A 57,671-nucleotide genomic window follows, 5' to 3' on the forward strand; every position below is an offset into this window, starting at 1 on the left:
CTGTTACAACAGAATATTTTCAGCATCCAGACCTACGACTATCTCTGGAGTGAATATCAGCGCACGAAGTCATGCATTGAAATCCATCGATATCTCGTTGCCAAAGCCTGCGATGTGCTGAACTGCCCGGCGGCACCCTCTTCGCCTTTTCAAGGGCAACGCCCCGACTCCAGCCTTATTGAACCGCCGCCTATTTTCGCCCTGCAAGAACCCATTAACTGATCCGAGGTGATCGCGATGCTGGCCCGCTTTTTTATCTTTCGACCCGTTTTCGCCGCCGTCATCGCCATTTGTATTATGGCCGCCGGAACCCTTGCGCTATTGACGCTTCCCGTCGAACAATACCCGGATATCGCCCCGCCGGGCGTCAATGTCACGGCGAACTATCCTGGTGCCTCCGCTGAAACCGTCGAGGACAGCGTCACGCAAGTTCTTGAACAGCAGATTAAAGGCATTGATGGCCTGCTTTACTTCTCCTCCAGCAGCAGCTCAGCCGGACAGTCGCGGATCAGCCTCAGTTTTGATCAACATATCAATCCCGATATGGCGCAGGTCCAGGTGCAGAATGCCGTCAATCAGGCGATGACTCGTTTACCGCAGGAGGTTCAACAGCAGGGGATCACGGTGACAAAATCGCAGGGTGACAGCCTGATGGTGGTCGCGCTGTATGATGAAAGTCATCAGTTAACCAGTATTGATATCAGCGACTTTCTTATTAGCACTCTTCAGGAGCCACTTAGCCGGGTTGATGGCGTCGGAGAGACGACCGTTTTTGGCGCGCAGTATGCCATGCGCATTTGGTTAAATCCGCTGCAACTCACCAGCTATAACCTGATGCCTTCCGATGTACAGGCCGCCGTTGAAGCGCAGAATACGCAGGTTACCAGCGGGGAAATCGGTTCACTTCCGACGCTAAATGGGCAGTATCTGAATGCGACGGTAACGACCCAATCACGCCTTGAGCATCCACAACAATTTCAAAACATCATTCTGCGCACCAACAGCGACGGCTCCGTGATTTACTTGCGCGACGTTGCGCGCGTTGAGATTGGTGCTGAAAACTATCAGAACCAAACGACGCTTAACGGTTTTCCTGCCGCCGGGATCTCCATTCAGTTAGCATCCGGCGCCAACGCGCTGGAAACAGCGGAGAAAGTCCGGACAGAGGTAGAGCGTTTAACGCCGCGCTTCCCGCAAGGCGTTATCGCCGCTTACCCGCGAGACAGCACGCCGTTTGTGACGGTCTCGATCGAAAGCGTGGTGCATACGCTGATTGAAGCGATTCTTTTTGTGGTGGCCGTGATGTATCTCTTTCTCCAGAGCTGGCGGGCGACGCTGATCCCAACGCTCACGGTTCCGGTTGTCCTGCTGGGGACCTTCGGCATTCTTAGCCTGCTGGGCTACAACATCAACACCCTGACGCTGTTTGCAATGGTTCTGGCGATCGGCTTGCTGGTTGATGATGCGATCGTAGTAGTGGAGAACGTCGAGCGCTTAATGGCGGAGGAAGAACTCACGCCACTGGAGGCGACTCTGCGCTCCATGCAGGAGATAACCGGCGCGATCATCGGTATCGCGTTAGTTCTTTCCGCCGTTTTTATTCCGATGGCATTCTTTGGCGGATCGGTGGGGATTATTTATCGCCAGTTCACCGTGACCATTGTCTCCGCAATGGCGCTCTCTGCGCTGGTCGCCCTGACCCTGACGCCAACGCTGTGCGCCCATCTGCTACGGCCCGGGCACATCAAAAAAGGGATGTTTTTCACCTGTTTCAATCGTGGCGTTGAGATAAGCCAGAATCGCTACCTTGCGCTGCTTCGGCAAATAGCCGGTCGCCCTTTTCGTTTTGCGCTGCTGGCTTTGATGCTGTCGCTATTGATGCTCTGGCAATATCAGAAGCTCGCGACAGGGTTTCTCCCCGAGGAAGATCAGGGCGCGGTGATGGTTCAGTTTACCCTCCCTTCGGGCTCGCCGATGTCGATGACCGAAGAGGTGGGTGCTGAGATTACGCGCTATTTTATGACCGAGGAGGCCAACAACCTGAATGTTATCTTTATGGTGACCGGGAGAAATAACGCCGGCAGCGGGCAAAATGTGGGGATGGCTTTTGCTGAATTAAAACACTGGGATGACCGTCCCGGCGCGTTCAATAGCGCGCAGGCCATTATCTCGCGGGCAAACCAGCACTTTAATCAAACATCCCGGATTGCCACCATCAGCATCACATCTCCGCCTACGGTTCGCGGTCTTGGGCAATCCAGCGGTTTTGAACTGTGGTTGCAGGATAGCGCGGGAAATGGCTATCGCGCCCTTACCGAAGCGCAAACCGCTCTGCTTAACACGGCCAGAGAAAATCCTAATCTGAACGCCGTGCGAATCAACAGCCTCGAAGAAAAAGCCCAGCTACAGGTGGATGTCGACCGACAAAAAGCGCTGGCGCAAAGTCTGGATCAGGTCGATATCAACAGTACGCTCTCCGCGGCCTGGGGCGGGGTTTACATCAATGACTTTATCGATCGAGGGCGCGTTAAACGCGTCTATATGCAGGGTGATGCGCAGTGGCGTTCAGCGCCAGAACACTTATCCGCCTGGTTTGTGCGCGGTAGCAGCGGCAATATGGCCTCTTTCGACAGTTTCGCCTCATCACGCTGGACCACCGGGCCGCAGATGTTGCAGCGCTTTAACGGTTTATCCGCCGTTCAGTTTCAGGGCGGCGCGGCCCCGGGCTTCAGTTCTGGCAAGGCAATGACGGAGATAAGCGGACTGGCGGGCGCTCTTGACGGCTTCGACATACAATGGAGCGGCCTCTCCTTTCAGGAACAGGCATCATCCACGCAAACGTTATGGGTGTATCTGGCGTCGCTGGCATTCGTGTTTTTATGCCTGGCTGCGCTGTATGAAAGCTGGTCTATCCCGATCGCAGTGATGCTGATCATCCCTCTTGGTATTTTGGGGGCCGTGGGCGCATCAAGGCTGGTCGGGTTCGAAAACGACATCTACTTTCAGGTCGGCATGCTGACCACCATGGGGCTCTCTGCCAAAAATGCGATCCTCATCGTGGAGTTCGCCCTGACGCAGTTCCGACAAGGAAAAACGCTGGCTGAAGCGGCCCTGGAAGGCGCACGATTGCGATTGCGCCCTATCGTCATGACTTCACTCGCATTTGTTGTCGGCGTTATCCCTCTGGTACTCTCTACCGGTGCAGGCGCTTCCAGCCAAAAAGAGATAGGGACTGCGGTGATCGGCGGTATGCTCACCGGGACCCTGCTGACGTTGCTTTTCGTCCCACTATTTTTCTTGCTGGTTCAGCAAGGGATCGTGCAACTGAAAAGACGCAAACCGTAAGGATTGAATCGATGGCGAATCAACGCGGGCGGCCAATGAAAGCCCGCCCCCGCATTTTACAAACTGCCCGCGAACTGTTTCTTCAGCATGGGCTTGATGTATCTCTGGACACTATCGCCGCCGAAGCGGGAACTTCGCGACCGACGCTGTACAGCCATTTCCCCGGTGGTAAAGACGCGCTGCTGCTGGAAACTTTTGAGTTTCTCAATGATAAAATGCAGCCACCCTTGCGCCAGCTCTTACAGGAAAGTCAGCAGGATCTCCCGGCGCTGCTGCGCGGTTTCGCGAAAGTCGTACAGCAACACTTTTATACGCCGGAAAATATCCATTTTCAGCGCTTACTGATCCAGGTGCTGGTGCAGAAACCTGAGCTGTACCTCACTCTCGAACAAAGACCTTCAGGTCGCGTATTACAGGCGTTAAGCGAAATACTGACGCAAAAACGCGACCAGGGCCTGCTGAACATGAGCGACCCGAACCTCCAGGCTACCGCGTTTCTCGGCGCAATTATGGGCTATCTGCTCCCGGGAGCGTTAATTGCGCAAAAAGCGGTGGAGCCAGAGAAGCTGGACCAGCTTGCGGAGTGTGCGATTAGCGTCTTTCTCTCGGCCTGGGAATATAAACCGTAAATTTTTTTCATCTAAGCGCAACTTTTCTGCCTGCTCCTGCGAATTGAATAACTGAGTTGACCAAAACCCAGATTGTCCATCCATCGCAGGAGCTGATAATGAAATCAATAAAAACCCTCGTGTCTACCCTGACCCTCGCCGCCGTCATCGCGTTACCTGCATTCAGCGCCAGCGCGGCGCTGCCAGTAGGAGCTAAAGCCCCTGACTTCGAGCTGCAGGGTGCGCTGGCCGGTAAATCGCTGACATTCTCACTTAAAGACGCGTTGCAAAAAGGTCCCGTGGTGCTCTACTTTTTCCCGGCGGCCTTTAGCGCAGGCTGTACCATCGAAGCGCATGATTTTGCTGAAGCCACCGATGATTTCAACAAAATGGGCGCGACGGTCGTTGGTGTCACCGCAGGCAACACCGATCAGGTGAACGATTTCTCCAAACTAGAGTGTCGGGATAAATTCACCGTGGCAGCCGACCCAGGTGCCAGGGTTGCGGCGCAGTATCAAACGCTGATGGAGATGAAAGGCAAAACGCTTTCCGACCGTACCTCTTACGTGATTGCGCCAGATGGCAACATCTTACTGAGTTACACTGATAGAAACCCGGAAACGCATATTGAGAAAACCCTGGCTGCCGTTAAGCAGTACGACGCATCTCACCCGCAAACCCACTAAGCACAGAGGCCAGCGATGTTAACTGCCATGCTGGCCGCCTTTATTGGCGGCATCATCCTCAACTTTATGCCCTGCGTATTTCCGGTCGTCTCGCTGAAAGCGCTGGGTTTGCTGCGTCACTCAGATAATGCCGCCAGCGCACGGCGCGAAGGACTCGCATTTTTGCTCGGAGTGGTGATAACCATGATGGCGCTGGCAGGCATTCTGCTGGCGGTGCGAGCCGGTGGTACTGCGGTTGGCTGGGGTTTTCAGCTGCAATCACCGCTGGTTATCGCCCTATTGTCGTTGATTATTCTGACCGCGGCGCTCAATTTGCTTGGCGTATTTGAAGTGGGCTTAGCCGCGCAGCGCGTCGGGGCGCTGAATATTAACCGAGGCGAATTTATGCGTTCCGCGCTGACTGGCGCATTGGCTATAGTCGTCGCAACGCCCTGCGCCGCCCCCTTTATGGCCAGCGCCATTGGCTACGCTTTAGTTCAGCCGCCTGCAGTGGCGCTGACGGTTTTTCTGGCCCTGGCGCTGGGTTTTGCGGCACCGTTTACTCTCATCTCACTGTTCCCGGCGCTGGCAAAAGTGTTGCCGCGTCCCGGCGTCTGGATGGATATTCTTAAGCGCGTGCTGGCGTTTCCGATGTTCGGCGCTTACGCCTGGCTGGTCTGGGTGCTAGCACAGCAGGCCGGAAGCAGCGCGCTGGCGGCATTACTTGCGGCCTCCGTCGTGCTAAGTTTTGCCGCGTGGCTGTACGGCATCGCCCAGCAGCGTCGTTTTCACGGCAAAGGTCACAAGGTGCTGTTTGCGGTCACCGCGGTTCTGTTTGCGGTCACCGCGGTTCTGGTGGCTGCGGTTATTGTCCCGCTTCCGGGGGTCATGAAAGCCGAAGACACGTCGCCCGCCGAGGCTCAAACTGCCGACGTGACCGCGCAGAAGTGGACGCCGCAAACCGTCGCGCAACAGAGAGGACAGGGAAAACCCATTTTCGTTAATTTTACCGCCTCCTGGTGTATCACCTGCCAGGTCAATGAAAAAACGTCGCTCTCTACCCAGGCAGTTAAAGAGGCGCTGGCAAAAACCGGGACCCTGTATATGGTGGCTGACTCCACAAAATTTAACCCCGATGTCGATGACGCGCTCAACCAGTTCGGCCAGGGCGGCCTGCCGTTATACGTGGTTTATCCGGCCGACGGTAGCCCGCCGAAGGTGCTGCCGCAGGTTCTTACCCCTGGCATTGTGGTCAACGCACTTAATCAGGCTGCCGGTAAAAAAGCGTCATAGCACAAGGCGGATTATGCAAACAAACGATAGCGCGCGTGAAAGCTGGCCCGCGCTAATGGAACGGGCGCAGGCGGGCGACAGGCTCGCCTACACTCGGCTGTTAAAAGCGCTGGTGCCGGTGATCCGTTCGCAAATACGTAAACAAATCAGCGACGATACGCTAGTCGAGGATGTGATTCAGGATGTCCTGCTGACGGTACATCGGGTTCGCCATACCTACGATCCGGCATTTCCCTTTCTGCCCTGGCTGATGGCGATTATCTCAGCGCGCGTGATTGATGCGCTACGGCGGCGCGGTCGTCATCAGCACTGGGAAATTAACGAAGAGACTCTGCCGGACGTTCCCTCCACGCCGCCAAGGCAAAATCAGGATACCCAGGAGGAGCTGGCGGATTATTTGCGCCAGCTGCCCGATCGCCAGCGTGAAATCGTCGAACACGTGCATCTGCGAGAAATGAGCCTGACGGAAGCCGCCGAGCATAACAATCTAAGCGTTGCGGCAGTGAAGTCGCTACTGCATCGGGCGCTGAGGAATCTGCGCCGTTTTGGAGCCCATCATGACCGATCATAATGTGTTGATTGAAAAACTCAGCCGCGAGATGCAGCCGATAAAGCGTCCGTGGCCAACAGACAAACGGGTCTTCGGCTGGCTGGCGGTGGCGCTGCCCTGCGCTATCGCTGTAAGTTACTTGCTACCGCGAGGGTTAACCGATTGGTCACAGCCGGGGGCCATATGGGCTGTCGCGCAGCTACTGTTGGCCTTTTTGCTCGGGACGCTGGCCATCCGCAGCGCTTTCACTATGAGTATTGCCGGGCGGCAGGCGCTAAGTTGGAAAACATTGCTGCCCATCGGGTTGATGTGGCTCGGGTTAAGCCTGCGCAGTATTCCCGGTGATACGCCAGTGATGCACGATAACGACAGCATTAGCTGCTTTACCTTTCTGCTGGCAGTAAGTTCGCCGATGATAGTACTGATGATTGCCAGCCTGCGGCGCACCCGCGCGCTCAACCCGGTACGCAGCCTGGCGATGGCGGGATTGGGGATCGCCAGCCTGGCGGTGAGCCTGCTGTCCTTTTGTCACCCGGTACATCTGCACGCCCTGGATTTCGTGATGCACCTGGCCGCCATAGTAGCAATCATGGCGCTGACAATTCTGGTCGGTAGGCGTTGGGTGAGCGTTGGCGAGTGATTGTTGATTTGTACGACAAATTTCAATATGTGATCTTCATCACTATTCAGCATCGGCCAGGGGGGTAACCTGGAAAAGTTATTTCATTGAAGAGAGAAGCTTATGAACGCAGTAAAATCACTAAAAGCAGACTGGGCGATTATTACGGTGATGATTGTTGTCGCGGTCGTGATGTATGGCTACTTAATTCCTAAGTACTGGTAATCTACGTTATACCTGTGTTGAACCGCCCATCCGTTCGGGCGGCTCACAGAATTATGCCTACTGCTGCTGGTTATTTAACGTCTTAATCAAAAACGGCACCGAGTCGCGTAAAGACGGGTTAACCGTACCGCTATGATCCAGTCCTTCGTAGATATGCACATCCGCTTGCGTTCCCGCGCTTATCACCGCATCAGCAAAACGTTTTTGCATCGCCGTTGGCACATTCACATCAACGCTACCCATGCCAATAAATACCGGATGATCGATTTTCAATGTTGGATAGAGCATCGTGCCTACGCTGGCGCTGAGCAGCGAATCGATACCCGGCTTGAGAGAATTGCCGGCATTAAGCCCTGCCTTCATCACTTCATCGTTTAATGGCGTAATACACAGGTTGGTCGCCTCTTTAAGCAGCGGCAGCGCTTTCGCCTGGAAATAGTCGGCGGGATTTAGCTGCGGATTAGCATCGGCGGCTGAAAGATAGATATAGAAGATATAGGGAATTTTCGGATCGCCACCGGTCTGGACTTTGCCACCCGCAGGCGGAAGGATGTCAGCAGCGGTGGTCCCTTTTTCAAAATAAGGCGTACCGGTCAACACCGTTGCGCGAATATTCAGCTCTGGCGCATATTCAGGCTGATATCCTGCACTGGCGAACGCGGCATGTGCGCCCTGGGACTGCCCTACCAGAATAAGCTCATTCTTAAGCGGAAATTGTTTCAGCGCCGCGCGAACTCCATCCAGAACACTCCACGCTTCACCACGAGCATTAAGATAATGGTGTAAACCCGAAGAACCCAGTCCGGCATAATCCGGGGCAACCACCGCATAGCCTAACGACAGCCACGTATTCAAATACTGCTTATCGCGATCGCTACGCGGGTTTAACGAAGGCGCACAGTGATTAGCAACGCCAACGGTGCCGTGGGCCCAGACAACCACAGGCCATCCGCCTTCCGGGGTTGTACCGAAAGGAATAAATACGGCGGCAGTATCTTCGCGCACGGTTTTGCCATCAACGCCGCTGTGGGAAGGATAATGCAGGAGATACTGTTTCGCGGCTTCGCTTAATCCGTGCTCTTCACTGAGCGGAGAAATCACATCCGCAATAACCGGTAGAGAGCTCATTGAAAGTAGCAGTAGCGCTGAGGTCGCAGTAAGAAGTTTCTTTGAGATTGAATAAGTCATGACATCCTGTTCCTGTCTTTGTGATGCACTTATTGCAGACCCTTACGCTTGAATATCAGGTCAATGAAGCTAGCACTTCTCAATCAGGTGTAGCTGAACTTTATTACGCCCCGCTTTTTTAGCTGCATATAACGCTTTATCAACGCGATTAAACAACTGATCTATCTCTTCGCCATGCTGATGTTCCGCAACGCCAATACTGACCGTAACAGGTACCAGCAGGTCCGGCGTATGATGTTCGCTGATGGCATAGCGAATTTTCTCCGCCATCTCCAGCGCCGTTTCCAGCGAAGCATTTGGCAGGAACAGTAAAAACTCCTCACCGCCCCAACCATAAATTTTATCGTCGATGCCCCCGGCAGCGGCCAGGAGAGCGGAAATTGCCAGCAGAACTTCATCACCCTTCTGGTGCCCGTAATCGTCATTGATCAGCTTGAAATGGTCGATATCCACCAGTAACAGGCAAAATCCTTCCGGTTTAAACGAAGGCGACTCCACGACGCGGTAAAATTCGCGACGATTAAGCAGTCCGGTGAGCGAGTCGTGTGAAGCGGAGAACTCCAGCTCTTTCTTTAAATGCACTTCTTCGGTGATATCGTGAATAATGCACAGCATCAGGCGCACGTTGTATAAAATCACCGGTCCAGCATAGACCTGAACATGCCGTATCGCGCCATCGGAAAGTATGTGGGTAAAATTAAGCGGTTTATGTCCCCCGGGTAAACTCACCACGTTATGCATAATCGGCAGGACGTCGCGACCGAGGGTATTTATCTGCCAGGTATGCCGGGTCCGAATTTCTTCAGAGGAGTAGTTATAAAAACGCAGCGCCGCAATATTAGCATCAACAATTCGGCCATCTTTATTGGGGTCGATTAATAGCATCGGTGCCGAGTTAGTCATAAAAAAACGGGCAAAGAAACCATTATTACGCCGTTGATAAGAACGAGAGGCTGTATTAACCGATCTATTCTGCGGCAGCAGTTTTACCGCCTCAAAGAGAATTAAGGCTCCCTGCTCCTCTAATGTAATCAGGGTCGTTTTACAGCTGATAGAGGCCAGTCCCTCAGCGGTTTCAATGGTCCATATTTCATAGACTTCGGTAATATTCTGCAAGTAGCGCAAATAGTGCTGTAGCGCGGTTTCCGGGCATGTCGAGAAGGTCCCTTTGCGCATTTGAGCGAGGGTCATATTGCCGCACAGCATCTTAGATGCCTGGTTGGCGAAGATGATATTTTCATTGAAAGGATGGACTACCCAAACGGGGGTGCTTAATAAGTCAAAAATAACAAGTTCTTTTAATAGCATACAAACCTCCGCCCTTCCAAACCTTCCACTTCAACAACCACATCATATGAGCAGGTAATGCATTGAGCGTAAAATTAACAATAATTAATATATTTTTGAACGTATTGCCGGAAGATTGCCAAGTATAGTCCGTTTTGCCAAACAAAAGACCGTTTGTGATAGCAGGATGGCATTTCATTTGAAATAAAAATGAGATTTTTCTTAATTTCAAGAGGATAAGCAAGAAACACGGATCTGGTAGTATCTTTTTAAGAAAAAATATGCATTAAAACAATGTCGTGTCAGCTCTCTTTTCCTGAAATCAGAGTCCCTTCGCTTTTTATCGTTCCAAACAATGATAGATTTTTATCATTAATGGATAAGGAGTGACATTTATGTCTGCGAAGAAAGTGACCATGACGGACATTGCCAGAGATGCCAGAGTCGGCATTGCGACGGTGGACAGAGTGCTTAACAAGCGTACCCCGGTCAAAGAAAGTACGGAACGCAAAGTGCTTGAATCCGCGCGTCGCTTAGGGTTTGCCCTGGAGCAATCGCACTATCGGCTGGCCGCTGGTCAGTCGGCAGTTCCTCTCAGAATGGGATTTATCCTGCTGCAGCAATCGCACTCTTTTTATTCTCAGCTGGCGCAGGCTCTCGAGCTGGCGGCGATGCCCTGGCATGCCCCAAATCAGGCTCCCGTTTTTCTGCATTATGATATTAATGCTATCGACGAGATGGTCGCTGGTATCGCTCGCCTGAGCGATGAAGTTGATGTCATTGGCATTGTGGCGCTGGATAACCCGCTTATCCGCCACGCCGTCGCTCAGGCCGCCGATAAAGGCGTGCGCGTATTCACTCTGCTCTCCGACATGGCCGTCGCGCAACGCAGCGGCTACATAGGCCTCGATAATCAGAAAGCGGGCCGCACTGCAGGCTGGGCGGTTGACCGACTGTGCCACAGCGAAGGGGAAATCGGCATTATCGTCGGCGATAACCGATTTATCTGTCAGGAAAACTGCGAAATTAGCTTCCGCTCTTACCTGCGCGAACATGGTAAAGGCGATTGGGTGCTGGAGCCGGTACGCTGCCATGAAAGGACTGATATTGCCCAACAGGTAACGGACAAAATGTTGCAACAATACCCTTCACTGACGGCGATTTACGCGCCCTGCGGCGGCGTTGAGGGTATCATCGCCGCGCTACATGCCCATCAGCGCCAGCATCAGGTCACGCTGATTTGCCATGGTCCCGTGGAGAACGGCGAACTGACGTTAATCGACGGCACCATTGATTTGATGATTACGCATCGGCTGAGCGAGTTTGCCGCCGCGACGATACGCGAGTTTGTGCAGGCAACCAGCCAGTCGCAGGCGACGTTTACCGCCGCGCTACAACCTTTCGATCTGCTCACCAAAGAAAATCTCTGATTTCCTGCGTTATCCGCAACGCGCGCTCTTTCTCTGCGCGCCTTCTCGTACCTGATATTGATAAAAAACCATCAATTTAACTATCAAAATAAATCTTGAATCACATCAAAGAATTTAAATTTCATCATTGTTGATTTTGAAATATTCATTCAATACTGGTCATGTTTTCTCCTCAATCTGCAAAGGAATCCATCATGACCATACATATTGCCAATGCGCCATGTAGCTGGGGCGTCGATGATCCCAAAAACCCCTATCTGCCACCCTGGTCACAGGTGCTGCAGGAAGCGGCGACCGCGGGCTACAAGAGTATCGAACTGGGGCCATGGAGCTACCTGCCGACTCAGGCTGATGAACTTAGCGCGGCACTGAATAAACAGGGGCTGTCGCTGGTAGCCGGAACGATCTTTGACGATCTGGTCAGCGAAGAAAACTTCCCGAACATTGTCGAACTGACGCACAACCTCTGCCGCAATCTGTCGCAGGTTCCAACGGCGGAAAAAACGCCCGGAAACTCGTTCCAGCCGCCCTACCTGGTGATCATTGATTTCGGTAATCCGCAACGGGCCAAATACGCCGGACGCAGCGACCTTGCACCACGGCTTTCCCCTGCCGACTGGAAGCGGATGATTAGCCACATTGTCACCATCAGCAAACTGGCGTGGCAGGAGTACGGCGTTCGCCCGGTTATCCACCCTCACGCAGGCGGTTGTATCGAATTTGCCGATGAAATAGACCTGCTGGCAACGCAAATCCCGCACGACGTTGCCGGGCTATGCCTTGATACCGGTCATCTCTACTACTCGGGTATGGACCCGATTAGCTGGTTGGATCGCCACTTTGACCGGCTCGACTACCTGCACTTTAAAGATGTCGACCCGGAAGTGTTCGATAGCGTGATTTCCCGCGGTATCGACTTCTTCGCCGCCTGCGCGGAAGGTGTGATGTGCCCGCTTGGCAGCGGCGCTATTGATTATCCGGCGGTTCGCGCGTTTCTGGATAAGCGCGGCTATCAGGGCTGGATAACCATCGAACAAGAACGTGACCCGCGCAACGTTGAAGGCAGTTTGCAGGCGGTCACGGAAAGCCTGCGCTACCTGCGCTCCGTCGGATTTTAATCAGGAGATAACCACATGATTAACGGTACAAAACCTGTAGGCAGGTCGTTACGCTGGGGCATGGTTGGTGGCGGTGGAAGCAGCCAGATTGGCTATATTCACCGCTCTGCGGCGCTGCGCGACGGTGCGTTTACCCTGCTGGCAGGCGCATTCGATATTGATGCCGAACGCGGGCGAGAATTTGGTCAGCAGTTGGGGGTGAGTGCTGAACGTTGCTATCCCGACTATAAAACCCTGTTTCGTGAAGAAGCGGCGCGAGAAGACGGCATCGAAGCTGTTTCCATCGCTACGCCGAACAACACTCATTACGAGATTTGCCGGGCGGCGCTGGAAGCCGGGCTGCATGTAGTCTGCGAAAAACCGCTGTGCTTTACTGGCGAAGAGGCCGATGCGCTGGTGGCCCTTAGTGAGAAGCAGCACAAAATCATTGGCGTCACCTATGGCTACGCCGGGCATCAGCTGATTTTGCAGGCCCGAAAGATGATTGAACAAGGGCTGCTGGGCGAGATCCGTATCGTCAACATGCAGTTCGCACACGGTTTCCACAATCAGCCGGTAGAGCAGGAAAACCCCAGTACCCGCTGGCGCGTTGATCCGAAATTTGTCGGTCCCAGCTATGTCCTGGGCGACCTGGCCACGCATCCGCTGTTTCTGGCAGAAACCATGGCCCCGAAGCTCAACATCACCCGTCTGATGTGCTCTCGCCAGAGCTTTGTCAAAAGCCGCGCCCCGCTGGAGGATAACGCCCATGTGCTGATGGAATACGACAACGGCGCGATCGGCTCGATGTGGTGCTCGGCGGTCAACAGCGGTTCAATGCACGGGCAGAAAGTACGTATCGTCGGTGAAAAAGCCAGCCTGGAGTGGTGGGATGAACAGCCCAACCAGCTGCGCTATGAAATCCAGGGCGAGCCGGTGCGAATTCTGGAGCGCGGGATGGCCTATCTCGATCCGCTAGCCTTGCAGGACGACAGGATCGGCGGCGGTCATCCCGAAGGGCTGTTTGAGGCCTGGTCAAACCTATATCGGCGCTTCGCTATCGCCATGGATGCGACCGATCGCCGCGACGCCGCGCTGCTGGAAAACTTCTGGTATCCGGATGCCAAAGCCGGCGCGCTCGGCGTGCATTGGGTGGAGAACTGCGTGCGTTCAGCAGATAACGGCGCCAGCTGGGTTGAGTTTCGTTAATGTCGAGCCGGCAACGGCGGCAATCCTGGCATAGGCCGGGTAAGGCGGCTCGCCGCCACCCGGCAAATTAAAACGTGACAATGTCACTAAAATTCGCCAAATTCACAGCATTGTAATCAAAAAGCGAATGTCGTATAACATTGGCCAAACCGAGGGGTGTCCCGTGAGGGCTGAGATGGCGTAAGCCGAACCCTTTGAACCTGATCTGGGTCATGCCAGCGAAGGGACGGGTTGGCATTTCCGCCAGTTTTGCGCCATTGCCTGTTCACACTTCAGCACGCCCGGATCTCCCCTTAATCAGGAGGTCCTGTGATTCTTCCCGCGTTTACTCAAGGTCTTTACGGTCGTCTGCGTCAGCAGGCTGGTGATGACTGGCAACATTACGTCGCCCATCCTTTTCTGCGCCAACTCGCCGACGGTACCCTGCCCGAACCCGCTTTCCGCCGCTATCTGACCCAGGACTACCTGTTTCTGATCCACTTTGCCCGCAGCTATGCGTTGCTGGTCAGTAAACTGCGTACGCTACCGGAAATGCGTACCGCCGCCGCGTCGATGAACGCCATCCTCGACGAACTCCCGCTGCATGTTGGCTACTGCAACAGTTGGGGGCTGAATGAGGCGACAATGGCCAGCGAACCTGAAGCCGCGGAAACCGTCAACTACACTCGCTATGTGCTGGACATTGGTTATTCCGGCGACGCGCTGGATCTGCTGGCGGCGCTGATGCCCTGCGTTGCCGGATATGCGGAAATCGGCCTCGGTCTGCTGCACGATCCGGCAACAAATTTGACCGCTAACCCTTATGCCTCCTGGATCCGTAACTACGGTGATGAGGGCTACCTGAACGGCGTCAATGCCGCCATTAGCCTGCTGGAAACGCTCTGGCAACAGCGCGGCGGCGAGGCGCGTTTTGCTGAACTCAGCGCTATTTTTACCACCGCCACGCGGCTGGAAGCTAACTTCTGGCAAATGGGGTTGAATGTCGTCACGGAGCGCCCGGCGTGACTGCGCCCGGCATTACTGTGCGTGGTCTGAGCCTGCGCTTCGGTTCGCGGCTGGTTTTCGACAATCTGACGTTTGATATCCCCGGCGGTCAGTGGGTTTCGCTGCTGGGGGCCAGCGGTGCCGGGAAAACCAGCCTGCTGCGCATTCTCGCCGGGCTGGCAAAAGCCACTGCGGGCGAGGTTCGCGCCAGCGACGGTCAGCCGATAGCTAAACGGCTGGCGTGGATGGGGCAAAAAGATCTGCTCTATCCCTGGCTAAACGTGCGTGACAACGTCTCCCTCGGCGCGCGTCTGCGCGGGGAACGGGTTGATACCCAGCGGGTTGCGACTTTATTACAGCAGGTTGGCCTTGAGCATTGCGCTAACGACCGCCCGGCCTCGCTCTCCGGCGGTATGCGCCAGCGGGCGGCGCTGGCTCGCACCTTGTATGAAGACCGACCCATTGTGCTGATGGACGAGCCTTTTTCAGCGCTCGATACCATCACCCGCACGAAAATTCAGACGCTGGCCGCCGAGCTGCTGGTGAACCGCACCGTGGTGCTGATTACCCACGATCCGATGGAGGCCTGTCGACTAAGCCATCGCTTACTGGTGCTCTCTCCCGCCCCCGGTAATATCGACGATTCACACCGCTTATCCGGCGTTCCGCCGCGTGCACCCGACGATCCTCACCTGCTATCGAGCCAGGCGGAACTATTGCAACAGCTAATAAGGGCTAACGGATGAGCGGGAAACTGTTTCGTGGCTGCGTAGTGTTCTGCGGCCTGCTGCTGCTCTGGTGGTTGGCAAGTCGTAGCGGCATTCCCGCCTTTTTGCTCCCATCGCCGTCGGCAGTCGGCAATGCGCTATGGGTCAATCGGGCTTATCTCGGCTGGCACACTCTGATTACATTGAGCGAAATACTCAGCGGCCTCGCGCTCGGCGTCCTGCTCGGCGTGATTCTGGCACTGTGCATGATCGTCTCGCCGCGTCTTCAGCGCTGGCTGATGCCGCTGGTACTGACCAGCCAGGCGATCCCGGTCTTTGCCCTCGCCCCGCTGCTGGTGCTGTGGTTTGGCTTCGGCATGAGCGCCAAAGTCATGATGGCGGTGCTGGTGATTTTCTTCCCCGTCACTTCGGCGTTTTTTGATGGTCTGCGGCGGGTCAACAACGACTATCTCGATCTGGCGCGCACCATGGGCGCTTCATTTGGCGCGCAGTTGCGCCACGTACGGATGATGGCGGCGCTCCCGGCGCTCGGCTCGGGCCTGCGGATGGCCGCCGCCGTGGCTCCCATTGGCGCAATTATCGGCGAATGGGTCGGCTCAGCTGAAGGCCTGGGCTACGTCATGCTCAACGCCAACGCCCGCCTGCAAACCGATATCTGCTTTGCCGCCCTGTTTATTTTGGTACTGCTGACCGTCCTGCTGTGGCTGGCGGTGGATGCTTTTTTACACCGGTTGATCAACTGGACGCCGGAATAACAACATATAAGGAATAACGATGCGTAAATGTATACTCGCCGGAGTCACCTTCACCGCGCTGCTCAGCGCTCAGGCGCTGGCTAACGAGAAGCTCACCCTGGTGCTGGACTGGTATATCAACCCCGATCATGCGCCGATAATGGTCGCCGAGCAGATTGGCGCGTTTAAAGAAGCGGGCCTGGACGTTAAAATTGTACCACCGTCCGACCCGGCGCTGCCGCCACGACTGGTGGCAGCCCGTCAGGCCGACCTGGCAATCACCTATCAGCCACAGGTGCACTTTTTTGCCGATGAAGGACTGCCGCTGGTGCGTGTCGGCACGCTGATTAACTCGCCGCTAAACACGGTCATTGCGCTGGATAAAAACATCAAAACTCCGGCGGACCTGAAAGGTAAAAAAGTTGGTTATTCGGTCAGCGGTATTGAACAGGCGACGCTGGCTACCATGGCGCAGCATGCGCAAATCGATCCCAAAAGCATTAAGCTTATCAATGTGAACTTCCAGTTAACCAGCGCCCTGCTGGCCGGTCAGGTTGATGCGGTCATTGGCGGCTACCGTAATATAGAAGCGCTGGAAATTAAGCTTCAAGGGAAAGATCCTGTGGTGATGAACGTCGAGGACTATGGCGTTCCGGCCTATGACGAGCTGGTGATTGTCGCCAACCGCGATGAAGTTAACGCCCCGAAAATCAAAGCATTCCTCGGCGCGTTGCAAAAAGGCGTCACTTACCTGCGCGCCCATCCGCAGGAGACCTGGCAGGCGTTCGCCGCCGCGCATCCGGAGCTCAACACCGAGCTCAACAAGCAGGCATGGCTGAAAACCATTCCTCTGTTTGCTACCGATCCGGCCGCGCTGGATAAACCTCGTTATGAAGCTTACGAACAGTTTTTATATAACAACAAGTTGGTGAAAAAAGTCACACCTTTAGCAAATTATGCGCTTGAACTGCATTGATTCATCCTGGTGCTGGCGGAAATTTTTTCGCCAGCAACGTCAGCGAAGCGGTAATAAAAAATGAGAAATTACTTCACTAATAATTACAATTTTAAAGGTCTTTCATCCTTTAAAAAACTTCACTTCTATCAATGAGTTACCCCCATTTTTAACAATGTAAAAATAACGTAAAAATACCGCAATCAATAAAACGTTGAATGCGGATTTAAAAAGCCATATATTGTGCCCGCTTTATGCATAGCGATTCAATTTCTTACACCAATTTATTCAACCAGCATTCAACCGTAACGCTGGTTGTGGGAGTGATATGATGACGGATAAAGTCCGTATTGATACTTTAGGCGCAGATTTATTAGATGCAAACAACGATACCTTTTTGGCCCGTCAGGCTGAATTCGAATCGAATGTCAGGAGCTACCCACGCAAGCTGCCCCTTGCGATTACCAAAGCGGAAGGCGTATGGCTGACCGATGCGGATAACAAACAGTACCTGGACTGCCTTGCCGGCGCCGGTACTCTGGCACTCGGTCACAACCACCCTGATGTGCTGCAGAGCATCCAAAGTGTCATTACCAGCGGCTTGCCGTTACATACTCTCGATCTGACGACTCCGTTAAAAGATCGCTTCTGTGAATACCTGCTCTCCCAGTTACCTGGCGAAGGTAAAGAATACTGCCTGCAGTTCACCGGCCCAACCGGTGCTGATGCCGTGGAAGCGGCGCTGAAGCTGGCGAAAAAATACACCGGCCGTTCTTCCATCATCAGCTTCTCCGGCGGTTACCACGGGATGACCCACGGTGCGCTGTCCGTCACCGGTAACCTGTCACCAAAAGAAGCCGTCAACGGTATGATGCCGGAAGTGCAGTTTATGCCTTATCCGCACCAGTACCGCTGCCCGCTGGGTATCGGCGGTGACGCAGGCGTGAAAGCGCTGACCTACTACTTCGAAAACCTGATCAACGACGTTGAAAGCGGCGTGCGTAAACCGGCGGCGGTGATCCTCGAAGCCGTTCAGGGTGAAGGCGGCGTGAACCCGGCTCCGGTCGAGTGGCTGCAGCGCATCCGTAAAGTGACGCAGGAACACGGCATTCTGCTGATTATCGATGAAGTTCAGGCGGGCTTTGCCCGTACCGGTAAATTCTTCGCCTTCGAACACGCGGGCATTGAGCCGGACATCATCGTGATGTCTAAAGCGGTAGGCGGCGGTCTGCCGATGGCCGTTCTGGGTATCAAAAAGCAGTTCGATGCCTGGGAACCGGGTCACCATACCGGCACCTTCCGCGGCAACCAGCTGGCGATGGCTACCGGCCTGACCACCCTGCGTCACCTGAAAGACAACAACATTGCCGATAAAGTCGCCGCCCAGGGCGAGTGGCTGAAAGGCAAACTGGCCGAGATGCAGAAACGTTACCCGGTTATCGGCCACGTGCGCGGTCTGGGCCTGATGATTGGTATCGAGATCGTCAAACCGAACGAAGCGCCGGATCACATGGGTAGCTACCCGGCTGATGGCGAGCTTTCTGCACTGCTGCAGAAGAAATGCTTCGAAGCGGGCCTGATCCTCGAGCGCGGTGGCCGCCACGGCTGCGTACTGCGCCTGCTGCCGTCCCTGCTGATCAGCAACGCGGAACTGGAAATTTTCTTCGACAAATTTGAACAGGCCCTGCTGGCCGCCGGCGTAAAACCGGTCTGAGTGGAGTAAGTGACCGCAATGTCCAAATTGAATCCAATTCTTGCTGGTTCCGCGCAGAGTATTGACGCCTATCAGCAAGCGATTGCTCAGACCAGCCAGGCGGTAGCGCAGTGGCTGCAGCAACCTGAGATGTATCAGGGGAAAAGCGTTGACGAGCTGCGTGAGCGCATCACCCTTGATTTCAACGAACAGGGTCTGGGCAACCAGGCGGCGATTGAACGTGCGATCGAGTACTTCCTGAAAGACAGCCTGTCGGTGCACCACCCGCAGTGCGTGGCGCACCTGCACTGCCCGAGCCTGGTGATTAGCCAGGCGGCGGAAGTGCTGATTAACGCCACCAACCAGAGCATGGACTCCTGGGACCAAAGCCCGTCAGCGACCATCATCGAGATCAAGCTGATTGAATGGCTGCGCGCTCAGGTAGGCTACGGCGAGGGTGATGCAGGCGTATTCACCAGCGGCGGCACCCAGAGCAATATGATGGGTCTGATGCTGGCGCGTGATGCCTTTTTCGCACGTATGGGTCATTCCATCCAGCAGGATGGTCTGCCGGGCGATATTCGCCAGTACAAAGTGCTATGTTCTGAAAACGCCCACTTCTCGGTGCAGAAGAATATGGCGCTGATGGGCCTTGGCTACCGTTCCGTGACGCTGGTAAAAACCGACGAATTCGCGCGGATGGACGTGGCGGACCTGAAAGCGAAAATCGCGCAAGCCCAGGCTAACGGCGAGCAGATTATGGCGATTGTCGCCACCGCTGGCACCACCGATGCGGGGGCGATTGACCCGCTGCGTGAAATCGCGGCAGTGGCGGCAGAGCACCAGATCTGGCTGCACGTTGACGCAGCCTGGGGCGGCGCGCTGCTGATGTCGGAGAAATATCGCGATCGTCTGGACGGTATTGAGTTAGTGGATTCCATCACCCTGGATTTCCACAAACAGTTCTTCCAGACCATCAGCTGCGGCGCGTTTTTGTTAAAAGAAGCCCGCCATTATGAGCTGATGCGCTATCAGGCGGCCTATCTGAACTCTGAGTTCGATGAAGAGCACGGCGTGCCAAATCTGGTGTCAAAATCGCTGCAAACCACCCGCCGCTTCGATGCGCTGAAGCTGTGGATGGGTCTTGAGGCGCTGGGCCAGAAGCAGTACGCGGAGATCATCGATCACGGCGTGACGATGGCGCTGAACGTGGCGGATTACGTCGAGACTCAGCCGACGCTGGAGCTGGTGATGCAGCCGCAGCTGGCAAGCGTGCTGTTCCGTTCGCGTCCGCAGCAGATGGCAGGGAGCGACGATGCCGCCATCGCCCTGCTCAACCAGCGGGTTGGCGATGCGCTATTGGCCTCCGGTCGTGCGAACGTCGGAGTGACCGAGCACAATGGCGTGACCTGCCTGAAGCTGACGCTGCTGAACCCGATCGTCACCTTAGATGACGTGAAGGTGCTGCTGAGCCTGGTAGAACGTACCGCCCAGGAACTGCTGGCGCAGTAAGCTAGTTTCGCAATAAACGCTGAAAAGCCGATAATTCACTTTATCGGCTTTTTTTTATATTTTAAAAAGTGACATTGTCACTAACAATCCCGGAGGCGGTGCTGCGCACCTGTCCGGGCTACAGCTTCACAGCCGCCTCCGGGGAAACAGCGCGCAATGCAGCCGCAGTCAATCTCCCCTTTAACTAGCTCAGACTCTCGCCTCTTGTAACAGCTGCTGGATCATCTTCTCCTGCTGGGCGTAGTCCCCTTCGCCAAAAGCGGTATAGCGCAGCTTGCCTTTGGCATCGAACAGATAATGCGCGGGCCAATACTGATTACCAAACGCGTTCCAGATGGCGTAACCGTTATCCGCCACAATAGGGTAAGTCAGCTGCCATTTTGTGACCGCTTCACGCAGCGCGGGCAGCGAACGCTCCCACGGATACTCCGGAGTATGTACGCCCACCACCACCAGCCCGGCAGCGCGATATTTATTCGCCCACTCGCGCACGTAGGGCAGCGTGTGCTGGCAGTTAATACAGTCCCGGGTCCAGAAGTCGATTAACACCACTTTGCCCTTTAACGAAGTGTTACTGAGCGGCGGACTATTGATCCACGTACTACCGCCTTCCAGTGCAGGCATTTCGCTGGTTGACTGCGGCGCAAAAACTGGCTGTAGAACCGCTTTTTGCTCCGGCGGTGGCAAACCAGCGCTGAGACGCTGCTCCAGCCGTTGCGTCAATCCGTTAGCCCCTTGTAGAAAACTGTCCGCCCCGCTGGCTATCAGCACCACCGATGCCAGCATCGCCACGCCCGCCAGCTGACGCAGGCGTTCGCTAAAAGCCAGACCTTTACGCAAACGCGCAGTCAGCCGCGAGCCGAACAGCCACAACAGTGCCAGCATCAGCGCGCTACCGCTACCGTAAGACAGCAGCAGTAATCCGCTGGTGATCGAGCTGCCCTGAATAAATCCAAGGCTGAGGATCGCGCCCAGTACCGGCCCGGCGCACGGTGCCCACAGCAAGCCAGTGGCCAGACCCGCCAGCAGCGCGCCCGCCCCTCCGGCGTGCTGATAGCTGCGCGCGTTAATACGATTCCCTAACGCTACCACCGGAGCCGTCAGGCGCTGCGCGGCCTTTGTGGATATCAGGCTCACTCCGACCAGCGCCAAAAACAGCAGCGCCAGCCAGCGTCCGGCAAGCGTCAGGCTCACCACCCAACTACTGGCAACCGTCACCAGCAGCGAAACGGCGGTAAACATCAGCACCATGCCGCTGAGCATCAGCAGCAGATGAGCCCTTTTACCGCGCACGCTGGCAAAAATTAACGGGATAACCGGCAAGGTACAGGGGCTCAGCAGCGTCAGCATACCGCCGAAAAAAGCAATCAGAATGGACATACACGCTCTCCTCAGATGAGTTAGCTGCCTGAAGCGGCAGCCAACCCATTACAGCAGGCGTATGTATGGCTAAAGTGTCTGAAATAGCGGGAATTTGTCGGCTTAGTTATCTGTAGCGCCCGGGGATACAGAAGGATACAAAACGGTGGCAAACAGCAGCACCGAGACCTCCAGACCGCCCCTTGAGCAATTGCGTAGCGTCAGCTTGCCCGCCATCTGACTGGCTAGCTGTGCGGCAATTGCCAGACCCAGCCCGGTGCCGCCGGTATCGCGATTGCGCGAATTCTCCAGCCGATAAAAAGGTTGCAGTACCGCCTCCAGTTGATCATCGGGGATCCCTGGTCCTTCATCGGCAACCTTAATTGTAATGTCACCGTTTTGCGCATCTTCGAGGCTGACGGTGACGCTATCGCCAAATTTCAGCCCATTATCAATCAGATTGCTCATAATGCGCCGCAGCGCCTGCGGCTGAATCAGCACCGGTCGCTGGATAGCGCCGGGAATAAAGCGCACCGCTTTGCCAACATCAGCATAATCACAGACGATAGTGTCGAGAAAATCATTCAGGTTGAGACGCTGGCGCGACTCTTCCAGCGGCTGGGCGGAGCGGGCAAAAGCGATCCCTTCTCTGACCAGGCGGGTCATATTGTCCAGGTCTTCCAGGAGCTTGTCGCGTAATTCCGGCTGTTCCGCCATCTCGACCCGCAGCTTCATTCGGGTAATTGGCGTTTGCAGATCGTGAGAGATCGCCGCGAGGATCCGCGCTCGCTCCTGTAAATGGTCGTGAATACGCGTCTGCATGGCGTTAAATGCCCGCGCCGCGTGGCGAACTTCAACCGGCCCCTGCTCTGCCATCACCTCAGGCACATTCATTGCCGGTTCGAGGTGGTCAATGGCGCGGGTGAAGCGGGTCATCGGACGCACCACCTGACGCACGGCGTACCAGGCACAAAACAACAACAGTAAGAATTGTGCGGCCAGTACCACGGGTAGCCAACGGGCGATCGCCGGCAGGCGCGGCCACAAATCAATGGTTAGCGGCGCGCCGTCGTGCAGGGTAAGGTGGGCTTGAATATGCTCGCGCGGACCGGGGATCGCCACAATGCTTAGCGGATAAGTGCCGCTGAGCGTTTCTTGCAAAGTCCGCACCGCATCACGTACCCGCCAGCTGGTGGGATAGTCGCCGCCTTGCCCCGCCGTAAGCTGATAGCGATAGTTACCGCGCGCCAGCCGCGCCAGCCACTGTGGGCGTTCGGCGGCAGGAAGACGATTAAGGATCGCCACGCTGGTGGCGACATCGTATTCGAGGTTGCCCAGCATCACGCTGCGGGCGCTGCTCATCCGCTCATAAAGTAGCAATGATAGCGTTAAGGCGTTCGCCAGCAGCAGCGCGAGGAAAATCATCACAACCAGCCGGGACTGCAACGATGCGGGCCAGAGCTTCATTCGCGGGCCTCGCGAATCGACACCGGAACCGAGAGCACATAGCCTTCGCTACGGACGGTTTTGATATAGGCCGGTTCGCGGGCATCTTCGCGCAGGCGCTGACGTAAACGGCTCACCAGCAGGTCAATGGAGCGCTCGAACAGTTCGGCATCCCTTCCCTGCGTCAAATTCAGCAGCTGATCGCGATTCAGTACCCGCTGCGGGTGATCGAGGAAAACCCGCAATAACCGATATTCCGCACCGCTTAGCGCGACGATAGTGCCGCTGTCATCAAGCAGATGCCTTGCCGAGGTATCCAGCAGCCAGTCGCCAAAGGCGATGAGTCGTCCGGCCTCGGTAATCTGCAAATTTGGCGGCAGCGCCCGGGTGCGGCGCAGAATGGCCTTGATGCGCGCCAGCAGCTCGCGAGCGACAAAGGGCTTCACCAGATAGTCATCGGCACCCATTTCAAGCCCCAGAATTCGGTCGCTGTCGTCGGTGCGCGCGGTCAACATCAGAACCGGAATGTCCTGCTGACCGTTGCTGCGCAGTTGGCGACAGAGAAGTAAACCGTCGTCGCCGGGCAGCATCAGATCCAGAACGATCAGATCCACTTGATGCGCGTTGAGCACCGCCCACATCGCCTTGCCGTTGGCGGCCCCCGTCGCGCGATATCCCGACTTTTCCAGATAACCGGTGACCAGCTCACGAATATCGCGGTCATCATCAACAACCAGAATATGATCAATACGTTCCAAAGCAGGCTCCGGTAAAAAAATGCCACTCAAAGAGAATATGCGCTATCGCCGGAAGCGCAACTTCACACCCCGGCGCAGCAGTTACAGATGATCGGCATCGACAACTGCCTGCACGAACGCCTGGGGGGCTTCCTGCGGCGGGTTATGGCCGATATTGCCTTTGAATTCGCGATGCTCGTATTTGCCAGTAAATTTAGCGCGATAGCTTTCAGGTGCCGGGTACGGCGCACCGTTGTTATCACCTTCGATGGTGATGGTCGGAACGCCAATAGTCGGCAAAGCCGCCAGTTTCTGCTCGTAGTTTGCGTATTTCGCTTCGCCTTTCTCCAGCCCTAAGCGCCAGCGGTAGTTGCTAATGGTCACCGCCACGTGATCGGGGTTATCCAGCGCCTGCGCGCTCTGTGCAAACTGCGTATCACTAAACTGCCAGCCCGGTGAAGCCTGATGCCAGATAAACTTCGCAAAATCGTGAGTGTTCTGCCGATAGCCTGCCTCACCGCGTGGGGTGGCAAAATAGAACTGATACCACCACGACTGCTCGGCCTGCGGCGGCAGCGGTTTTTCGCCAATTTGCTGGCTGCTAATCAGATACCCGCTCACCGAAACCAGCGACTTCACCCGCTCCGGCCACAGCGCGGCTACGATATCCGCCGTACGTGCGCCCCAGTCAAAACCGGCAAAATCAGCTTGTTTGATATGCAAGGCATCCATCAGATTAACGATATCTTTCGCCATTGCCGAAGGCTGACCGTTACGCGGCGTTTTCGCTGAAATAAAGCGCGTGGTGCCGTAACCGCGCAGATAAGGCACGATCACCCGGTAGCCCTTCTGCGCCAGCGCCGGGGCGACGGCGGCGTAGCTCTGAATATCATAAGGCCAGCCGTGTAGCAGGATCACCGCTTGCCCGTCGCGCGGGCCGATATCCACATAGCCAATATTGAGATCTCCCGCCTGTATCTGATGCAGAGCGTTAAAGGCGGCGCTGTCCTCCGCCGCGCAGACGCTGGCGGAAACCAGTGAGGAGCAGATTAGCGCCAGGGCGGCATATTTACGGGATAAAAAAGTGGTGTTCATGATGGTTGCCTCTTCATGGTTTGGATGACAGGCCTATCACAACACCGCGATGTATCTGCACTGTGCGCGCAGAGGGGGGATTTTGTCGCACTGAACTCAGATACACGGTGATACAAAACGGAAAAATCAGACGTTATCCGGCGGCAAATAGTTAGCCACAAAACGAGTCAAAATCGCCGATGCCACAGGACTCTCTTCGACTTCACGGCTCAGTTTGTCCGGGTCAACGCCCTCATTACGCAGAACCGCCTGACGATACGCAATCAGCGAGCGGGCAATTTCCGGAGTGATTTCCGGATGGAACTGCGTGGAGACGGCATGCTCGCCATAGCGAACAATCTGGTGCGCATCGTGACTGGACGAGGCCAGCACCTTCGCCCCTTGCGGCAGTCGGGTCACGGTTTGCATATGCGTAAGATGTGCGCTGAAGGGGGCCGGATGGTCAGCCAGCAGGCTGTCAGTTAATCCATTCGCAGAGAGAGTAACGGTTTTGCTTCCGGCTTCGCGCCCTGCAGGATGGTAATCCACCTCGCCACCAAGGGCGTGCGCCATAAGCTGATGCCCATAGCAAACGCCAAACAGCGGCATCTCAATAGCCATCGCGTCGCGGATCCACCCGGCGGTCATTTCACTCCATGGCAGGCGCTCGGTCACCATATCCCATGACCCGGTGATCACCGCCACGGTGTGGTTATCCGGCGCGGGAAGCGGTTCCCCGGCAAACACCCGCGCCACGCTGATTTTATTGCGCCACGGCGCGAGCAAATGACCGAACCAGACGGGAAGATCGCCATGGTCAGAGGCGATTTCAACCGGCGGAGTGCCGGTCTGGATAAGAAGTAGCGTATTTCGGCTTAACGACATCAGAACGCCTTTTTCACAACAACACAGAACTCTACTATGAGCAAAAGCGCTAACGGCGGCAAATAACCAATCCGTTAACGCTTATGCTCTGAGTGAATAATGCCCTATTGCGCGTCGGCGCTGTCTACCTGCGGCACCGTCGATTGTGCACCTTGCGCCGCTGGCGCATTGGCAGGGTCAAAAATATGGTCGAGGATCGCGCGTGCTGTTGGCCCGGCAACCACGCCATCGCCGCCACCGTTTTCCAGAATCAACGCCATCGCTACCTTCGGATGCTGATACGGCGCAAACAGGGTATAGAAAATATGATCGCGCAGGCGGACCGGGATCATTTTGGCGTTATACACCTGATTCTCCTTCAGGCTGAAGACCTGCGAAGTCCCGGATTTCGCCGCAATCTGATACGGCGCGGTATGAAACAGCTTATAGCCCGTGCCGTTGGGCTGGTTCGCCATGCCGTACATCCCGTTGCGCACGATTCCCCAATACGGTGAATGCGGGTCGCCAACCTGCGGTAAATTTTGCGGCGGCTGATAGCGCTCGACCTTGTTGCCCTGCTTCATAGAGTAAAGCAGATGCGGGTTTTGCACTTTGCCGTTATTGATAAGCGTAGTCAGCGCTTTCACCATCTGAATCGGCGTGGCGATCCAGTAGCCCTGGCCGATGCCGACGGAGATAGTGTCCCCTTGATACCACGGTTTTTTATGCACCCGTTGCTTCCATTCCCGGCTCGGCAACACTCCGGCGTACTCTTCGTTAAGATCGATGCCGGTTGATTGGCCATAGCCGAATTTGCTTAACCACTCATGGATACGGTCGATGCCCATTTCGAACGCCACCTGGTAGAAAAAGGTATCCGCCGACTCTTCAATCGCTTTGGTGACGTTAAGCATGCCGTGACCGCTCTTCAGCCAGTCGCGATAGCGCCGCTGGGTACCGGGTAGCGTCCAGGTCGGCGCGCCGAAGAAAGAAGTTGTTGGGGTGATGACCCCAGCCGACAGCGCCGACAGCGCCATATAGGGTTTAACCGTTGAGGCGGGAGGATACAGCCCCTGGGTGACCCGGTTAATCAGCGGCCGGTCAGGATTATCGAGCAGCGAGCGGTAGGCTTGATAGCCAATACCTCTGACAAACGGGTTTGGGTCATAGCTGGGGCTGGAAACCATTGCCAGCACCCCGCCGTCGCGCGGATCCACGGCCACTACCGCCGCTCGCTGCCCCTTCAGCACCGACTCGATATACTGCTGCAAATGCAGATCCAGCGTCAGGTAGATGTTCTTTCCGGCAACCGGCGGTACCTCTTTTAGCAGACGTACCACCCGGCCATGGTTATCCACCTCAACTTCCTGATAACCCGTGGTGCCGTGCAGCGCTTTCTCGTAATAGCCTTCAATGCCCTGCTTGCCGATATTATGGTCAGCGGCGTAGTTCTCTTCTTCGCCCGCTTTCGCCAGCTTTTGCAGGTCACTGTCGTTGATTTTCGAGACATAACCGACAACGTGCGCCAGCTCCGCGCCATACGGGTAATCGCGCTGCTGATAGCTATCAACGGTGACGCCGGGGAAATGAAATTCATTGACCGCAAAGCGCGCCACTTCCACGTCGCTGAGATCCGATTTTAAGGTCACCTCTTTATAGCGGCTGTTGTGGTGCATGTCGTCGCGGAAATCAGCAATATCTTCGGGCGTTAAATCAACAATCGGCGTGAGCTGTTCCAGCAGCGCCGTCATATCGGCGATTTGGCTCGGGATCACCTGTAAACGGTACAGGGTGATGTTTTGCACCAGCGGAATGCCGTTGCGGTCGAAAATCAGTCCCCGGCTCGGCGCAATGGGCAGCATTTTGATGTCGTTCTGATTTGAGCGGGTTTGATAGAAGTCGTGCTGATCTACCTGCAGGCGGTAGAGGTTAATAATCAGTATGGCAAAGCAGACCACCACCAGTAGAAAAGCAATGACAGCACGGCGAATAAATAGCATCTCTTCCGCTGAGTGGTCGCGAATTTCATCTCTCATTAGGGACATTAGCGGTCATTTACCTGGATTACAAAGGGCCTGAAAAGGGAAAAGCGGGGAAGAATAGCGTTATCGACGCGGGAGCCCTACCGAAAGGTTGCTAATGATTTGGCAGAAATGTATCAGTATGTGAGGGATAATAAGTGACAACGTCACACTATTGACCTCTGTTGGCAACGCTACAGAGGTCAATACCCATTAGCCAATAGACAGAGAGGCCGTCTGCTACCTGCGTGCCTCAAAGGCGATTTTAACCGCCATCCCCGCCAGTACCGTCGCCATCAACCAGCGCTGAAACTGTTGCCATAAAGGACGTCCAACAAGAAACAACGAAACCTGCCCGGCCAGCACCACAAGCAGCGCATTGACCGCCACGCTAATTATTGCCTGCGTAAACCCCAGCACCAAAGACTGAGAGAGAATGCTGCCGTGTCCTGGCGTAATAAACTGCGGCAATAGAGAGAGGTACATAATGGCGATTTTTGGATTCGCCAGATTGGTCACAAAGCCCATCAAGAACAGTTTGCGGCCGCTATCCGCGGGAAGATCGCGCACTGCGAAGACCGAACGGCCTCCCGGCTTCACCGCCTGCCAGGCCAGATACAGCAAATAGGCGACGCCGCTGATGCGTAAAATGTCATACGCATAGGGAACGGCGAAGATCAGCGCTGTGATACCGAAGGCGGCGCACAGCATATAAAATACAAAACCCAGCGCCACGCCGCCCAGGGAAACCAGCCCGGCCCTTCTTCCCTGGCAAATCGAGCGCGAAATCAGATAGATCATATTCGGCCCCGGCGTCAGCACCAGACCAAGGGCGACAAGAGCAAAGGTTAGCAACGACGAAAACTCAGGCATAGCATATCTCCAGTCAATGAAGTGATGCCCAGGCGCGCGGCGGCTAAAACCATGCTCCCCAACAGTAACCTGTCTTAAGCGCCAGTAACATGGTGCTGAACAGTATGGTCGCGTTCGGCGGCGAGCGGCAACTCACCTGAACAGGTGGGCGCCATCTTTCAGCTGATTTTGTCTTTTTGCGCCGTACTGGAGCGATAGATAAAGAAAAGCACCAGCCCCAGGCAGATAATCGCCCCCAGCCGTCCAGGCGAAAAAGTGATGGCATCATTTCCCAGCCAGCCAAAGTTATCAATCAGCAGACTCATGGCCAGTTGGCCAAAAATCACCGCCACCGTCGCCGTTGCGGTGCCAATACGCTGTACCGCCAGCACCATAATCACAATATAGGGCACGCCGCAGAATGCGCCCAGAAGCTGCCATTTCGGTACGTCCAGCAGCGTAGCCGCCTGGCGGGGTTCAAAGTAAAAAATCAGTAGCGCCGTAATCACTCCACCTACCGCAAAAGTGAGAAACGCACTACGGAATACGCCAACCTGGCTGCCTAACCGGCCATTGATCGCAGCCTGCATGCTCAACATTGCGCCGCCAACCAGCGCCAGCAAAATCATTATGCTACTCATGAGATATTCCTCAGCTTGTGGCGATTAAAATCAGAGCGACAACGATAAACAGCAGAGCGATAAGCCGCCGACCATCAATTTTACGTTTTGGCGAGCCAAACAATCCGTAATGGTCGATCAGCAGGCTTTTGCATACCTGACCGGCGAGAATGCCAATCATGGTCATGGCGATACCGATAACCGGCACGGCAACGGTTAAGATGACGACGTAAATCGGCCCCAGAATTCCCCCGGTGAGCTGCCAGCCCGGCAAGGAGAAAAATGAAGGGCTTTGTCGTGGGCCAAACAGCAGCATCAGCAGAAACGTCAGCGCGGTTCCACCGCCAAAGATACTGAAAGTGGCCCATAAATCCCCTACCTGCCCGGCCAGCGGCCCTAAAAGACCGGCTTCAACGGACAATCCCATACCGCCGACAATCACCAAAAAAATCAGTAATAACTGCATCGTTGCTACTCGCTTATTGATCAGGCGGCAGAGCATAAAGCAGCGGAGTGATGTAAAAAACGATACAATCAAGGAAACACTTTTGCGGATATTGCATTAATGAGTGATGCAGACAATGTGAATTTTCGGGCGCTACAGCTATTTATCGCTGTTTACGACAGCCAGAGTTTTTCAGTAGTCGCACGGCGGGAAGGTGTTTCTCCCTCTATGGTGTCGCGGGTCATCCATCAGCTTGAGGACTCCCTCGGTCAACAGCTGTTTTATCGAAACACCCGCGCAGTGGTGCCAACCGAAGCCGGACGCCTGTTCGCCACTCATGCCAGAAGCATCAGCGAACAGTTCAGCGCCGCCAGGCGCGATCTTCAGGACCGGAGCCTCCAGCCTGGTGGACTGGTGCGCATCAACGCCCCGGTCTATTTTGGTCAGCGCCATATCGCGCCGTGGCTGCCGGGCCTGACGGAACAGTATCCGCAGATGCAAATTGAACTGGCGCTGACCGATGACTTCATCGACCCTCACCGTGAAGCGACCGACGTTATTTTTCGTATCGGCAGCCTGCCGGATTCCAGCGTTCATGCCAGAGTGCTTGGTATGCAGCACCACTACCTGGTTGCAGCCCCGGAATATCTACAACGGCGCGGCATTCCGGAGACCCCAGAGGATCTTCGCCAACACAATACGCTGGTCTACAGCGGTTCAAACGGACCTAATCGCTGGCTGTTCCGCCTTGCGGATGGAGAATGGGTGCACTATCCGCAAACTCCGCAGTTGGCCTCAAACAATGCCGATGCGTTGCTAACCTCTGCGCTGGGCGGTATGGGCGTGGTGCTATTTCCTGACTGGATGGTGAATGAAGCGATTGGCGAAGGAAGGCTTATTAAACTGATGACCGATTATACCGCCGCTATCAGCAGTACGCCTTCGCCGGTTTCCGCCATTTACCCTCACGCCCGGCATCCCTCACTAAACGTGCGCGCGGTGATTGACTATTTTATCGACGCTTTTGGTACGCCTTTATACTGGCAGCGCTAAGCGGTTATACGCACTAAAATTGTCATAACTCAAACAATTAGCATTCGATGAAGACGAAAGCACTTTAACGTTTCCTTTACCCCTTTGTTACGACTATGGTTATTACGGTGGTTTTGATAACCAACCGTTTAACAACAATAATTGCACGGTTTTTATAATAGTAATTGAACGGAAATAGCTATTAAATCCGTAGACTCATTCAAATATCGCTTATTGGTAGCAGTGTATATCGTAATGGCATTCACAAAAGCAAACGGAGCCTGATATGAGCACGTCAAACGATCCTTCGAACACTCCATCGGCAGGGAAATGCCCTTTTCACGCCGAAACGCCAACGCAGAGCGCCGGTGGTGGTACCGGCAACCGCGACTGGTGGCCAAACCAACTACGTGTGGACCTGCTAAATCAGCACTCCAATCGATCGAACCCGCTGGGTGAAAATTTTAACTACCGGGAAGAATTCAAAAAACTCGACTATTCAGCGCTGAAAGCCGATATCCGCGCCGTGTTGACCGACTCGCAGGAGTGGTGGCCAGCAGACTGGGGCAGCTATATCGGGCTATTTATTCGTATGGCCTGGCACGGTGCAGGTACTTACCGTACCGTTGACGGACGCGGCGGCGCAGGCCGTGGTCAGCAGCGCTTTGCGCCGCTGAACTCCTGGCCGGATAACGTCAGCCTGGATAAAGCTCGTCGCCTGCTATGGCCGGTGAAACAGAAATATGGTCAGAAAATTTCCTGGGCCGACCTGTATATGCTCGCAGGTAACGTGGCGCTGGAAAACTCCGGTTTCCGTACCTTTGGTTTCGGTGCCGGTCGTGAAGATGTGTGGGAACCCGATCTGGATGTTGACTGGGGCAACGAAACCGAGTGGCTGGCGCATCGCCATCCGGAAAGCCTGAATAAGCAAGCCATTGGCGCCACCGAGATGGGTCTGATCTACGTTAACCCGGAAGGGCCTAACGCCAGCGGTGACCCGCTCTCCGCAGCCTCTGCGATTCGCGCCACCTTTGGCAATATGGCGATGGACGATGAAGAGATCGTCGCGCTGATCGCCGGGGGACATACGCTGGGTAAAACGCACGGTTCCGCAGTGACCACCCACGTTGGCGCCGAGCCGGAAGCGGCACCAATCGAAGCACAGGGCCTCGGCTGGGCGAACAGCTACGGCAGCGGCGCGGGCGCGGATGCCATCACCTCCGGCCTGGAAGTGGTCTGGACGCAAACCCCGACCCAGTGGAGCAACTACTTCTTCGAAAACCTGTACAAATATGAGTGGGTACAGACCCGCAGCCCGGCTGGCGCAATCCAGTTTGAAGCGCAGGACGCTCCGGAGATTATTCCTGACCCGTTTAATCCGGATAAAAAACGTAAGCCGACGATGCTGGTTACCGACCTGACGCTGCGCTTCGATCCGGAATTCGATAAGATTTCCCGCCGTTTCCTTAACGATCCGCAGGCCTTTAACGAAGCCTTTGCCCGCGCGTGGTTCAAACTGATCCACCGCGATATGGGGCCGAAATCCCGTTACATGGGCCCGGAAGTACCGAAAGAAGATCTGATCTGGCAAGACCCGTTACCGGCAGCTATCCACGCTCCGACCCCTGCGGATATCGCCACGCTGAAAACCGCCATTGCCGAGGCAGGCCTGTCGGTCAGCGAACTGGTTTCCGTTGCCTGGGCATCAGCGTCCACCTTCCGTGGTGGCGATAAGCGCGGCGGTGCCAACGGCGCGCGTCTGGCGCTGGAGCCGCAGAAATCCTGGCCAGTCAACGCTATTGCCTCCCGCGTTCTGCCGACGCTACAAGCGATTCAGAAAGCGTCGGGCAAAGCGTCATTGGCCGATATCATCGTGCTGGCAGGCGTGGTTGGTATTGAGCAAGCCGCTGCCGCTGCGGGCGTACGGGTAAACGTACCGTTTGCGCCTGGCCGCGTTGATGCGCGTCAGGATCAGACCGATGTTGAAGCGATGGACCTGTTGCAACCATTGGCCGATGGCTTCCGTAACTATCGTCGCGTTGAAGGCGGCATTTCAACAGAGACCTTGCTGATCGATAAAGCACAGCAGCTAACCCTGACGGCTCCGGAAATGACCGTTCTGGTCGGTGGTCTGCGTGCGCTGGGAGCGAACTTTGATGGCAGCCAGCACGGCGTGTTTACTGACCGTGTGGGCGTGTTGAGCAATGATTTCTTCGCCAATCTGCTCAGTATGGGCACCGTCTGGAAAGCCGTGGACGAGCAATCTGAGCTGTTTGTCGGTCGTGACCGTAAGAGCGGCGAAGAGAAATACACCGCGACCCGCGTTGATCTGGTATTTGGTTCCAACTCCGTGCTTCGTGCGCTGGCGGAAGTTTATGCCAGCAGCGATGCGCAACAGAAATTTGTCACCGATTTCGTGGCAGCATGGACCAAAGTGATGAATCTGGATCGCTTCGATCTGTAATCCCTTCCCCGACGGGCTTCGCGCCTGTCGGGGTTTTCTCTCGCTCTACTTCCATCAGTCGGCTCACGGCAACTTTTGCAAAATACTCGCCATGATCACCGTAAAATTCCGCACATCTGTTTTAACGTTAAACGCAGGGTTTATCGCTTTGCGGCCAATGAAGCCATCAATAAGCGCGAAAATGGTCATTGTGGCCTCTTGCGCGTTAACATGTGGACTAAACTCTCCAGCCGCTACGCCTTTGCGGATAATGTCTGCCACGCCCTCGCGCATAACCTTGTCGCTGGCAGAAAAAGCCGCGCGCAGATGCTCTTTTCTGGCCGACTCCGCAATGATCTCAACCCACAGTTGATGAGATGACGGATAGCCCACTTCCTCTATGCACGAGGTCGTGAGACTGCAAATCTGCTCAAAGCAGGAGCCGTGAAACTGCTCCTGATGCTTTGCCAGCGCTGATTTCTGCTCTTCAAAGATGATCGCTTCAATCAGCTCATCTTTGCCTTTGAAATAGGTATACATCGCCCCGAGGCTAATCCCTGCACGCTGAGCAATCTCCCGCACGCTGGTGGCGTTAAAGCCCTTTTCAGCAAAGCAGGCCGCCGCCGCGACGATCAGTTTATGGTACGTTTCTGAATTTTTTGACATTTTTACAACCTCCAGCGATGGGCAATTTTAGCCTCTTTTGCGCGGGACTGGCTAGACGTTGTACCGTGATACTTGCGCAAACTTCAGCTGAGAGATAGAGTGAATGAACGTTCGTTCATTTTTGTATTCACATCTGAACTGAGGACTTCATGACCCACTCAACTCACGATAATCTCCGTCTGATCTTCCCGCAATGGCAAGGCGGGAACAACGCGCCCTACTATTTTGGTTCCCAGCTTCTTGCCTGGCTGGCTCCCGCATCGCAGGGGCCGGTTGCTGAAGTCGCCGTCACGCCGCCATCCGATAAACCGCTGGTGAATGAAAATGGGATTGTGGGACGTCGCCAGGTTGTTGCCCAGTTGCGTGATGCGCAGGAGAAAATCGCAGCGCACCGTCCACAAACCATTGTGACGCTGGGTGGCGATTGTCTGGTCTCACTGGCGCCGTTCGCTTATCTCACTGAGAAATATGGCGATAAACTTGGCATCCTGTGGATTGACTCGCACCCGGACGTGATGACCCCGGCACAATATCCGCACTCTCATGCTCACGTCCTTGGCGCGCTGATGGGCGTGGGAGACAACGAGCTGACTCGCGACGTTAAAACGCCTCTATCGCCGCGCAAAGCGATGATTGCCGGTATTCACAACCCGCTGGAATATGAAGCACAGTTTCTTGCCGACCACGCTATCGCGACCTGCGATCCGCAAGCGGTGAGAGACGGCGCTCAGGCGGTAAGTGACTGGATAACCCGAGAAGGTATTGAATATCTGGCTGTCCATCTTGACCTTGATGTGCTTAACCCCGAGCTATTCCGCTCGGTGCTCTTCGCCAGACCGGGACGCGGGGAACACGACTTTGGCGATGTAGCCGAAGGGAAACTGACGATGAGCGAAGTGGTCACGCTGGTCAATCAGGCTACTGCGCTGGCATTACCGGTAGGACTTACCGTCGCGGAACATCTGCCCTGGGACGCAATAAACCTTAAGCAGATGCTTGCCGAATTACCGCTTCTTAAATGATTGCTGTTCCCCCTGATATCTTCAGGGGAACACGGCCTACTCCCTGATGGGGATGTCGTCATGAAATTCATAGAGTAATCAATTAAATAAGAACTCTGAATAACTGAATATGGCAACATTTAATGAGTGACACTAATCGTTATATATTGACATACATAGCGATCATCCCTACCCTTAATCATCATACAATTATAATTCGTACCCTTCAGACGGAGACGTGAGTCGCTCTCGCCTCATTCCACTTTCACCAGTCTGAAATTAAAACTCATGCGCTTAACGAAACTCGCTTTATTGACCGGGGTTATTCCCTGCACCTCATTGTTTATGGCGATGACAGCCCATGCCGAAGAGACCATGGTGGTCAGCGCCGCGCCGCAGGCCAACGCAGAATCTCTTGATGACAATACCCCTGCAGCACAAAAGCAGGCGACGCTGGGTAACCTCGGCAAACGCATGCTTCTCGATGTACCGTGGGCGGTACAAACCATGTCGGATTCTCTGATTCGCCAGCAGCAGCTCGGCAGCGTTAAAGACGTTTACCGCTATATGCCTTCCGTACAGGGCGAAGGCGTGCGCCCGCAAACCCGCGGCATGCAGGGTAGCGTAGTACAAAACAGTATGATTGATGGCCTTAACGTAGTCTCAACCACCGAATACCCGGCGGAGCAGTTCCAGCGTATCGAGGTGTTGAATGGTATGGCGGGCGCGCTGTACGGGCCGGCTAACCCAGCGGGGATGTTTAACCTGGTATCAAAGCGGCCAACCGATGTTCCGCTGCGTCGGGTAACCGTCGGCGGCGGCACCGGTTCGGGTGCCAACGCAGCGCTGGATCTGAGCGGACCACTGGATGCTGGTGACCGGGTTAAATATCGTCTCAACCTGATGGATCAGGATGGTAGCGGCTATACCCACGGCAGCCGCCAGCGCAATCAGTATGCCGGGCTGGCGCTGGATTTTCAGCTGACCGATAAAACCGTGCTTGAGAGCAACTTCAGCTACTATCACTTCTATCAAAAAGGGATGCCCGGCAGCTTTGCTCTCGCCAAAGGCACCCATTTTCCGTCGGCATTGGACCCAACGAAAGACAAATATGGCCAGTATTACGCCGGGAATGATGACACCACCACCACCGGTAGCCTGCATATCAAACATGACTTTGACGGCAACTGGCTGCTGGATGTTGGCGTGCTGCGTCAAATTGCCGATCGCGAATCCACCGCCGTCACCAATACGCTCACCGATAATAAAGGCAACTACACCACTACGACTGCCAACTCTGCCGCCAGCCGTTTTACGATCAACAGCTATCTGGCGAACCTCACCGGCAGCGTGGAGACCGGCTGGCTACAGCACGATCTGGCGTTCGGCATGCGCGGTTTTGTGTGGAAAAACTATAATCCGCGCAGCGGCGGCACCCAGACGCTGGGCAGTTCCTCGCTAAACGATAATCCGACGTTTGAGCGCCCAAATTATCCTGATTTCACTGACCGCTATCATTCAGCCACTACCACCCAGCACGTGTTTCTGCTGAGCGATACGCTGACCTTTAACCCGCAGTGGAGCCTGCTGCTTTCCGGCAGCGAAAACCTGTTTACCGTCAGCAACTACAACAAAAGCAGCCAGCGCAGCAGCAAAAGCGATGATAACGGCGTCAGCGGTTCCGCCAGCCTGATGTATAAACCGATTGATAACGTCACCCTCTATACCACCTGGGCCAACAGCATGCAGCAAGGCGATAGCGCGCCAACCGGTGCTAATAATGCCGGTGAAGTGCTCGACCCCTACCGCAGCCACCAGATTGAAATCGGTGCCAAATATGCGCCGACACAGGATTTGCTGCTAAGCACCGCGCTATTTCAGGCTGAACGTCCGTTTGCTTATACCAACAGCAACGGCGATTTCGCTCAGGACGGCACGCAGAAAAACCGCGGGATCGAGCTGATGGCCGATGGTCACGTCACCCGTAATCTGCGCCTGTTTGGCGGCGCGACCTGGCTTGACCCACGCCTGCATGATACCTCAAGCGCCAACGCGGATGATAAACAGGTCGTTGGTTTGCCGCGCTTTACCGCCAATATGCTGGCGGTTTACAGCATCCAGCGGCTGCCAGGCCTCGACGTGAATGGCAACATTCATTATGTTGGCCGCCGCGCGACCGATAACGCCAACGACAGTTGGGTCGGCAGCTATACCACTGTCGATCTTGGCAGCAACTATCGCACCCGGCTGTTCAATACCGACACCACCTTTAGGTTAGCAGTCACTAATATCACCAATCGTCACTACTGGACCAACATCGTTCCCGGCGCGTTGACCGGCTATACCGGCGCCGGATACGCCAGCGCGCAATTAGGCGCGCCGCGTGAAGCGACGGTCTCAGTGCAGTTCGACTTCTAAGGAGCCCAATGAAAAAATTAGCTGCTGGTTTACTCTGCGCTTTTCTGGCCTTCCCGGCGCTGGCTGCACACCAGGTGACCGACGACGCCGGACACAACGTTACCCTCCCCGACAGCGTGGACAGGATTGCCGAAGGCTGGTTCGCCCACCATTCGCTGCTGATGACGCTGGGAGCGGGCGACAAAATTGTCGCTACCGTCAACCGCCCTGACGCGCGCCCGTGGATGTTCCATATTGCGCCGAAGCTGCATCAGGCACTGATCGCTCGCGGGCCGCACTTCACCAGCGAGGCACTGCTCGCCCAGGGAGCCCAGGTGGTATTTGTCGCGAAAGATAACGGTGACGCCGCCGCATTTCGCCAGGCGGGCCTGCCGGTTATGGAGATGCGTTTTACCGACTATCCTTCGCTACAGCACTCGTTAACCACCACCGCGCAGGTGATTGGGAGTCAACAGGCTCTGGCGCGGGCTAGCGAATATAATCAATATCTTCAATCAGTTATTGATAGCGTCGGGCAAAAAACAGCGTCACTCAGTGATAATGAACGCCCACGAGTACTGCATATTCAATCGCTGAAGCCGCTGAAAGTTGACGGCAGCCATACGCTGATTGACACCTGGATCCGCCTGGCGGGAGGTCAAAACGTCGCAGAGGAGATTAATGGCAACATGCAGGAGGTTTCGCCGGAAAAAGTGCTGGCCTGGCAGCCGGATATTATTATCCTCGGCCCCGGCAGCGGCGACTGGCAGACATCAGCCTGGGCCGGGCTTTTCGCCAGCCTGAAGGCGGTGAAAAACGGTCAGGTGGTGCAGAATCCGTCAGGCGTTTTCCCGTGGGATCGTTATGGCACCGAAAGCGCATTGCAAATTCAGTGGGCAGCAAAGCTGTTTCATCCACAGCGCTTCGCCAATGTTGATATGGTGAGCGTCACTCGTGATTTCTATCAGCGCTTTTTTGATTATCCGCTTAATGAGAAAGAGGCTGGGCGGATTTTACAGGCGCTACCGCCGCAACAATAAGTCAAAACCCCAGGCCACAGGCCCGGGGTTCCTTTTATCTTATCCAGATAGTCAGCAAAATAATGATGACCGCAATCATCACCACCCGAATAAACACGTTATCCAGCGGAGTTTTTCGCATTATCTTCCCCTCACTCTACGATTTGCCGGATGGCCAACAGCAGCACCAGTAAACCCACCAGGAAAAACATCAGCGCGATGAGGTTGTCCGGAGAACGATTCATCTCGACACCTCCTTTTCATCAGAACCACTGACCAAACCGTTTGATATAGAAGCGCTTCATCCCTTGCGCCACCAGGCAGTAGCTCAGCAGCGTGGCAACCAGCCACGGGAAGTAGCTCAGCGGCAGCGGCTCTAATCCCACCATCGCCCCCAGCGGCGAGAACGGGATATAGATACCCAGCGCCATAATCAGCACGGTGGTCAGCAGAACCGGCAGCGTGGCGCGGCTCTGAATAAACGGGATCTTCTGCGTTCTCAGCATATGCACAACCAGCGTCTGCGACAGCAGCCCTTCGATAAACCAGCCGGACTGGAACAGCGCCTGCGCTTCGACATTATTCGCCGCAAACACGTACCACATCAGCGCAAAAGTGGAGATATCGAAGATGGACGACGTCGGGCCAATCCACAGCATAAAGCGACCGATGTTTTTCGCATCCCACTTGCGCGGTTTGCGCAGAAACTCTTTGTCCATCTTGTCCCACGGCAGCGACAGCTGGGACAGATCGTACATTAGATTCTGGATCAACAGATGGATCGCCAGCATCGGCAGGAACGGGATAAACGCGCTCGCGACCAGCACCGAAAAGACGTTGCCGAAGTTAGAGCTGGCGGTCATGTTCAGGTACTTAATAATATTGCCGAAGGTCTCACGCCCCTTGATGACGCCCTCTTCCAGCACCATCAAATCTTTTTCCAGCAGGATGATATCGGAAGCCTCTTTGGCGATATCCGCCGCACTATCGACGGAGATCCCCACATCAGCGTCACGCAGCGCCGGGGCATCGTTAATACCATCACCGAGGAAGCCAACGGTATGGCCGTTTTTCTGCAATGTTTTCAGAATGCGTGATTTCTGTAGCGGCGTCAGTTTGGCGAACACCGCGCGCTTTTCTACTTCGCGCTCCAGTTCGTTATCCGTCATCGCTTCGATCTGTGCCCCGGTCAAAATGTCGTGCGCATCAATCCCTACTTCAAGGCAAATACGCGCCGTCACCACCGGGTTATCGCCGGTTAACACTTTCACCGCTACGCCGTTATCACGCAGCGCGGTAATCGCTTTTCCCGCGCTCTCTTTCGGCGGGTCGAGGAAGGTCAACATTCCTTCGACCGTCAATCCCTGCTCATCGGCAGTACTGAGCGGAGTTGTCAGAGCGGCATCATCCAGCTTGCGGGTCGCCAACAGCAGGACGCGGAAACCCTGAGCGTTGTAGTCCTCAGTTTTGGCTAACAGCAGATCGCGACGGGTTTCATCCAGCTCGACCACCTTATCGCCTTCGCGCAGATGCGTCGCCACCATCAGCATCTCTTCAACTGCGCCCTTGCAGATCAGGTTTTTGTCGCCATGACGCACATCTTCTACCGAGACCGACACACGGCGACGCACAAAGTCGAACGGCAGTTCATCGAGCTTCACAAAGCGTTCTTTCGTCGAGGGGGAAATCCGCCCTTCACCAAAACGCAGCACCGCTCTGTCCATCAGATTACACGCGCCGCTCTGGCTGCTGCTGTTCAGCCACGCCAGGGTCAGCACCCGGTCGCTCTCGGCACCGCTCACATCGAGATGGTGCTCAAGAATGATATTGTCCTGGGTCAGGGTGCCGGTTTTATCGGTGCACAATACGTCCATCGCGCCAAAGTTCTGAATGGCGTTCAGACGCTTGACGATCACTTTGCGTCGCGACATGGCGATAGCGCCTTTCGCTAAGTTTGAACTGACGATCATCGGCAGCATTTCCGGCGTCAGGCCCACCGCGACCGCCAGGGCGAACAATGACGCCTCGACCCAGTCGCCTTTGCTGAATCCGTTGATCAGCAACACAATAGGCACCATCACCAACATAAAGCGGATCAGCAGCCAGCTGACGCTGTTCACTCCGCGATCGAACGCCGTCTGGGTACGGGTTCCAACGATGGATTTCGCCAGTGAACCAAACCAGGTGCGGTTTCCGGTCGCCACAACCACCGCCTGCGCCCTGCCGCTGGTGACGTTGGTACCCATCAGGCAGATGTTGCCCAGCTCAAGCAGGCTTTTATCCTTGTTCGGCGAAGGTAGCCGATCGCTGTCCTTGCCGGAGACGCTGGCCATCACGTCATATTTCTCAACCGGTAGCGACTCGCCGCTGAGAATCGACTGGCTGACAAACAGGTCCCGCGACTCCAGTAGACGAACGTCCGCCGGAACCAGGTCTCCCGCAGCGAGGAAAATCACATCGCCCGGCACCAGTTCTTCAATAGGAATCTCTTCCTGAACCGGGCCGATATTGCCCGGGCCGCGACGCAGCACCGTGGCGGTAGTGCGAACCATCGATTTCAGCGCCTGCGCCGCCTTGTTGGTGCGAAACTCCTGCCAGAAACGCAATAACCCGCTCAGGCTGACCATCGTCACAATAATGATAATTCCGGTCAGATCGGTCTCTTCGCCGTTACGCAGCGGTAGCCAGTAATCGGTCACGAAGCTGACGGCGGCCAGCGCCATCAGGACATAGATAAACGGGTTATTGAATGCCTGCAGAAGCTGGATCAGCGCCGGAGGTGCCTGTTCATGCGCAACCTCATTACGGCCATAATCCTCAAGCCGCTCAAAGGCATCTTCCGTTGTCAGCCCCTGACGGCTGCTGTTTAGCCGCGCCAGCGTATGGTCCGGGCTGTTAAACGCCTCAGTCTCAATTGCGAAGCTCTTTTTATGCTGCTTATCATTTTCTGACGCAGACCGGTTTACTTTCCGGTTTTCTATTTTCATGTCAGTCATGATTGTTCCCCAAATTTAAAACGTGTTTGTCCCTGCATAAAATATCTATGCATAATGTATTTCTTTCGCTATTAAGCGCGTATTACTTTAGGCCTATGGGAATATCCATCATTCCCTCCTTATGCGACCATTCGCAGGATGATTGAATTAAGAAAGCATCAGTAAAATATAAAAATGGCAGCAAACATTCTTCCATTTTGCGGGAAGAAACAACTGCCAACTTTAACGATGACGCGACAAAACCTCGCCCTGACAGGCGATTAGCGTCGAAGACGTGGTGGAGGAAACAGCGTGTTTTTAAACATGAACATGACGATTATCCTCGCAGCAGCGCTGCGTTTACTTTATAGGGGATGCAATCGTCAATAACAGAAGGATTGCTGCCCGCCGGGTGGCAAGCAGCGCAAAAGAAATAGCGTCAGCTTGCCTTGATGTTTAAGTAAGGGTGACTGTCCAACATATTTCTCCTGATTGAATTTGTGCTCATTATAGTCACTCAATTATTTGAGTAAAGTTAAAATGTCGCTCTGGTGATGGTTTGTTTAGAATTATCTAATAGCTAAAATTATTTGATCATTTGACGTTACAGAAAAAGAACTCAGGCCCCCATTCCGCTTCCCCCGGTGGTTTGCTTCAAATCCCGCCGCCTGTGTCGCTTAAAACCAGCGTATTCACGAATACTTTCACATTTCATCAACATTTTCCGCTGCACAGCGTCGTTAAGAGAAGCGATTAAAAATTTAAAACTATTAACAATCAATTAACATTAGCAGGCAAACATTTTATCTGAGGAAAATAATAATATGTCTACCACCCAGGTTCTGGGCGACGCCACATTCGCCTCCCCAGGACAACCCCACGCCAGCTTAACCGCTCGCATCGATGCGCTGCCCGCCTCCATCGGCCTGTGGTCTTTTATCACTCTGCTGGCGCTGGGCGGCTTCTTCGAGCTGTACGATCTTTTTCAGACCGGGTATATCAGTACCGGACTGCTGGCAGAGGATATTTTCCATACTGGCGAGAACGGCATCTTTGGTATCTCCGACCAGGCGGCTTTCGCCTCATCCACCTTTCTGGGGCTGTTTATCGGTGCCAGCCTGCTTGCACCGCTGGCGGATAAACTGGGGCGACGCCACACCTTTATGTTTGCCCTCGCCTGGTACGGCATTTTTTCATTGATTATGGCGTTGCAGAACAGCGCCGAAGGGGTAATTTTCTGCCGCTTTCTGGTTGGGATCGGCCTCGGTATTGAGCTGGTAACCATCGACACCTATTTAAGCGAATGGGTACCGACGCATCTGCGCAACAAAGCCTTCGCTTTCGCCTTCTTTATCCAGTTTTTATCGGTACCTGCGGTGGCGCTGATGTCATGGATGCTGGTACCGATCACCCTTTTCGGCCTCACCGGCTGGCGCTGGGTGATTATCTTCGGTGCTCTTTGCTCCCTGGTAATTTGGGTTATTCGCAAAAAGCTGCCGGAGTCAGCGCGCTGGCTGGATGAAAAAGGCCGTCATGAAGAGGCGCACGAGGTGATGTGCGAAATGGAACAGCGCTGCGGCGTTTCTCCTTCCCCCCGCCACCATGTCGAGAAACAACCGTCTCAGCGCAAAATGGGGGCTTTCAAAGAGATCTGGGCTCCGCAATACCGCAAACGCACCATCATGCTGATGGTGATGAACTTTTTCCAGGCAATCGGCTTCTTTGGTTTTGGTAACTGGCTGCCCGCACTGCTTTCCGGCCAGGGGGCAAGCATCACCCATAGCCTGCTGTATGCGTTCTTTATTACGCTGGCCTACCCGATTGGCTGCCTTTTCTGCACCCGCTTCGTACATCGCTTCGAAAACAAATGGCAAATAGTTCTCTCGGCGCTGATGACCGTGGTGTTCGGCACCCTGTTTGCGCTACAAAACAGCCCGGTGCTGCTGGTGATTTGCGGATTTATGATCACCTGGTCCAACGCCTGGCTGACCATCAGCTACCACGCCTATCAGGCTGAAGTGTTTCCGACCCGTATTCGCGCACGGGCGGTAGGTTTCTGCTACTCCTTCAGCCGCCTGTCGACGGCGATCACCAGTATTCTGATCGGCATTATTTTGCAATATGCCGGTACGCCAGGCGTCATCAGCTTTATTGTCGCCAGTATGCTGATGGTGATGCTGTCAGTGGGAATTTTTGGTCCAAAAACCCGGGGAATTAGTCTGGAAGATATCTGATAGAGAGCGCCACTTTATGCCTGACAGAACACACGTCAGGCTTGAATTTATCCAGTCGCAGATGGCAGGCTATGAGCGAGTAGTCGCTAATCAGGTAGGAAAAAATGGATCATCCTTCAGCAAAAAACATCGTCGCGCTGTATGAAAAGCAGTGGGCCACGTTTCAGACCCTGCGCTCTACCAGCCTGTTTGAAAAGCCGTGGCTGGACAGATTTCTCAGCATCATCAAGCCTGGAGGAGCGATCCTGGATATTGGCTGTGGCAATGCCTCGCCGATTGCCGAATATCTGCTCAGCCGGGGTTTTCGCGTGACGGGTGTTGATGCTTCGCCGTCAATGATTGCCCTGTGTCAGCAGAAATTCCCCGCCGGCCGCTGGCTAACCGGAGATATGCGCGAACTGGCGCTGGCAGAAAAGTTTGATGGCGTGCTGGCGTGGGACAGTTTTTTCCATCTTCCGCGGACCGATCAGCGCAGGATGTTTAGCCTCTTCGCCGCCCATGCTGATGACGGCGCGGCGTTGATGTTTAATACCGGTACCAGCAACGGCGAGGCGATCGGCCTGTTTGCTGGCGAGCCGCTTTACCACTCGAGCCTGGCATCGGAGGAGTATCAGGCATTGCTACAACAATATGCTTTCAAGGTGGTGAAACATAGCGTGGAGGACCCGCAGTGCGGTGGCCGCACGGTCTGGCTGGCGGCTAAGCGCGGCTAGCTTACCGACTCGCCAAAAATCCTTTGCGCATCGGCAAAACATTTTTCCGCCAGCGACGATACCGGTTCTTTGTTGCGCATAATCAGCGCCAACATCGAGTCAACTTCAGTCTCCGCGATGGGTCTGATGTCCAGATTATCGCTCAACGCTTCAAGACCGTTATTGAGCGGCATGATCGCGCAGCAGATCCCGGCCTGCACCGCCTGGATAATCTGAAAAGTAGAGTCGCTTTCGAAGACGTACTTCGGCGCCAGCCCCTTGGCCTTAAAGCTCATTTCTATCGATTCGCGGTAGTACATGCCCTTCGTCAGAAACCCCAGCGGCAGCGCGGCCAGCGTCTCCCATTCAGGAGTCGTATCCTCAAACTGATAGTGACGCTTATCATGCAGCAAACCCATGCGGGTATTTGGCAACCAGACCACATTAAACAATTGGCTATCGACGTGGTGCAGATAGCAGATCCCAAGATCCAGCTGGTTGCGGCTAACGCCGTCGATGATCTGCTCCGAAGTCATCGACAGCAGGCTGAACTGTAGCTCCGGGTATTTATCCGCCAGCGGTTTAATCAGTTGCATCGGATTCAGGCTGGCTAACGGTACCATTCCGACTCTTAACTGACCTACCATCTGCCCGCGACAAATCGCCGCCTCCGCTTCCAGCCCGTCGTGCGCTGCCAGCAGCGCTCGTGCCCACGCCAGAATGCGTTCCCCTTCCGGGGTAAATCCCTCAAACCGCTGCCCACGCTGGATCAGCGTCAAATTAAGTTCTTCTTCAAGATTGCGAATACGCATAGAAAGCGTGGGCTGGGTGATATGACAGGCCGCCGCGGCCTGGCCGAAATGACGCGTCCGGTCGAGCGCAATCAGATATTTAAGCTGTTTGATATCCATCAGTTACCCAGTGTGTTTGCGCTTTCTCATTGTGCTGTAAACACAGCAGAAAATGTTAGTTAAATGTTATGTGCAGCGTTGACGAAATTCAAGCGCCGTTCGGCTGTTGCTGGTCCCACGTTCACAGGGCTACACTCATGCCATGCACTGGCAGGAGAAACCGTTGAAAACTCGCCTTCATCACGTTCAGCAGCACCGGCTAACTCTGCCGGGGCTGGAAGCCATGTCGTTAGTCACGGAACAGAGCTTTCCGCGCCATTCGCACGATCAATTTGGTATCGGCATTTTCACTCAGGGCGCGCAGCACTCGTGGAGCCATCTTGGCAAAATCGAGGCCGCCGCCGGAAATATCATTATGGTCAACCCGGGAGAGATGCACGATGGCATTCCGCTGGATGGTCCCCGCAGCTGGCAGATGGTTTATCTCAACCCTGAACGGGTTGCTGGCGAATTTCAGGGAGAGAGGAAGGCCGAAGATATTCTCCTGCGCCCGGTCGTTGAGGACCCGCAGCTGCGCGGGCTTATGCAACGGCTTTTTAGCGAGATTACCGCCCTTGTGACCGACGATATTGCAGTGGAAGAGGCGCTGCTGCAATGCCTGATGCGGGTCACTCGTTTTCATCTCTGCACCAGGTCGCCTGATAAATGCGACTCTCCGGCTGTTGCGCTGGCCAGACAATATATTGATGATGCCCCTGAAGAGAAAATCTCTCTCGACGTTCTCGCCGCCCTGAGCGGTATCAGCCGCTTTCAACTGATCCGCGGCTTCGCACGCGAAACCGGCATCACGCCGCACGCCTACCTGATACAGTCCCGCGTGCGATTGGCACGCCGTCTGTTAGCTGCTGGCCATTCACCCGCTGACACCGCGCTGATGGCCGGTTTTGCCGATCAAAGCCATCTCACCCGTGCCTTTCAAAAACAGTTCGCCATGACGCCAGGACGCTATCAGGCGCTCCGTTAGCTGGCGGCGTGCAATTTTGTTCAATACCGACGCGACGCTTTCATAAATACTCAGGCCTTCGATTCTTTACGCCAGGAACTACGTTATGTCGTTAATCAGCCCTGAGTTTCTTCTGACTTCACTTATTGTGGTTATCGCCCCCGGCACCGGGACGCTTTACACCATCGCCACCGGTTTATCGGCGGGAAGGCGCATGAGTTTTGCCGCGGCCTTCGGCTGCACGCTGGGCATTATTCCGCATATGCTTGCGGCGATAACCGGGCTGGCGGCGATCCTCCACAGTACGCCCGGCGCATTCGAACTGGTGAAATATGCGGGCGTCGCCTGGCTGCTGTATCTGGCGTGGGCCACCCTCACCCAGCGCGGTAGCCTGAGCGTGGAAAATAGCGAGAGACGCAATCTACTCCAGGTGATTACCCACGCTATCCTGATCAATCTGCTTAACCCCAAGCTGCCGCTCTTTTTTCTCGCCTTTTTGCCGCAGTTTATCCACAGCGACTCGGCTTCCCCGATCAAGGAGATGCTGATATTAAGCGGAATATTTATGCTGATGACGCTGCTGATTTTCATGCTCTATGGCGCATTTTCAGCGGCGATGCGCGGATATGTGCTAACACGCCCCAGGGTCTTACAGGGGCTCAGAGTGAGCTTCGCCGCCGGGTTTGTCGGGCTGGGTATTAAGCTTATTCTGGCGCAAAAGTAGCGGAGCGCCCACGGCGGTAAATACGCCGTGGGTGAGTATTGACCTAACGAATCCCTTCCAGCGTACGGATCTCTTTCGAGCGTAGCGTCAAGCGAATAGGCGCCGATTTATAAGAGGGCGTGCCGCTCTCTTTATCGAGATAATCCAGTGGCACCAGGACGTTAGCTTCGGGATAGTAAGCCGCGACGGTGCCCGGCGCGATGCTGTAAGCGACCAGCGTGATATCTTCCAGCCGCTGGTGATTACCCGGCAGCGCGGAGCGAATATCCACCCGGTCGCCGTGCTCGAACCCCTGCTCCGCCATATCCTGCTCATTCATAAACAGCACATCGCGACGGCCAAAGACGCCGCGGTAACGGTCGTCCATGGCGTAAATCGTGGTGTTGTACTGATCGTGGCTACGCAGCGTAACCAGACGCATCACATCGTCACCATCAACTTGCTGGTTTTCGTGCACGCCGTGGAAAACCGAGAACATCGCTTTGCCGGTTGGCGTCGGCCAGATACGTTCTGTTGGCGGCAGCGGCATTCTAAAGCCGCCGGGATGGCGAATACGCTGGTTGTAATCATCAAAACCGGGAATTGTCTGCTCGATCAGGTCGCGGATCTTGTCGTAATCGGCGACCAGCCCCAGCCAGTCAATTTTACTCTCCGGCAGGGTCGCCATGGCCATCGCAGCAACAATCGCCGGTTCAGAGCGCAGCTGCGGTGAACCCGGTTTTAGCTTGCCCGACGAGGCATGAACCATCGACATCGAATCTTCCACGGTAATCGACTGACGCCCCGTCTGCTGGATATCCAGCTCGGTACGCCCCAGACACGGCAGAATAAAGGTCTCTTTCGCCACCAACAGATGCGAGCGGTTAAGCTTGGTGCCAATATGCACGCTTAGATCCAGGCTTCGCACCGCCGGGAAAGCGCGCTCATGATCCGGCATCGCCACCGCGAAGTTACCGCCAAGGCACAGCAGTGCTTTTGCTTCACCGTCGATCATCGCCTGTAGCGCTTTTACCGCATCGTGACCATGCTCCTGCGGCGGCGTGAATCCGAACACCCGTTGCAGGTTGGCAAGGAACTGGGCGCTCGGTTTTTCGGTAATGCCCACGGTGCGGTTGCCCTGCACGTTGGAGTGGCCGCGCAGCGGGCAGATCCCGGCCCCTGGCTTGCCAATATTGCCACGCATCAACAGCAGATCGGCAATCAGGCGTACGTTCGAGGTACCCTTGTTATGCTGGGTGATGCCCATCCCGTAGGTAATAATGGTGGCGTTCGATTTAGCATAAGCCAGCGCCACGCGTTCAAGACTGTCGCGCGTCAGGCCCGACTCGCGTTCAATATCCGGCCAGCTTGTGGCATGCAGATCCTGCGCAAAGTCAGTGAAGCCCAGGGTATGTTCGGCGATAAACTCCCGATCCAGTACTTCGCCCTGCTCTTCTTCCATCCGCAGCAGCGCCTTCGCAATGCCCTTCAACGCCGCCGCATCGCCGCCCGCTTTAACCTGGAAATAAGTGGAGGCGATGTTGGTCGAGCTGTAGGTCGCCATCTCAATAACGTTCTGCGGATCGGCGAAGCGTTCGAGCGCCCGCTCTTTTAGCGGGTTGAAAACAATGATCGGGACACCACGGCGCGCCAGTTCGTGCAGCGTGCCCATCATGCGCGGATGGTTGGTGCCGGGGTTATGACCGATGGAGATAACCAGTTCAGTTTTCTCAAAATCATCCAGCGAAACCGTGCCTTTACCGATGCCAATAGACTGCGGCAGGCCGACGCTGGTCGATTCGTGGCACATATTGGAGCAGTCCGGGAAGTTATTGGTGCCAAATTCGCGGGCAAACAGTTGGAATAAGTAAGCGACTTCATTGGAGGCGCGCCCGGAGGTGTAGAACTCCACTTCGTTGGGTTGCATCGCGCTGAGGATTTCGCCGATGCGGGCAAACGCCTCTTCCCAAGCGAGCGGACGTAGCGTATCGCTGCCCTTATCGTAAACCAAAGGCTGGGTTAAGCGCCCGTAGCCTTCCAGTTCGAAATCGCTCTTCGCCAGCAACGAAGTGACGGTGTTGGCCGCCAAAAACTCCGCGGTGACGCGTTTGCTGGTGGCTTCCCAGGTAACCGCTTTCGCACCGTTTTCGCAGAATTGAAACGTCGATTTATGCTCTTTGTCCGGCCAGGCGCAGCCGGGGCAATCAAAACCATCCGGCTGGTTGGTGCGCAGTAGCGTTGCGGGGGCATCAAGCGCATCCATTTGCGTGCGAACGGTGATGGCGGTGGCTTTTAATGCTCCCCAACCGCCCGCCGGGCCATCATAGGGATGGACGCCAGGGACGACGCGTCTTTTATTACTCATGTTGACTCCTGATACGCTTTCGGCGGCGGATTGCAGGTGAAGCGCCGCATTAATTCTTATCGCCCGCTACCAGTAAGTATGACGGGCGTTTTGTTAACGAAAGCATAACAATCAGGGCGGTAACTGTATAATCAATGTTATCTATCACGCGTTAGATTTAACTTATTTAACGATTAATAAACATACAATTTCATTTGCCAGATCAGGTTAAATTGTAATAACGATCGGGCTCAAGCTTATCCGGCAGAGGGTGCTGATCGGTCATATCCAGCAGGTTGCGTTCAATGGTGTTGCACATCGCATTGAGCGGCAAGTCGTTAGCAGCGGTGCCAAACGGGTCTTCCAGCTCCTCCGCCAGCGAATCCCAGGACAGGAAGGTATAGGAGATAAATACCGAGACAAATGGCGTCATGTAATGCAGGTCGCCAACCAGCGCGAACGGCAGCAGCGCACAGAATAGATACACCGTGCGTTGTAAAATCAAGGTGTAGGCAAAAGGCACCGGGGTACTCGCCAGGCGCTCGCAGCCGCCAAGGGCATGACCCAGCTCATCGAGCTTATTGTCCATCAGGCTGTGGCTGATATCACTCATCTTCCCTTCTGCCCGAAGACGCCCCAGTTCATCGCCCGCCAGCAGCAGGATGCGATTGGTCGGCATCGAGCTGGCAAGAATCTCGGCAACCGTCTGCGGCGGCAGTAACCGCGCTAAATCCGCGCTCGGATCCGTTTTACGCAGCTGATGCTTCAGGCTCCAGCTAAAAGCGACCAGGTAGCTAACCAGGCGTTGGTGAGATTCACTCTCCATCGGAAGAATATTTTTTAGCTGACGCACCAGCGTTCTCTGGGCAATCAGCACCGTTCCCCACAGATTGCGAGCTTCAACAAAGCGGTTATATCCTGCGCTATTACGAAAACCGAGGAAAATGGCAATGGCGATCCCTAGTAAGCTAAACGGCGCGACGGTCAGATGGATGCCGAGTTGCTCGTACCATTGATAGCTAATGATGGCGATAATCGACATCATCACGTTAAGCAGCAGGCGAAAGACGATTTTTGACAGCACCGAGCCGTGCCAGTCAAACAGACGAAGAAACCAGTGTTGTTCTGGCCGAATAATCATTTATCTATTAACCGATTGTATTTTTATATTGTTTAAAAACACGACATTGTGTCAGGCCCGCTATTAATCAGCGATAAAAAATAGCGGCTGAATTATGGACCCTTTTTATTTCGTTGGCAATCTCATGCTGAAAATATATAACCATGGATGCAGCATGGAAATAAAACCATACCCTCAGCTAAGTTAGAACAGACTTAGTTGCCGACTGGCAGGGGTCTATATGAATCATCATATTCAGGACGTTATGATTTTTTAATACCCGCGCGCGGGCCAATAGCGCAATATCATGCCCTTCAACAACTGACAAATTCCCCGCCACCTCAACGTGTACATCCACCAGGATTAAATCACCGGCGCGGCGGGTTTTCAGGTCATGCAGTGCGATGACTCCGGGCGTCGCCAGAATAGTCGTTTGTATCTGCTGTTCGGTATCGCTATCCACCGCGCGATCCATTAAGTCATGCAGTGCATCAATGGCAAACGAGTACCCCATGCGGGTGACCAGCACGCCGACAACAAGCGCGGCAACCGGGTCAAGCCATACGAACCCGGCAAGGTTACCGATAATACCAACCGCCACCACCACCGACGATGCAGCGTCGGAACGGGCGTGCCAGGCATTGGCAATCAGCATCGAAGACTGAATTCGCTTCGCCACCGCCAGCATATAGCGAAATAAAACTTCTTTGGCAACCAGCGCGGCAAGAGCGACCCACAGGGCGATGATATGAACATCCTGAATGGATTCGGGGTGCAGCAGTTTGTTGCAAGCAGACCACAGCATACCCAACCCAACGATCAACAACAGTGCGCCAATCACCATTGAAGCACCGTTCTCATAACGCCAGTGGCCATAATGGTGATCGCTATCCGAAGGCTTGCGGCTTTTTTTATTGGCGAGCAGAACCACAAAATCAGCGATCAGATCGGAAAAAGAGTGAATCCCATCGGCTATCAAACCCTGTGAGCCGGAAAATATCCCTGCCAGCACCTGAAAGCTGGATAAAAAAAGATTTACCACCACGCTGATTAGCGTACTTTTACGTGCGACCGTGGAACGCTGATGATATTTATCATCAGGCTGAGTTTTCATCGTCATTGAACACCTCTATTGAAAGAGAAACAACGTACACGATTTTGTTTAATTTTTCCTGAGCAATATGCTGCCGTTAAGCCAATATTTAAGTTTTTATAATATCGTCAATATTTAAATGCGAATAATTTCTTTTTATAAAATATAGCCTCAACAATAATAGCCTTGGCTATATTTATGCCACGCTTCGCATTCCCGAATAATTAATATTCATTCATCCGTCGCATCGCGCAATGATAGGCGCCATTGCGTACCGAAGCGCGCAGGACGCGAGCCACACCGTGTACGGTCATTCGCGCACTATGTCGCTGCAATGCGCTCATCGGCAAATTAAGCTTCTCCTGCGCCCAGGATGGCAGCAGGTCGATACCGGCGCGCATCATCATCCGCCCGACCGGCTGACTCAGGCGGCCCGGCAGCCGCGTTGACAACAGCACGTTAGCCACTTCCTGCGTGCGTTCGTCGCAACGCAGCACTGGTCGCATATCCTGCAAATAATCGGCAACCTGCCGCGGCGTGACCGGGATGTCGCGAGCCCCCAGACGGCGGGCGATTTCGGCGGCTTCCTGATAATACTGTTCCTGGCGGGCGGCGCTGATCACGGTCCGTTTGTAACGCAAATGGGAAGCCATAAAGCTGCTGCATTCGGCAACGTGAACCCAGGTGAGCAGTGCGGGATCGCTGGCCTGATACGGCGTACCGTCTTTATCCTGACCGCTCACGCGCAGATGAATCCCCTGCACTTTGGCGATCAGCCGCTCGGCGTCGACGGTGGTACCAAAGGTAGTGGCGGAAATAAACTGGCTGGTGCGGCGCAGGCGACCAAAAATATCTTCGCGGAAGTTCGAGTGATCCCAGACACCTGCCAGCGCCAGAGGATGCAGCATCTGCAATAGTAACGCGCTGACCCCGCCGCACAGCATGGACGTGAAATCCCCATGAACCTGCCAGATGGCCGACTGCGGGCCAAACAGCCCCGGCTCGCCTTTAGGATGTTCAAAATCGATCTCTTTAAGCGCCATGCCGGTTAAGCCCAAAACCTGAACTTCAATCATTGTGCGTACACTGGCCATTGCGTTACTTGCTCCTTTCCGTAAGCGGAAAAGATAGCATTAATCTACGCAGGTGACATTTGGTTAAAGAAGGAAGTGCCCGCCTGAGACGGGCAGCGGGGAATTATGGATTAAGCTGATAGTCGAGGCTTATCTCAGCATTAAGCACCTGCGAAACCGGGCAACCGGCTTTCGCTTTTTGAATGATGCCGTCAAACACATCGGCCTCGATGCCTGGCAGCACAATTTTGCTCTGCAGCGCGATTTTGGTAATCGCAAAACCGCCGCCGGATTTGTCCAGCGTCACCACAGCCACGGTATCAATTGAGGTTGCGGTATAGCTCTCTTCGCTGAGCATCAACGACAGCGCCATCGAAAAACAGGCCGCATGGGCCGCGCCGATCAACTCTTCCGGGTTGGTCCCCTTCACGCCTTCGAAGCGGGTGTTAAAGCCATAAGGTTGCTGGTTCAGCGCGCCGCTCTCGGTGGAGACAGTTCCTTTACCGCTTTTCAGATCCCCTTCCCAATGCGCCTGACCTTTCTTATGGATTGCCATGATATCGCTCCTTTTTGACATTAAAGAAATAAAGTATAGAAGCCATTTCTCTTTCAGGCAGCGCACTGTCGTTTAATCAGACGAATCCAACGGGATATTTTTGCTCATATTAACGCCGGTAACGCGAAATCCGGTGGCTTCGTAGACATGGCGAGCGCGTTGATTATCCCCGGCGACGCGCAGTTTAATTTGCATAAACCCTTTGCTTGCAAGTTCACGTTCAAAAGCGGTCATCGCCTGCTTGCCCAATCCCTGCCCTTGAAAAACGGGGGAAATATAGAAATCGCAGATAAACGCGGAGCGCGTTTTCGCATCCGGCTTATACCATAGATAGCCAATTCGGGTTTCCACGCCCTCAACATGATTGAGTAAACAGAGCAGAACCTGGCCGCCGGTGTTAACGCCATCGGGTAAATCTTCGGCGATTTCCCGCTGTGCCTGAGCTAAAGCCGCCGACGGCGAAAGCCCGTAGTTTGCGGCAATTTCCGCCGCGTAATCGGGGATAAAATAATCGAGGTAAGCCGGGTACTCATCCTCGCACATGGGTCGAAACAAAATCATCCATTTACTCCTTTAGATCCGTGGGTTGCGCCAGTCGTTGCTGAACCTCTTCCAGAAACAGCGGCAGCGCGCTGGGCTGATAATCGCGTGAGAGATAAATCCCATACACGCTTAGCGCTTTTGGCTGATAAGCCGGTAAAACCTGCCTTAGCGCCCCGCCGTTAAGCGCCCGCTGCGCCTCCAGCTCCGGAAGCATCGCGATGCCACAACCGGCCACCGCCGCCTCCAGCAAGAGAGAGGAGATCCCGGCGCTGAGATTACCGGAAACCGCCACCGCCACGCTATCGCCTTGTGGATCAATAAACTGCCAGGTCTGACTGGCGAAATGGCTGTAATGCAGGCAATTGTGGCGAGATAAATCATCCGGCGTGTGCAGTGGTCCATTCTGCTGTAGCCAACGCGGAGAAGCGCACAGCACCGAACGGCAAACACCAAGACGACGAGCGATAGCTCCCGGCTCCGGGTTATCGGTGATGCGGATCGCAACGTCAATCCGTTCACCAATCAGGCTCACCGGATGATTATTGATATCCAGCTCAAGGCGCAGCTGCGGATAACGGGCAAGAAAATCGGGCAACAGCGGAGAAATGAGCTGCATAGCGGTGAAGTGCGCACAGGCTACGCGCAGCGTACCGCTGGGGACCGCGCGCTCGGTTTGTCCGGCGATTTCATCCGACAGCTGCGTGAGCGTGCGCGTTTTTTGCAGTACCTTTTCCCCGGCGGAGGTTAGCGTCAGCCTACGGGTTGAACGGTGTACCAGCCGGGTTCCGGCCCACTGCTCCATCTGCTCGAGATAGCGGCTGACCATCGGGCGCGACATCCCCAACGCTCGCGCGGCGGCGCTCAAACTCCCCAGTTCACAAATACGTATATACACCTGAGCGGCGATCACCCGATCCATCATTCGATTCCATCTGCACGATTTATGAAACTCAGCATCTCTTTTTTCAGGAATATTCGCAAATCATGAAATGCGTAAAATAGCGTTCATTCACCTGATAAAGAGAAAACGCGCATGAAATCATCTGTCCTTGCCATCGCAACCACCCTGTTCAGCACCACCGTACTGGCTGCGCCTTTGACGCTGCAAACCTACAACCCGCAGGAAAACGGCATTTTTGCCGTCAACTCCACCCTCGCCACCGGCCCGCATGAAGCGGTACTGTTCGATGCCCAGTTCAGCGTGAAGGATGGTGAGAAGCTGGTCGAGATGGTTCAAAAAAGCGGTAAGAAACTGACTCGTATCGTGATCACCTCCGGGGATCCGGATTTCTATTTTGGCCTGGAGCCGCTGGTCAAAGCGTTCCCGCAAGCCAAAGTGGTCGCGACCGCTGAAGTGGTCAAACATATTAATGCTACCAAAGAAGCCAAACTGGCGTACTGGGGCCCGCAGATGAAAGACGGTGCGCCGAAGCAAGTTTATGTGCCACAGGTCATCGAAGCCAACACGTTCACCATCGATGGTGAAAAAGTCGAAATCCGCCAGCCGCAGAACTACGCCGCTTTCGTGTGGATCCCGGCGAATAAGGCGATTCTCGGCGGAACCGGCGTGGCATGGGGAATGCACGTCTGGACGGCGGACACACAAAGCGTCGAAAGCCGCCAGCAGTGGGTTAATACGCTCAACGAAATGGCTTCACTACATCCGCAGCAGGTGATTCCAGGCCACTATCTTGGCACGCCGCCAGCAGGCGACCGCGCGATTGTCTTCACCCGCGATTACCTGACGCAGTTTGAGCAGTCGTTAAAGGATCATAAAGATTCCGCGGGCGTGATTAAGGCGATGAAGCAGCGCTGGCCGGGGCTCGCAGAAGAGAGCTCGCTGGAGCTGAGCGCCAAAGTGAATACCGGCGAGATGAAGTGGTAGTTCTGGCTATGGATGGCGGCTGGCACCAGTGCAGGCGGTTGGTGTAGGCCCGCGCAAGCGAAGCGCCGCCGGGCAATAGCTGATAGACGGTGCTATCTGCAATCCAAAAGAGACTGTTCTTAATCTGTCACGGCAACATTGCTAAACCTGACAATATGAACCACGCTGATTATCGCCGCACCAAAAATGGGCGGCGTACTTAGGGTTAAATTTCGTCCGATTTACATCGGGCTTGTCCTTGAAACCAGAACCGGATAAAGGAGTAAGAATGAAATCGAACCATCAGGCACGTCATCTTCTCGGTCTGAACTACAAGCTTTCCCAGCAGAAAAAAGTGCTGCTGGAAGGCGATGCGGAAACCACGCTAAACCACATCCATGCTACCGGTCGCAAACGCCGCGGTGGCTAATTTTTCAGCTGAGTGATGATAGAAACACCGTCCTGCATGCAGGATGGTGTTTTTTTAAGACTATCGACTGCATGTTTACCCTTCTTTGATGCCATCTGCTCTATACTCTGCCCGCTGCAATTCCCTGCCAGCCCCTCGCCTGTCGCCGCGCCTGGGCTGAAGCGATCACCAAGGAGTTAGTGCGATGCAATTCACTCATAAGAAAAACCGTTCTCTTTACATCCCTTACGCAGGCCCCGTTCTCCTTGAGTTTCCGTTACTCAACAAAGGTAGCGCCTTCAGTATGGAAGAGCGCAGCAGTTTTAACCTGCTGGGACTGCTGCCAGAAGTGGTCGAAACCATCGAAGAACAAGCCGAACGCGCGTGGATCCAGTATCAGGGATTTAAGACCGAGATCGACAAGCATATTTATCTGCGCAACATCCAGGATACCAACGAAACGCTGTTCTACCGCCTGGTTGGTAACCATCTCGACGAGATGATGCCGGTTATTTACACTCCGACGGTAGGTGCTGCCTGCGAACGTTTCTCTGAGATCTATCGTCGCGCCCGTGGCGTTTTTATCTCTTATCAGAACCGTAATAACCTCGACGACATTCTGCAAAACGTGCCGAACCATAACGTCAAAGTGATCGTCGTGACCGATGGCGAGCGTATTCTCGGTCTCGGCGACCAGGGTATTGGCGGGATGGGTATTCCTATCGGTAAGCTCTCGCTCTACACCACCTGCGGCGGCATCAGCCCGGCCTACACCCTGCCGATAGTGCTGGATGTCGGTACCAACAATCAGCAATTGCTTGATGATCCGCTGTATATGGGCTGGCGTCACCCGCGTATCACCGACGACGAGTATTACCAGTTCGTCGATGACGTTATTCAGGCGATTAAAGCCCGCTGGCCGGATGTGCTGCTGCAGTTCGAAGACTTCGCGCAGAAAAACGCCATGCCGCTGCTTAACCGTTACCGCAATGAAGTTTGCTCGTTTAACGACGATATTCAGGGTACCGCTTCAGTGACCGTTGGCACGCTAATTGCCGCCAGCCGCGGCGCGGGCAGCCAGTTGAGCGAGCAGAAAATTGTTTTCCTTGGTGCCGGTTCCGCAGGCTGCGGTATCGCCGAGCAGATCGTGGCGCAGATTCAACGTGAAGGTTTAAGCGAAGAAGAGGCCCGCAAACGCGTATTTATGGTTGACCGTTTTGGTCTGCTGACCGACGCCATGCCGAACCTGCTGCCGTTCCAGAGCAAACTGGTGCAAAAGCGCGAGTCTCTGCAAGGGTGGGATACCACTAACGATGTGCTGTCGTTGCTTGACGTGGTACGCAACGTCAAACCAGATATTTTGATCGGCGTTTCCGGCCAGCCGGGGCTGTTCACCGAAGAGATAATCCGCGAGATGCATAAGCACTGCCCGCGGCCGATCGTGATGCCGCTGTCGAACCCAACTTCCCGTGTGGAAGCTACGCCGCAGAACATCCTTAGCTGGACCGACGGCGAAGCGCTGGTCGCCACCGGTAGCCCGTTCGCGCCAGTGACGCTCAAAGGCAAGCAGTACGTTATCGCCCAGTGCAATAACTCCTATATTTTCCCAGGAATCGGGCTTGGCGTTATTGCTTCTGGCGCATCCCGCGTCACCGACGAGATGCTGATGGCCGCCAGCGAGACTCTCGCGAAACACTCACCGCTTGTTAATAACGGTGAGGGCCCGGTTCTGCCGGAGCTGAAGGATATTCAAACCGTTTCGCGTGCGATTGCTTTTGCGGTGGGGAAAATCGCCCAGGAGCAAGGCGTGGCGGTGAAAACGTCAGCTGAAGCGCTGCTGCAGGCGATTGCCGATAACTTCTGGCAGCCGGAATACCGGAATTATCGCCGGACCTCTATTTAATCAGTTGTTGAAGGGGCCTCTACTCAGGCCCCTTTTAATTAATTTTTCGTGGATATTTTCTACACTGACAGGCTAATCTTGCCTCTTTCCATCAATATCGCTCAATCTGTTTAGTAAACACAGGACTTAGCTTTTGAATGTTCTCACAGAAGCCGTATCTGGCCCCTTTCTTAGTCATCAAAGCCTTGTGGGATGGTTATATCCTGTATA

At 54.8% G+C, this 57,671-nt stretch carries 52 protein-coding genes and 2 riboswitches (1 of these 54 running past the window's edge); of the genes, 29 read left to right on the forward strand and 23 right to left on the reverse strand.

The annotated features are described in order from the left end of the window. The 8 genes from AC07P6_RS15675 to ykgR form a co-directional block, all read left to right on the forward strand. A protein-coding gene (locus AC07P6_RS15675; RefSeq protein ID WP_478316925.1) for a hypothetical protein crosses the window boundary here: on the forward strand, positions 1–222 show its 3' portion. The gene continues 216 nt to the left of window position 1, outside the view; 222 of the gene's 438 nt are visible here — the last part of the coding sequence; its start codon lies beyond the left edge, outside the window; the stop codon is at positions 220–222. A gap of 15 nt (positions 223–237) precedes the next feature. Next, positions 238–3,345: a multidrug efflux RND transporter permease subunit gene (locus tag AC07P6_RS15680; RefSeq protein WP_478316927.1), complete on the forward strand. Its 3,108-nt coding sequence runs from the start codon at positions 238–240 to the stop codon at positions 3,343–3,345. Positions 3,346–3,356: 11 nt separating this feature from the next. Then, positions 3,357–3,974, forward strand: coding sequence for a TetR/AcrR family transcriptional regulator (locus AC07P6_RS15685; RefSeq protein WP_181486216.1), 618 nt, complete (start codon positions 3,357–3,359; stop codon positions 3,972–3,974). A gap of 98 nt (positions 3,975–4,072) precedes the next feature. Beyond that, entirely contained in the window at positions 4,073–4,639 is a 567-nt protein-coding gene (locus tag AC07P6_RS15690) for a peroxiredoxin (protein ID WP_478313594.1), read from the forward strand. A 15-nt stretch (positions 4,640–4,654) separates the two neighbouring features. Next, positions 4,655–5,911 (forward strand): protein-disulfide reductase DsbD family protein, encoded by a 1,257-nt coding sequence (locus tag AC07P6_RS15695; protein ID WP_478313596.1) that lies wholly within the window; start codon positions 4,655–4,657, stop codon positions 5,909–5,911. Between the two features lie 13 nt (positions 5,912–5,924). Then, positions 5,925–6,482 (forward strand): sigma-70 family RNA polymerase sigma factor, encoded by a 558-nt coding sequence (locus tag AC07P6_RS15700; RefSeq protein WP_478313598.1) that lies wholly within the window; start codon positions 5,925–5,927, stop codon positions 6,480–6,482. Continuing rightward, positions 6,469–7,101 carry an NrsF family protein gene (locus AC07P6_RS15705; protein ID WP_478313599.1) on the forward strand — a complete coding sequence of 211 codons (633 nt, stop codon included), beginning with the start codon at positions 6,469–6,471 and terminating at the stop codon, positions 7,099–7,101. The genes AC07P6_RS15700 and AC07P6_RS15705 overlap by 14 nt, the downstream gene beginning before the upstream one ends. A 102-nt stretch (positions 7,102–7,203) precedes the next feature. Beyond that, positions 7,204–7,305: a small membrane protein YkgR gene (ykgR, locus tag AC07P6_RS15710; protein ID WP_275944290.1), complete on the forward strand. Its 102-nt coding sequence runs from the start codon at positions 7,204–7,206 to the stop codon at positions 7,303–7,305. Positions 7,306–7,362: 57 nt separating this feature from the next. On the opposite strand, the gene AC07P6_RS15715 is transcribed toward ykgR, so the two are convergent. Beyond that, entirely contained in the window at positions 7,363–8,493 is a 1,131-nt protein-coding gene (locus tag AC07P6_RS15715) for an alpha/beta hydrolase (protein WP_142513800.1), read from the reverse strand. Between the two features lie 69 nt (positions 8,494–8,562). Next, positions 8,563–9,801 carry a diguanylate cyclase gene (locus AC07P6_RS15720; protein ID WP_478313600.1) on the reverse strand — a complete coding sequence of 413 codons (1,239 nt, stop codon included), beginning with the start codon at positions 9,799–9,801 and terminating at the stop codon, positions 8,563–8,565. Between the two features lie 374 nt (positions 9,802–10,175). Between AC07P6_RS15720 and AC07P6_RS15725 the strand changes: the two genes are divergently transcribed. The 9 genes from AC07P6_RS15725 (at position 10,176) to AC07P6_RS15765 (ending at position 20,122) form a co-directional block, all read left to right on the forward strand. Next, complete coding sequence (locus tag AC07P6_RS15725; protein WP_478313602.1) at positions 10,176–11,210, forward strand: LacI family DNA-binding transcriptional regulator; 1,035 nt, start codon at positions 10,176–10,178, stop codon at positions 11,208–11,210. A 194-nt stretch (positions 11,211–11,404) separates the two neighbouring features. Beyond that, positions 11,405–12,328 carry a TIM barrel protein gene (locus tag AC07P6_RS15730; protein ID WP_478313604.1) on the forward strand — a complete coding sequence of 308 codons (924 nt, stop codon included), beginning with the start codon at positions 11,405–11,407 and terminating at the stop codon, positions 12,326–12,328. Between the two features lie 15 nt (positions 12,329–12,343). After that, the gene (locus AC07P6_RS15735; RefSeq protein ID WP_478313606.1) at positions 12,344–13,516 is read left to right on the forward strand and encodes a Gfo/Idh/MocA family protein; all 1,173 of its coding nucleotides are present in this window, start codon (positions 12,344–12,346) and stop codon (positions 13,514–13,516) included. A gap of 142 nt (positions 13,517–13,658) precedes the next feature. Next, positions 13,659–13,760, forward strand: a riboswitch (TPP riboswitch). 65 nt (positions 13,761–13,825) lie between these two features. Next, a complete protein-coding gene (locus AC07P6_RS15740) occupies positions 13,826–14,521 on the forward strand; it encodes a TenA family protein (RefSeq protein WP_182238743.1) in 696 nt (231 codons plus the stop codon). Continuing rightward, positions 14,518–15,246: an ABC transporter ATP-binding protein gene (locus AC07P6_RS15745; protein ID WP_478313608.1), complete on the forward strand. Its 729-nt coding sequence runs from the start codon at positions 14,518–14,520 to the stop codon at positions 15,244–15,246. Before AC07P6_RS15740 ends, AC07P6_RS15745 begins: the two co-directional genes overlap by 4 nt. Continuing rightward, entirely contained in the window at positions 15,243–15,983 is a 741-nt protein-coding gene (locus tag AC07P6_RS15750) for an ABC transporter permease (RefSeq protein WP_182238747.1), read from the forward strand. Before AC07P6_RS15745 ends, AC07P6_RS15750 begins: the two co-directional genes overlap by 4 nt. A 19-nt stretch (positions 15,984–16,002) precedes the next feature. Beyond that, the gene (locus AC07P6_RS15755) at positions 16,003–16,938 is read left to right on the forward strand and encodes an ABC transporter substrate-binding protein (RefSeq protein WP_434663727.1); all 936 of its coding nucleotides are present in this window, start codon (positions 16,003–16,005) and stop codon (positions 16,936–16,938) included. Positions 16,939–17,245: 307 nt separating this feature from the next. After that, positions 17,246–18,631, forward strand: a complete 1,386-nt coding sequence (locus AC07P6_RS15760; RefSeq protein WP_181486203.1) for a diaminobutyrate--2-oxoglutarate transaminase — start codon at positions 17,246–17,248, stop codon at positions 18,629–18,631. A gap of 9 nt (positions 18,632–18,640) precedes the next feature. Beyond that, on the forward strand, positions 18,641–20,122 hold the full coding sequence (locus AC07P6_RS15765) for a pyridoxal phosphate-dependent decarboxylase family protein (protein ID WP_478313610.1): 1,482 nt from the start codon (positions 18,641–18,643) through the stop codon (positions 20,120–20,122). Positions 20,123–20,311: 189 nt separating this feature from the next. On the opposite strand, the gene AC07P6_RS15770 is transcribed toward AC07P6_RS15765, so the two are convergent. The 9 genes from AC07P6_RS15770 to AC07P6_RS15810 all read right to left on the reverse strand — a co-directional run bounded on the left by AC07P6_RS15770 (position 20,312) and on the right by AC07P6_RS15810 (position 29,561). Continuing rightward, the gene (locus AC07P6_RS15770) at positions 20,312–21,502 is read right to left on the reverse strand and encodes a cytochrome c biogenesis protein/redoxin (protein ID WP_478313612.1); all 1,191 of its coding nucleotides are present in this window, start codon (positions 21,500–21,502) and stop codon (positions 20,312–20,314) included. A 102-nt stretch (positions 21,503–21,604) separates the two neighbouring features. Next, positions 21,605–22,948, reverse strand: a complete 1,344-nt coding sequence (locus AC07P6_RS15775; RefSeq protein WP_478313613.1) for an ATP-binding protein — start codon at positions 22,946–22,948, stop codon at positions 21,605–21,607. Then, positions 22,945–23,685, reverse strand: coding sequence for a response regulator (locus AC07P6_RS15780; RefSeq protein ID WP_182238758.1), 741 nt, complete (start codon positions 23,683–23,685; stop codon positions 22,945–22,947). Before AC07P6_RS15780 ends, AC07P6_RS15775 begins: the two co-directional genes overlap by 4 nt. A gap of 81 nt (positions 23,686–23,766) precedes the next feature. Continuing rightward, positions 23,767–24,759 carry an alpha/beta fold hydrolase gene (locus AC07P6_RS15785; protein WP_478313615.1) on the reverse strand — a complete coding sequence of 331 codons (993 nt, stop codon included), beginning with the start codon at positions 24,757–24,759 and terminating at the stop codon, positions 23,767–23,769. Positions 24,760–24,885: 126 nt separating this feature from the next. Next, complete coding sequence (locus AC07P6_RS15790) at positions 24,886–25,623, reverse strand: glutamine amidotransferase (protein ID WP_434663714.1); 738 nt, start codon at positions 25,621–25,623, stop codon at positions 24,886–24,888. Between the two features lie 104 nt (positions 25,624–25,727). Then, positions 25,728–27,647 carry a penicillin-binding protein 2 gene (gene mrdA / locus AC07P6_RS15795; RefSeq protein WP_478313617.1) on the reverse strand — a complete coding sequence of 640 codons (1,920 nt, stop codon included), beginning with the start codon at positions 27,645–27,647 and terminating at the stop codon, positions 25,728–25,730. A 216-nt stretch (positions 27,648–27,863) separates the two neighbouring features. Next, positions 27,864–28,496: a LysE family translocator gene (locus AC07P6_RS15800; protein ID WP_478313619.1), complete on the reverse strand. Its 633-nt coding sequence runs from the start codon at positions 28,494–28,496 to the stop codon at positions 27,864–27,866. A gap of 19 nt (positions 28,497–28,515) precedes the next feature. After that, a riboswitch (ZMP/ZTP riboswitch) is annotated at positions 28,516–28,595 on the reverse strand. A 59-nt stretch (positions 28,596–28,654) separates the two neighbouring features. Continuing rightward, complete coding sequence (locus tag AC07P6_RS15805) at positions 28,655–29,116, reverse strand: DMT family transporter (protein WP_478313621.1); 462 nt, start codon at positions 29,114–29,116, stop codon at positions 28,655–28,657. 10 nt (positions 29,117–29,126) lie between these two features. Next, positions 29,127–29,561, reverse strand: a complete 435-nt coding sequence (locus AC07P6_RS15810; RefSeq protein WP_478313623.1) for a DMT family transporter — start codon at positions 29,559–29,561, stop codon at positions 29,127–29,129. Between the two features lie 99 nt (positions 29,562–29,660). Here AC07P6_RS15810 and AC07P6_RS15815 point away from each other — a divergent pair, with 99 nt between their 5' ends. Then, entirely contained in the window at positions 29,661–30,593 is a 933-nt protein-coding gene (locus tag AC07P6_RS15815) for a LysR family transcriptional regulator (protein ID WP_478313625.1), read from the forward strand. A 265-nt stretch (positions 30,594–30,858) separates the two neighbouring features. Then, positions 30,859–33,036 carry a catalase/peroxidase HPI gene (gene katG, locus AC07P6_RS15820; protein WP_478313627.1) on the forward strand — a complete coding sequence of 726 codons (2,178 nt, stop codon included), beginning with the start codon at positions 30,859–30,861 and terminating at the stop codon, positions 33,034–33,036. A gap of 63 nt (positions 33,037–33,099) precedes the next feature. On the opposite strand, the gene AC07P6_RS15825 is transcribed toward katG, so the two are convergent. Continuing rightward, entirely contained in the window at positions 33,100–33,681 is a 582-nt protein-coding gene (locus AC07P6_RS15825; RefSeq protein ID WP_434663701.1) for a TetR/AcrR family transcriptional regulator, read from the reverse strand. A 149-nt stretch (positions 33,682–33,830) separates the two neighbouring features. Between AC07P6_RS15825 and AC07P6_RS15830 the strand changes: the two genes are divergently transcribed. From AC07P6_RS15830 to AC07P6_RS15840, 3 genes are all read left to right on the forward strand, one after another. Further along, positions 33,831–34,703, forward strand: coding sequence for an arginase family protein (locus AC07P6_RS15830; RefSeq protein ID WP_478313629.1), 873 nt, complete (start codon positions 33,831–33,833; stop codon positions 34,701–34,703). 267 nt (positions 34,704–34,970) lie between these two features. Then, a complete protein-coding gene (locus tag AC07P6_RS15835; RefSeq protein ID WP_478313631.1) occupies positions 34,971–37,100 on the forward strand; it encodes a TonB-dependent receptor in 2,130 nt (709 codons plus the stop codon). A gap of 8 nt (positions 37,101–37,108) precedes the next feature. Next, the gene (locus AC07P6_RS15840) at positions 37,109–38,119 is read left to right on the forward strand and encodes an ABC transporter substrate-binding protein (protein WP_478313633.1); all 1,011 of its coding nucleotides are present in this window, start codon (positions 37,109–37,111) and stop codon (positions 38,117–38,119) included. A gap of 34 nt (positions 38,120–38,153) precedes the next feature. Here the strand turns inward: AC07P6_RS15840 and mgtU are convergent, their stop codons facing one another. The 3 genes from mgtU to mgtA are packed head-to-tail and all read right to left on the reverse strand — an operon-like array spanning position 38,154 to position 41,094. Further along, positions 38,154–38,240: a magnesium transporter protection protein MgtU gene (gene mgtU / locus AC07P6_RS15845; protein ID WP_369685506.1), complete on the reverse strand. Its 87-nt coding sequence runs from the start codon at positions 38,238–38,240 to the stop codon at positions 38,154–38,156. A 10-nt stretch (positions 38,241–38,250) separates the two neighbouring features. After that, positions 38,251–38,343, reverse strand: a complete 93-nt coding sequence (gene mgtR / locus AC07P6_RS15850; RefSeq protein WP_110276517.1) for a protein MgtR — start codon at positions 38,341–38,343, stop codon at positions 38,251–38,253. Positions 38,344–38,361: 18 nt separating this feature from the next. Beyond that, positions 38,362–41,094, reverse strand: a complete 2,733-nt coding sequence (gene mgtA, locus AC07P6_RS15855; protein ID WP_478313634.1) for a magnesium-translocating P-type ATPase — start codon at positions 41,092–41,094, stop codon at positions 38,362–38,364. An 803-nt stretch (positions 41,095–41,897) separates the two neighbouring features. Here mgtA and AC07P6_RS15860 point away from each other — a divergent pair. Then, on the forward strand, positions 41,898–43,307 hold the full coding sequence (locus tag AC07P6_RS15860; protein WP_434663691.1) for an MFS transporter: 1,410 nt from the start codon (positions 41,898–41,900) through the stop codon (positions 43,305–43,307). Between the two features lie 104 nt (positions 43,308–43,411). Beyond that, entirely contained in the window at positions 43,412–44,020 is a 609-nt protein-coding gene (locus AC07P6_RS15865; protein ID WP_182238790.1) for a class I SAM-dependent methyltransferase, read from the forward strand. Here AC07P6_RS15865 and AC07P6_RS15870 read toward each other — a convergent pair. After that, on the reverse strand, positions 44,017–44,910 hold the full coding sequence (locus tag AC07P6_RS15870; RefSeq protein WP_434663688.1) for a LysR family transcriptional regulator: 894 nt from the start codon (positions 44,908–44,910) through the stop codon (positions 44,017–44,019). The two genes, AC07P6_RS15865 and AC07P6_RS15870, sit on opposite strands and share 4 nt — an antisense overlap. A 163-nt stretch (positions 44,911–45,073) precedes the next feature. Here AC07P6_RS15870 and AC07P6_RS15875 point away from each other — a divergent pair, with 163 nt between their 5' ends. Together AC07P6_RS15875 and AC07P6_RS15880 are read left to right on the forward strand one after the other, a co-directional pair. Continuing rightward, positions 45,074–45,874 carry a helix-turn-helix transcriptional regulator gene (locus AC07P6_RS15875; protein WP_304259307.1) on the forward strand — a complete coding sequence of 267 codons (801 nt, stop codon included), beginning with the start codon at positions 45,074–45,076 and terminating at the stop codon, positions 45,872–45,874. Between the two features lie 85 nt (positions 45,875–45,959). Beyond that, a complete protein-coding gene (locus AC07P6_RS15880; protein ID WP_434663687.1) occupies positions 45,960–46,577 on the forward strand; it encodes a LysE family translocator in 618 nt (205 codons plus the stop codon). A 43-nt stretch (positions 46,578–46,620) separates the two neighbouring features. On the opposite strand, the gene AC07P6_RS15885 is transcribed toward AC07P6_RS15880, so the two are convergent. The 7 genes from AC07P6_RS15885 to AC07P6_RS15915 all read right to left on the reverse strand — a co-directional run bounded on the left by AC07P6_RS15885 (position 46,621) and on the right by AC07P6_RS15915 (position 54,204). Beyond that, positions 46,621–48,921 (reverse strand): FdhF/YdeP family oxidoreductase, encoded by a 2,301-nt coding sequence (locus AC07P6_RS15885; RefSeq protein ID WP_434663686.1) that lies wholly within the window; start codon positions 48,919–48,921, stop codon positions 46,621–46,623. A 202-nt stretch (positions 48,922–49,123) separates the two neighbouring features. Then, positions 49,124–50,041 carry a bestrophin family protein gene (locus AC07P6_RS15890; RefSeq protein ID WP_434663685.1) on the reverse strand — a complete coding sequence of 306 codons (918 nt, stop codon included), beginning with the start codon at positions 50,039–50,041 and terminating at the stop codon, positions 49,124–49,126. A 178-nt stretch (positions 50,042–50,219) separates the two neighbouring features. Continuing rightward, positions 50,220–51,140: a cation diffusion facilitator family transporter gene (locus AC07P6_RS15895; RefSeq protein ID WP_434663684.1), complete on the reverse strand. Its 921-nt coding sequence runs from the start codon at positions 51,138–51,140 to the stop codon at positions 50,220–50,222. 197 nt (positions 51,141–51,337) lie between these two features. Next, on the reverse strand, positions 51,338–52,207 hold the full coding sequence (locus tag AC07P6_RS15900; protein WP_478313637.1) for an oxygenase MpaB family protein: 870 nt from the start codon (positions 52,205–52,207) through the stop codon (positions 51,338–51,340). Positions 52,208–52,310: 103 nt separating this feature from the next. Next, positions 52,311–52,742, reverse strand: a complete 432-nt coding sequence (locus tag AC07P6_RS15905; protein WP_181486177.1) for an OsmC family protein — start codon at positions 52,740–52,742, stop codon at positions 52,311–52,313. A gap of 72 nt (positions 52,743–52,814) precedes the next feature. Further along, positions 52,815–53,303: a GNAT family N-acetyltransferase gene (locus AC07P6_RS15910; protein WP_434663682.1), complete on the reverse strand. Its 489-nt coding sequence runs from the start codon at positions 53,301–53,303 to the stop codon at positions 52,815–52,817. Between the two features lie 4 nt (positions 53,304–53,307). Then, entirely contained in the window at positions 53,308–54,204 is an 897-nt protein-coding gene (locus AC07P6_RS15915; protein WP_434664081.1) for a LysR family transcriptional regulator, read from the reverse strand. A 114-nt stretch (positions 54,205–54,318) separates the two neighbouring features. Between AC07P6_RS15915 and AC07P6_RS15920 the strand changes: the two genes are divergently transcribed. The 3 genes from AC07P6_RS15920 to AC07P6_RS15930 all read left to right on the forward strand — a co-directional run bounded on the left by AC07P6_RS15920 (position 54,319) and on the right by AC07P6_RS15930 (position 57,461). After that, positions 54,319–55,170, forward strand: a complete 852-nt coding sequence (locus AC07P6_RS15920; RefSeq protein WP_181486175.1) for a Vmh family MBL fold metallo-hydrolase — start codon at positions 54,319–54,321, stop codon at positions 55,168–55,170. A gap of 268 nt (positions 55,171–55,438) precedes the next feature. Continuing rightward, positions 55,439–55,579, forward strand: coding sequence for a stationary-phase-induced ribosome-associated protein (gene sra, locus AC07P6_RS15925; protein ID WP_110276534.1), 141 nt, complete (start codon positions 55,439–55,441; stop codon positions 55,577–55,579). Between the two features lie 184 nt (positions 55,580–55,763). Then, positions 55,764–57,461: an NAD-dependent malic enzyme gene (locus AC07P6_RS15930; protein ID WP_181486173.1), complete on the forward strand. Its 1,698-nt coding sequence runs from the start codon at positions 55,764–55,766 to the stop codon at positions 57,459–57,461. Positions 57,462–57,671 lie beyond the last annotated feature (210 nt).

The organism is Klebsiella sp. GFKo11 (assembly GCF_056490265.1).

What these genes read in the sequence shown, in the direction of transcription:
- katG (WP_478313627.1), top strand. Translation starts at nt 30,859, where the DNA reads ATGAGCACGTCAAACGATCCTTCGAACACTCCATCGGCAGGGAAATGC.
- sra (WP_110276534.1), top strand. Translation starts at nt 55,439, where the DNA reads ATGAAATCGAACCATCAGGCACGTCATCTTCTCGGTCTGAACTACAAG.
- mrdA (WP_478313617.1), bottom strand. Translation starts at nt 27,647, where the DNA reads ATGTCCCTAATGAGAGATGAAATTCGCGACCACTCAGCGGAAGAGATG.
- AC07P6_RS15730 (WP_478313604.1), top strand. Translation starts at nt 11,405, where the DNA reads ATGACCATACATATTGCCAATGCGCCATGTAGCTGGGGCGTCGATGAT.
- AC07P6_RS15825 (WP_434663701.1), bottom strand. Translation starts at nt 33,681, where the DNA reads ATGTCAAAAAATTCAGAAACGTACCATAAACTGATCGTCGCGGCGGCG.
- AC07P6_RS15680 (WP_478316927.1), top strand. Translation starts at nt 238, where the DNA reads ATGCTGGCCCGCTTTTTTATCTTTCGACCCGTTTTCGCCGCCGTCATC.
- AC07P6_RS15885 (WP_434663686.1), bottom strand. Translation starts at nt 48,921, where the DNA reads ATGAGTAATAAAAGACGCGTCGTCCCTGGCGTCCATCCCTATGATGGC.
- AC07P6_RS15890 (WP_434663685.1), bottom strand. Translation starts at nt 50,041, where the DNA reads ATGATTATTCGGCCAGAACAACACTGGTTTCTTCGTCTGTTTGACTGG.
- ykgR (WP_275944290.1), top strand. Translation starts at nt 7,204, where the DNA reads ATGAACGCAGTAAAATCACTAAAAGCAGACTGGGCGATTATTACGGTG.
- AC07P6_RS15805 (WP_478313621.1), bottom strand. Translation starts at nt 29,116, where the DNA reads ATGAGTAGCATAATGATTTTGCTGGCGCTGGTTGGCGGCGCAATGTTG.
- AC07P6_RS15700 (WP_478313598.1), top strand. Translation starts at nt 5,925, where the DNA reads ATGCAAACAAACGATAGCGCGCGTGAAAGCTGGCCCGCGCTAATGGAA.
- AC07P6_RS15750 (WP_182238747.1), top strand. Translation starts at nt 15,243, where the DNA reads ATGAGCGGGAAACTGTTTCGTGGCTGCGTAGTGTTCTGCGGCCTGCTG.
- AC07P6_RS15840 (WP_478313633.1), top strand. Translation starts at nt 37,109, where the DNA reads ATGAAAAAATTAGCTGCTGGTTTACTCTGCGCTTTTCTGGCCTTCCCG.
- AC07P6_RS15800 (WP_478313619.1), bottom strand. Translation starts at nt 28,496, where the DNA reads ATGCCTGAGTTTTCGTCGTTGCTAACCTTTGCTCTTGTCGCCCTTGGT.
- AC07P6_RS15760 (WP_181486203.1), top strand. Translation starts at nt 17,246, where the DNA reads ATGATGACGGATAAAGTCCGTATTGATACTTTAGGCGCAGATTTATTA.
- AC07P6_RS15880 (WP_434663687.1), top strand. Translation starts at nt 45,960, where the DNA reads ATGTCGTTAATCAGCCCTGAGTTTCTTCTGACTTCACTTATTGTGGTT.
- AC07P6_RS15770 (WP_478313612.1), bottom strand. Translation starts at nt 21,502, where the DNA reads ATGTCCATTCTGATTGCTTTTTTCGGCGGTATGCTGACGCTGCTGAGC.
- AC07P6_RS15905 (WP_181486177.1), bottom strand. Translation starts at nt 52,742, where the DNA reads ATGGCAATCCATAAGAAAGGTCAGGCGCATTGGGAAGGGGATCTGAAA.
- AC07P6_RS15915 (WP_434664081.1), bottom strand. Translation starts at nt 54,204, where the DNA reads ATGGATCGGGTGATCGCCGCTCAGGTGTATATACGTATTTGTGAACTG.
- AC07P6_RS15720 (WP_478313600.1), bottom strand. Translation starts at nt 9,801, where the DNA reads ATGCTATTAAAAGAACTTGTTATTTTTGACTTATTAAGCACCCCCGTT.
- AC07P6_RS15910 (WP_434663682.1), bottom strand. Translation starts at nt 53,303, where the DNA reads ATGATTTTGTTTCGACCCATGTGCGAGGATGAGTACCCGGCTTACCTC.
- AC07P6_RS15715 (WP_142513800.1), bottom strand. Translation starts at nt 8,493, where the DNA reads ATGACTTATTCAATCTCAAAGAAACTTCTTACTGCGACCTCAGCGCTA.
- AC07P6_RS15860 (WP_434663691.1), top strand. Translation starts at nt 41,898, where the DNA reads ATGTCTACCACCCAGGTTCTGGGCGACGCCACATTCGCCTCCCCAGGA.
- AC07P6_RS15725 (WP_478313602.1), top strand. Translation starts at nt 10,176, where the DNA reads ATGTCTGCGAAGAAAGTGACCATGACGGACATTGCCAGAGATGCCAGA.
- AC07P6_RS15690 (WP_478313594.1), top strand. Translation starts at nt 4,073, where the DNA reads ATGAAATCAATAAAAACCCTCGTGTCTACCCTGACCCTCGCCGCCGTC.
- AC07P6_RS15755 (WP_434663727.1), top strand. Translation starts at nt 16,003, where the DNA reads ATGCGTAAATGTATACTCGCCGGAGTCACCTTCACCGCGCTGCTCAGC.
- AC07P6_RS15865 (WP_182238790.1), top strand. Translation starts at nt 43,412, where the DNA reads ATGGATCATCCTTCAGCAAAAAACATCGTCGCGCTGTATGAAAAGCAG.
- AC07P6_RS15930 (WP_181486173.1), top strand. Translation starts at nt 55,764, where the DNA reads ATGCAATTCACTCATAAGAAAAACCGTTCTCTTTACATCCCTTACGCA.
- AC07P6_RS15695 (WP_478313596.1), top strand. Translation starts at nt 4,655, where the DNA reads ATGTTAACTGCCATGCTGGCCGCCTTTATTGGCGGCATCATCCTCAAC.
- AC07P6_RS15835 (WP_478313631.1), top strand. Translation starts at nt 34,971, where the DNA reads ATGCGCTTAACGAAACTCGCTTTATTGACCGGGGTTATTCCCTGCACC.
- AC07P6_RS15685 (WP_181486216.1), top strand. Translation starts at nt 3,357, where the DNA reads ATGGCGAATCAACGCGGGCGGCCAATGAAAGCCCGCCCCCGCATTTTA.
- mgtR (WP_110276517.1), bottom strand. Translation starts at nt 38,343, where the DNA reads ATGAATCGTTCTCCGGACAACCTCATCGCGCTGATGTTTTTCCTGGTG.
- AC07P6_RS15785 (WP_478313615.1), bottom strand. Translation starts at nt 24,759, where the DNA reads ATGAACACCACTTTTTTATCCCGTAAATATGCCGCCCTGGCGCTAATC.
- AC07P6_RS15815 (WP_478313625.1), top strand. Translation starts at nt 29,661, where the DNA reads ATGAGTGATGCAGACAATGTGAATTTTCGGGCGCTACAGCTATTTATC.
- AC07P6_RS15705 (WP_478313599.1), top strand. Translation starts at nt 6,469, where the DNA reads ATGACCGATCATAATGTGTTGATTGAAAAACTCAGCCGCGAGATGCAG.
- AC07P6_RS15895 (WP_434663684.1), bottom strand. Translation starts at nt 51,140, where the DNA reads ATGACGATGAAAACTCAGCCTGATGATAAATATCATCAGCGTTCCACG.
- AC07P6_RS15810 (WP_478313623.1), bottom strand. Translation starts at nt 29,561, where the DNA reads ATGCAGTTATTACTGATTTTTTTGGTGATTGTCGGCGGTATGGGATTG.
- mgtU (WP_369685506.1), bottom strand. Translation starts at nt 38,240, where the DNA reads ATGCGAAAAACTCCGCTGGATAACGTGTTTATTCGGGTGGTGATGATT.
- mgtA (WP_478313634.1), bottom strand. Translation starts at nt 41,094, where the DNA reads ATGACTGACATGAAAATAGAAAACCGGAAAGTAAACCGGTCTGCGTCA.
- AC07P6_RS15900 (WP_478313637.1), bottom strand. Translation starts at nt 52,207, where the DNA reads ATGGCCAGTGTACGCACAATGATTGAAGTTCAGGTTTTGGGCTTAACC.
- AC07P6_RS15790 (WP_434663714.1), bottom strand. Translation starts at nt 25,623, where the DNA reads ATGTCGTTAAGCCGAAATACGCTACTTCTTATCCAGACCGGCACTCCG.
- AC07P6_RS15775 (WP_478313613.1), bottom strand. Translation starts at nt 22,948, where the DNA reads ATGAAGCTCTGGCCCGCATCGTTGCAGTCCCGGCTGGTTGTGATGATT.
- AC07P6_RS15920 (WP_181486175.1), top strand. Translation starts at nt 54,319, where the DNA reads ATGAAATCATCTGTCCTTGCCATCGCAACCACCCTGTTCAGCACCACC.
- AC07P6_RS15830 (WP_478313629.1), top strand. Translation starts at nt 33,831, where the DNA reads ATGACCCACTCAACTCACGATAATCTCCGTCTGATCTTCCCGCAATGG.
- AC07P6_RS15735 (WP_478313606.1), top strand. Translation starts at nt 12,344, where the DNA reads ATGATTAACGGTACAAAACCTGTAGGCAGGTCGTTACGCTGGGGCATG.
- AC07P6_RS15870 (WP_434663688.1), bottom strand. Translation starts at nt 44,910, where the DNA reads ATGGATATCAAACAGCTTAAATATCTGATTGCGCTCGACCGGACGCGT.